Source organism: Pseudomonas sp. 5Vm1k, from assembly GCF_056161485.1.
The window spans coordinates 171,574-216,263 of sequence record NZ_JBSPCZ010000013.1; the positions used below are offsets into that span (position 1 = coordinate 171,574).

Consider the following 44,690-nt stretch of genomic DNA (forward strand, 5'->3'; position numbering starts at 1 on the left):
AACGAACCGGGCACTTCGGTGTAAACCATTTTCGTGTTGGCTTGCAGCTTCGTGGATAGATCGCTGCCGTCGGGGGCGAAGTAGCTGACTTCAATACCAAACGGTTGAAGAAACTCTCGGGCCAGGCGCCGCACGGGCGAATACACGGCGTCGGTGATCAGCACATGATCGCCGGGTCGCAGATAGGCCAGGAATGTTTGCGCGACGGCTGCCAGTCCGGTGCCGAACAAGCGCGTGCGATAGCCACCCTCAAGCTCCGTGACCAGGTCTTCCAGGGCGAACGCTGTCGGATTGCCGCGTGCGCCGTAGCTCAGGACGCGTTCGTGGTCGCGGCGGGAACGGGCGTCGCGCATTTGGGCGAGGTTGTCGAACAGCACCGTGCTTAAGCGCGTGACCGGGACGTTGACGGCACGACCGCCATTGCCCTTTTCAGTACGCGCGGAATGAATCAGTTGGGTACGGACCCGGTCACCGCTGGAAACCTTCAGCGGCTTGAGGCTGGCGATTTCCTCTTTGCTCATTTGCGCCAGCAAACCGATTTCCCAGGCCAGGTACTGCCGCGCTGCGTCCTTGTTGCCAGAGTGACGGTCGTGGGTGAAGAACAGGAAATCGATGCATTGCTCGTCGGGCGGTGTGTTGGGCGTTTCTTGCAGCTCAAGACCCGCCACATTCCCGGCGAACCGGGTTTGCTGGCGCTGATGTTCGGGGAACTCCAGCGCCGCGAACGCCGCCAACCGTGGATCGTCGGCCAGCAGCACCAATGGCCGTTGCTCTCCGGCGACCTCGGCCGCCAGCAACGAACGGATCGACCAACGCGCCCCGGCGATATGACCTTTGCGATACACCATGCTCGGGCGCAGATCGATCAACGCGACTGCGTCGTCCTTCAACGCGTCAGCCAGCGCCTGTGCTGTGATCAATGGCAATGCTTCAGGCGCTGCGACTTCAAGCGCCGGCAATGCCAGAGCGCTGGCGGCGCCGCCCTCAAGCACATACGCCTCATGCCCCAACTGTCGCAGCCAACTGGCGACAATCGGTGCGCGCACGCCATCGCTGTCGATCAGCACCAGTCGCGCCTTGCGCACACCAATGTACAAATCGGTGGATTGAATCAACTGCCCGCCCGGCGTGTGTTGCGCGCCCGGCAGAGTGCCGGCGGCGAATTCCTCGGCGGTGCGCACGTCGCACAGAAACAGGCTGCGTCCGCTCTCTTTCGCCCACTGTTCAACTTGCGCGGCGCCAACGGTTTTCACCCCAGCCTTTTCCGCCAGTTGCGCAGCGGCCAAGCGTTGCCTTGGCAAAGCATCGGCTGACACTTCATCGGCGTAACGCCGCATGCTGCCATGCTCCAGCTGAAAATCTTCCAGATACCAACCCTGCGTGCCGTTCTCCAAGGCATAAACCGGATTCTTCACGCCCAGGTTGATCAGCGTCTGCGCGCCAATAATGCTGCGGGTCCGACCGGCGCAATTGACCACAATCGGCGTGCTCTCGTCCGGCACCAGATCGTGGACGCGATAGCCCAACTCGCCATTCGGGCAGCACACCGAACCGGGAATGGTCATCTTGCGGTATTCATCGAACGGCCGACCGTCGAGCACCACCAACGGCTCGCCTCGCGCCTGCCATTCGGCCAACTGCGTGGCAGTAACGTGGGGCGTATGGCTCGCCTCCTCCACCAACTCGCCAAACGCCTTGGACGGTACATGCACCCCGGCAAACAACTGGAAACCGGCGGCCTGCCAGCCATCGGCACCACCCGCAAGGATATGCACGCGGCCATAGCCCAGCGCCTGCAAACGTCGGGCGGCACGCGCCGCAACATCGCCACCGTCCTGGTCGTAAATCACCAGCCGTACTTGAGGATTCGGCGCCAGACGCCGGGCCTCCAGCTCCAGGCGGCTATAGGGCAAATTCACGCCGAAAAACAGATGGGCTTCGCCATATTGGCCATGCTCACGCACGTCGAACAGGGCAATTTCCTGCCCGTCGAACAGCCACTGCTGCAGTTGCCCTGGGGTTACGGTCTGGCTCATGGAAGTCCCGCTTGAAAATAGAAGTTATTGAAGCGCGAGGGAGCGCTCGTTGGCGGCGATGTCGCGGCCCTTGGCATAGGCGCGCTGGATCGCCGGCCGCGCCTTGAGGCGTTCGCGCCAGGCGTGGATTTGCGGGAAGTCCGCCAAATCCTGGCCCTGTCGCTGCGGCTGAATCCACGGGAAGATCGCCATGTCGGCAATGGAGTACTCGCCCGCCACATACGGCAGTTCGGACAGGCGTGTTTCCAGCACCCGATACAGCCGCGTCGCCTCGGCATTCAGCAGGTCAAGGGCGAACGGGATCGGTTCCGGCGCCTTCTCCTTGAACAGCTGCAACTGGCTCAGGTACGGCGTGACATGCCCGACCTGCCAGAACAGCCATTCCTGAACCTTCTGCCGTTCGGCCGTCCCGATTGGCGGCAGAAAACGCCCGGCCTTGTCCGCCAGATAATTGAGGATCGCCCCGGACTCAAACAGGCTCAGCGGTGCGTCCAGTGCCTCAGGCGCATGATCGACAATCGCCGGAATCCGCCCGTTGGCGCTGATGCGCTGGAACGCCGGTTGCTTCTGCTCGCCGGTACGGATGTTGACCGGCACCACGCGGTATTCCAGCCCGAGCTCTTCAAGCAGGATGCCGATCTTCAGCCCGTTGCCGGTCGGCCAGTAATACAAATCGATCATGCGTAGGCCTTGATCGACGGCGCCATTTGCGAGGCGTTGTAGTTGAGAATCCGCCCGTCGGCTTCGACGCCGTAGCGACCGTTGAGGGACTCCAGCGGCAAGCCGTAAAGGTGGAAATGCAGGGTCGCCTGCTCGCCTTCGACGCGAATCCCGTGCAGGTCTTCGCCCAGGAACGAGATCGACGTACCGGGTTGCACGATCACTTCTTTTTCCAGGTGCAGGGTGGTGAACCCCGGCTCGCGACCTTCATCACTGCGCCCGTAGACGTAGTTGATTTCCTGGCCTTCGACGGCGCTTATGATCGCCCAGGTTTCGTGGTTGTGCGCGATGGTGCTTTTGCCCGGCAACAACGAGTTCAAGTACAGCGTCGGCGTGTCGCCATCGTCGTTGAGGCGGTAGCGGAAAGCGGTACTGCCCTGCCCCGGCACGGGCGCCGGGAACGCGTCGAAGTTGAACAAGTCGCGGCGCTCGGCCAGGGTTTCGAGCAAGGCGACAATCTCCACCAACGCGGCGCGGTCGACGCCCCGTTGATTGATCACACGGATTTTCTTGAGGAAATCCTCGATGACGACGGCACGGTTATCGGTACTCATGAATTGTCTCCTCGTTACACAGACAGGCTGTAGCGGCTCAGGTTGGTCAACAGGTACGGATCATTGGAATTCGCCGGGCGACGGCCCGGATCACCCAAGGCGTGGCGCAGGAATTCCTGGGTGCGCTCGCTGCTCGGGTGCTGGAAGATTTGCGCGGCGCTGCCGTGTTCGACGATCACGCCGTTTTCGGTGAAGTAGACGATGTCGCTGATTTCCTCGGCGAAGCGCATTTCATGGGTCACCAGCACGCAGGTCATGCCTTCTTCGGTCAGCTCGCGAATCACCGTCAGCACCTCGCCGACGGTTTCCGGGTCGAGGGCCGAGGTCACTTCATCAAACAGGATCAGTTCCGGGCGCATCGCCAGTGCGCGAGCAATCGCCACCCGTTGCTGCTGGCCGCCGGACAACTGGCCCGGATAGGCATCAGCCTTGTGTTCCATGCGCACTTTGGCCAGCAGCGCCCGAGCCTCTTTCTCGGCCTCGGCGCGGCTGCGGCCCAACACTTTGCGCGGGGCGATCACCAGGTTTTCCAGCACCGACAAATGCGGGAACAGGTTGTATTGCTGGAACACAAAACCCACGCGTTTGCGCAATTCGATGCGCTGGGCTTCCTTGGCCAACGTGTGCACTTCGGTGCTGCCGACGCGAATGCTGCCGCGCTGGGGCTGCAACAGGCCGGTGATGCAGCGCAGGATCGTCGACTTGCCGGAACCGGACGGGCCGATAATCGACACGGCCTGACCGCGATGCACGTCGAGGTCGATGCCCTTGAGCACGGGGTTGGCGCCGAACGACAGGTGCAGGTCACACAGGCTGACCAGGGGCTCGGCGACGGTTTCAATAGAAGGCATAACGTCGCTCCAGGCGTTGGGTCAGTCGGGAAATCGGGTAGCAATAGGCAAAGAACAGCACCAGCAAACTCAGGTAAATCACCACGGTGAAACCGGTCATGTTCACGGTGTTGCTGGCGATCTGTGCGGTGTCGATCACGTCATGCACGCCCACCAGCGAGGCCAGTGCGGTGCCCATGGTGATCACCGCGTAAAGGTTCATCCACGGCGGCAACATGCGTTTGAAGCACTGCGGCAGGATGATCGAACGGAAAATCTGCCCACGGGTGAAGGCCAGGGAACGCGCGGCTTCCCATTGGGTGCTGGGGATCGAAGCGATGGCGCCACGGAATATTTCCGCGACGTTGGCACTCGCCGGCAAGGCCAGGCCGATGGTGACCTTGACCCAGTCAGGGAACGAGACATAGGTGCTGCCGAGCTTGATCTCGAACGGGAACACGTAGGTGGTGAAATAGATCAACACCAGCCACGGCGCGTTGCGGAAAATCTGCACCCAGATCTGCGCCGGCAAGCGCAACAGGCGCAGCGGTGACACCGCCAACGCACCCACTAATAATCCGAGCACCGAGCCCAAACCAATCGCCACCAGGCTGATCAGAATGTTCTGGCCAAAGCCCACCGCCAATGCCGGCGACCATTGCAGCAACGCCTTGAACACCGGACTTTGCGGCGCGAAATACAGCAGGAACAGCACCGCGCCAGCCAACAACAGCAACTTGCCGACATGCCGGCGCGGCCAGGCCAGCGGTGCGCTGACGGACGATTCAATGGCCATAGCCGGGCATCCTCAGGCGCGCTTCGAGCAGGCGCCCCACGCAATTGACGATAAAACTCAGCAGGCCGAAAAAGCTCAGGATCAGAATCATCAGCTCCAGCACGTTGTCGCTTTGGGTCCAGATCATGATCGCCGCATAGGTGATGTCGCCCACGGCGATCGCCGAGGCCACGGCGGTCATCTTCACCAGGTCGATCAGGTTGTTGATCAGCGACGGCAAGGCAAAACGCAGGGCCAGCGGCAGTTGCACATTCCACAGCAACTGGCGGCTGCTGAAGGCCAGGGAACTGGCGGCTTCCAGGGTCACCGCCGGCACCGCTTCGATACCCGCGCGCAAGGCTTCAGCGTGAAACGCGCCCTTGTGCAGCGAGATCACAATCACCACCCAGGCAAACGGCGTCAGCGGATTCGCCGCGCCGACGGCTTGGGTCAACAGCATGTTCAAGACCAGGAACGCGCAATACAGCTGCACCAGCGTCGGCGTGTTGCGGGTGACTTCGATAAACACCCGCGCCGGTTTGGCCAGCCACGGTTTGCCCGAGGTCAACATCGCCGCCAACCCGACACCCGCCAGCAAACTGCCGACGATGGTGAACAGGCACAGCAGCGCGGTAGTCAGTGCGCCTTGTTCCAGGGTGCCGCGTTGATAGGCGTCCAGCAGGAAGTTGTAATTAAGGCCAAACCCGGCGGTCCAGTGGACGAACAGCTCCAACAGATGACTCATGCTGCGCCTCGCAATTGCCCGCAGGCATGGGCGATGCGGCGCCCGGCTTCAGCGACACTTTCAGTCGCGGTGGCGATGGACAGGCGAAACCACGGCGACAGGCCATAGGCGCTGCCCGCTACACCGGCGGCGCCCTCCTCCAGCAAATACGCGACGACATCGGCGTCATTGTCGAGGCGCCCGCCGTCCGGGCGATAACGTCCCAACAAGCCTTCGCAGCGGACGAATACGAAAAAGCCGCCCTTGGGTTCGAGCACTTCCAGACCGTTTACGGCTTTTAATGCCATCACCAACAAGTCCCGACGCTGCTGATAGGCCGCGACCTGCGCCGGCAGGAAATCCAGCCCGCCATCGAAAGCAGCCAGCGCAGCGGCTTGTCCGACCGAGGAAGCCCCCGAAGTCGATTGCGATTGCACGACCGCCATGGCACTGGTCAGCACTTGCGGCCCGGCACCGAAACCGATGCGCCAACCGGTCATGGCGTAGGTCTTGGATACACCGCCCACCAACAGGCAACGCGGCTGCAAATCGGGGGCGACGTTAAGCAAACTCAACGGTTGTTGGCCGTCAAAGCGAATATGTTCGTAAAGCTCATCCAGCAGAATCAACACCTGCGGATGACGGCGCAGCACCTCGGCCAATGCCTGCAACTCGGCGGCGCTGTACACCGCGCCACTCGGATTGCCCGGACCGTTGAGAATCAGCCATCGCGTGCGTTCGCCGATGTGTTGTTCCAACTGCTGCGGCGTCAGCTTGCAGCCCTGGGCCAACCCGCACTCGATAAACACCGGCTCGCCGCCATTGATGCGCACGCTGTCCGGGAACGACGGCCAGTACGGCGTCGGCACCAGCACTTCATCGCCTTCATCAAGGGTCGCGGCGAACGCGTTGAAGATGATCTGTTTCGCGCCGTTGGCAATCACGATGGATTCCGGCGGATATTCCAGCCGGTTTTCGCGCTGGAGTTTGCGTTGTACGGCAAGTCTTAACGCCTTCACTCCGGGCGTCGGCGTGTACTTGGTGGCGCCCGCCGCGATGGCCGCATAGGCCGCTTGCTTGATGTGTTCCGGCGTATCGAAATCCGGCTCGCCGGTGGTCAGGTCGAGGATGTCCCGACCGCTTTCACGCAACGCCGTGGCCTGGGATTTGGCCGCCGCGTTGGCCGACAGCGAGACGCGCTGCACGCGTTTGGACAGGCGAACACTCATGGCTTGAGCACCTCCACGACTTTGCCCGGATTGAGCAGGTTTTTCGGGTCCAGCGCGTGCTTGATGCGGCGCATCAGGTCCAGCTCCACCGGGCTTTTGTAGCGATCCAGCAAACCGACCTTGCGCTGACCGATGCCGTGTTCGGCACTGATCGAACCGCCATGGGCGTGGGCGCTGTCGTGCACCAGCTCGCTGAGCGCCGCGTAGTTGGCCATGTGCGCCTCGACCGTCGAATCCAGCGGATGCGCGACGTTGTAGTGCAGATTACCGTCGCCCAAATGACCGAAGGTGAAATGCCGCACGCCGGGAAAGTGCTGTTGCAGCAGCGCATCGGTGTGCGCGACAAACGCCACGACCTGGGAAATCGGCACCGAGATGTCGTGCTTCATGTTGCGACCGGCACGCTTCTGCGCCTCGCTCATGTTTTCCCGTAGCAACCACAAGCCTTCGCTCTGGGCCAGGCTTTCAGCGATCAACGCGTTGGCCAGCAGTTCCCGCTCGAAGGCTTCACCCAGCACCGTTTCAAAAGCTTCGCGGGCATGGCTTTCGCTGTGGTTATCGGACAATTCCAGCAGCGCAAACCACGGCTGCAGCGCGCCGAGAAACGGTTGTGGGCCTTGGGGGAATTGTTCGCGCAACAACGCCAGGCAATCGGCGCTGAGCAATTCGAACGCGGTCAGGCTAGCGCCGAAACCAGCGCGGGCATGGGACAGGAATTTCACGGCTTGAGCCAGCGAGTCGAAAGCCAACAACGCGGTGGCCTGGGCCTTGGGCAGTGGAAAGAGTTTCAGGGTCGCGGCGGTGATAATGCCGAGGGTGCCTTCGCTGCCGATAAACAGGTCGCGCAGGTCGTAGCCGGTGTTGTCCTTGCGCAAACCGCGCAGGCCATTCCAGATTTCACCTTGGGCGGTGACCACTTCCAGGCCGAGAGTCAGTTCGCGAGTGTTGCCATAACGCAGCACAGCTGTGCCGCCGGCGTTGGTGCCGAGATTACCGCCAATCGTGCAACTGCCTTCGGCACCGAGGCTCAGCGGAAACAGGCGCCCGGCATTACGCGCCACGTCCTGCACGGTTTGCAGAATGCAGCCGGCCTCGACGGTCAGGGTGTCGTTATCCGTATCCACGTTGCGTACGCGATTCAAGCGATCGAGCAACAGCAACACGGCGCGGCCACTGGCGTCCGGGGTGGCGCCGCCCATCAAACCGGTGTTGCCGCCCTGCACCACGATTGGCGTGTCATTCGCCACGCAAGCGCGGACCACCGCCGCGACTTCCTCGGTGTTGGCCGGGTGCACGGCGGCAATCACCTGCCCGACGTAGCGCCCCTGCTTGTCCGTCAGGTACGGCGCAGCTTCTTCGCTGCTTTGCACATGGCGGGCGCCGAGCAATTGCTGCAATGTCGCGAACAACCCTTGGCTCATGGTTGAACCGCCAATGGTGCGGCGTTGCGATACTGTTCATGCAGGTCGCGCAAGGCCTGGGACGGCGCCATGCCGGTGCGTTCACCCAGCGCGATCAGCCAGCCGCTGCGGTGCCAATCGCGGACGATGGCATCCAGTTTGGCCTGGGTATCGTGCTCGCCTTTGCGAATCCAGATCACCGAGTTCGACGGGATCAAATCCCCCGGCAACGGGATTTCATAACCGGCCCATTCCGCATCGCTCAACAGCGCATGCATGGTCGGGCTGACATGCACTGCCGCCACGCAACCATTACCGCGCAGCGACAATAGCGATTCGGACTGGCTGCGGAACGCCTTGATCTCGGCGCCGTAGGTTTCCTGCAACGGCTTGATGAAGTTGCTGCCCTGGGACACGCACACCGGTTTGCCCTTCAGGTCGGCCCACTGGGTGATGCCCGCGCCTTTGCGAATCAGTGCGGCGCCGCCGACTTCTTCATAAGGCGTGGGCACGTAGTCGAGAATCTCGGCGCGCTCGTCGGCGTACTGCATGTTGGCGATCAGGATGTCGACCTTGCCCTGTTGCAGGAACTGCACGCGGTTCGGCGCCAGCACTGAAACTGTGTTGGCCTCGACCCCGAGTGCCTTGCCGATGCCCTTGGCCAATTCGACGTTGTAACCCAGGTGCTCGCCGGTCTTCGGGTCAATGGTGCCGAACGGCGGGCCACTGAGAATCACCCCGACGCTGATGGCGTGGCGCTGCTGGATTTTGTCCAGGGTGGCGTCGGCCTGGGCGAGGCTGGCGGCCAGCGCGGCGCACCCGGCCAGGCACAGGGCGGTCAGGCTTTTAGCGGAAAAAAGTGGCTGCATGCACGGCTACCTTGAGCGTTGATCGGTTGAAAAGGCTGAGCCGGGCTCAGGCGCCATTGGCCTGGAATTGTTTCTGCAACTCGACCAGCGCCGGGGACGCCGGGGTGATGTGGTTGCGGGTCTGGGCCTCGATCAGCCAGCCGCTGCGGTGCAGCTCCTTGATGATCGGGTCGAGTTTGGACTGGGTGTCGCTCTCGCCACGACGGGTCCAGATCACCGACGGCGCCGGGTTGAGTTCCGGGGAGATCGCGCGGTAGCCCTGCCATTCGGCGGTGTCGGCGATCAGTGGGTTGATCAGCGTGGCGTCATGCACGGCGGCGACGCAGTTGTTGCCGCGCAGGGCCAGCAAGGACTCCGAAGAGCTCTTGAACGCTTTGATTTCGGCACCCAGCTCGGTCAGCGGCTTGACGTAGCTGCTGCCCTGGGAGGTGCAGACCGGTTGATTCTTCAGGTCTTCCCAGCGAGTGATCTTGCTGTCCTTGAGCACGGCAGCAGTGCCGCCAACGCGATAGAACGGCGTTGGCACAAAGCCGAGGATCTCGCCGCGTTCAGCGGTCCATTCCATGTTGGCGATCAGCAAATCGACCTTGCCCTGTTGCAGGAATTGCACGCGGTTGGCCGGCAGCACCGGTACCAATTGCACTTCGGCGCCGAGTTGCCGACCCAGCTCGTTGGCGAGGTCGACGTTCAAGCCACGAGGTTTCTGGCTGGCGGGATCGATCCCGCCAAACGGGCCGCCGGACAGCAGCACGCCAACCACCAACACGTGGCGTTCCTGGATCTTGTCCAGGGTCGCATCGGCTTGCGCGGCAGTGATGCCGAACAAGGAGATCAAGGCGCCCAGCATCACAGGCAATAATCGTTTTACGGGTGAGCGCTCGAGCAACATGGATTTCCCCCTCATGGATGATCGGCGTACCCCGATCTAATGAGTGGGCATCCTGGGTACAGCGCCCAGGTAACGGAAATACAAATATCTAATATCGTTATAACTCGCAGTATTTCATTTTTGAGCAAAACGCTTATATCCCAGTATTTATTGGTACTCGCGAGCTTTCAAAAAAATACCCACCAACAAACACATAAATATATGTAATGTTTATGTTTGCTCCCTTGATATAAAAAGCAGCCGCCATGTCGACTCTTGATCTCGAATTACTGCGCACCTTCATTGCCGTGGTCGATCACCACAGCTTTGCCGAAGCCGGCGCGCAACTGGCCCGCACGCAATCGTCCGTCACCCAACACATGCAACGCCTGGAACAGCAGGTGGGCGTGAGCCTGTTCGAGAAACGTGGGCGACAAAAACAGCTGACGGAAGCGGGCCAGCAATTGCTGCGGCATGCGCGGCAGATGCTGTCCTTGAATGACGACGCGCTGAATTCCCTGCGCGAGAGCAGCTTGAGCGGCGTGTTGCGCATCGGTTCGCCCCACGACATCGCCGACACCATCCTGCCGCCGATGCTCAGCCACATTGCCCGCTCGGCGCCGCGTTTGCGCCTGGAGATCGATGTCGGGCGCAGTCCGTTTCTGATGGATGACCTGCACCGGGGCAAGGTCGATATGGTGATTTCCACCCGCGCTGACCCGAGCCTCGAAGGCTTCGCCTTGCGCACCTCACCGGTGTGGTGGATTTGCTCAGCGCAATACATCCACAACCCCGGCGAACCGTTGCCGCTGATCCTGGTGGATGAACCGAGCATCTATCGGCGTTATGCGCTGGAAGCGTTGGAACGCGCGAATATTCCCTGGCGCCAGGCGTACCTGGCGTCAAACCTGATCGGCATTAAAGCCGCGACCCGCGCAGGGTTGGGCGTGACCCCGAGAAGCATGGAAATGCTCGGGCCGGATATGCGGGTGCTGGGGGAAAACGATGGGTTACCGCGGTTGCCGGACGTGACGTATCACTTGTGGATTCGGCCGAATACCGTGAACCCGTTGGTACGCCGGGCCTACGATTTAATCAAAAGCAACCAAGGCCACTAACTAACACCACAAAACAAATGTGGGAGCGGGCTTGCTCGCGAAGGCAGTGTGTCAGTCGATAAAAATGCTGACTGACACGACACCTTCGCGAGCAAGCCCGCTCCCACATTCGATCGGGTTGAACCGGGCATTTGTGAACGACCAGAAACCACTGTGGGAGCGAGCCTGCTCGCGAAAGCGGTGTATCAGCCTACAACAGCGTCGACTGATAGATTGCCTTCGCGAGCAAGCCCGCTCCCACAGGGTAATGCGTTACTTCAGAGCCAACCGATCAACAACACTTCGGCCCAGCCTTGCTCCCGTAACGTGCTTCCTGACGTTCCCGAAAGAACATCTCGTAGTCCATCACCGGTTTGTCCGGGTGTTTGGTTTGCATATGCTCGACGTAGTTGTCGTAGTCGGGCATGCCGACCATCAGGCGTGCGGCCTGACCGAGGTATTTACCGAGGCGACTCAGGTCATTGAACATCTTTGCAATCCTCAGTTACGCGTCCGGTACAGCCTGGAATGGCGATTCTTTATCCGTGCGTTCTTTGGTGCCCCAGGCGGAAATCCCGACCTTGAGCGCATAGAACAGGATGCTGAACACCACGAACAGGAACAGCGCGGTCAGCGTTGCGTTGGTGTACGCGTTGTAGATCACATGCTGCATCTGGTTGATGTCCTTGGCCGGCGCGAGGATCTGGCCGTTGGCCAATGCGTCGCTGTATTTCTTGGCCAGGGCCAGGAAGCCGATCGCCGGGTTCGCATCGAACAGCTTGATGAAGCCCGCCGTCGTGGTGCAAATAAGCAACCACGCGGCTGGCAACAAGGTGACCCAGATGTAGCGTTGGCGTTTCATTTTGATCAGCACAACCGTGGCGAGCATCAGCGCGATGCCGGCGAGCATCTGGTTGGAGATGCCGAACAGCGGCCACAAGGTGTTGATGCCACCGAGAGGATCGATCACGCCTTGATAGAGCAAGTAACCCCACATCGCCACGCAGCCGGCAGTCGCGATCAGGTTAGCGGTCCACGACTCGGTGCGTTTCAGCGCCGGGACGAAGGAGCCAAGCAAATCCTGGAGCATGAAGCGTCCGGCACGCGTACCGGCGTCCACTGCGGTCAGGATAAACAGCGCTTCAAACAGAATCGCGAAGTGGTACCAGAACGCCATGGTGTTTTCACCCGGCAGGACGCTGTGCAGGATCTGCGCGATACCAACGGCCAGGGTCGGTGCACCGCCGGCGCGAGCCAGCACGGTGGTTTCACCGATGTCATGGGCCACCGCTTGCAGCGCTTCTGGAGTAATTGCAAAACCCCAGCTGCTGACGGTTTGCGCAACCTGGATCACATCACCACCCACCACGGCAGCCGGGCTGTTCATGGCGAAGTACACGCCTGGCTCTATCACCGAAGCAGCGACCATCGCCATGATGGCGACGAAGGATTCCATCAGCATGCCGCCGTAGCCGATGTAACGGGCATGGCCTTCGCTGGCGAGCAGCTTCGGCGTGGTGCCGGAAGCGATCAGTGCGTGAAAACCCGACACCGCGCCACAGGCGATGGTGATGAACAGGAACGGGAACAGACCGCCCTTCCACACCGGCCCGGTGCCGTCGATGAATTGGGTCAGCGCCGGCATTTTCAGCTCGGGCATGGTGACCAGGATCCCGACGGCCAACGCCAGGATGGTGCCGATTTTCAGGAAGGTCGACAGGTAGTCACGCGGCGCCAGGATCAGCCACACCGGCAACACCGCCGCGACAAAACCGTAGCCGATCAGCATCCAGGTGATTTGCACACCAGTGAAGCTGAAGACCTTGGCCCAGACCGGATCAGCGGCAATCTGCCCGCCGACGAAGATCGAACCGAGCAGCAACGCCACGCCGATCACCGAGATTTCGCCAATGCGACCCGGGCGGATGTAGCGCATGTAAATGCCCATGAACATCGCGATCGGGATGGTCGCCATCACCGTGAACATGCCCCACGGGCTGTCGGCCAGGGCTTTGACCACGATCAGCGCCAGCACCGCGAGGATGATGATCATGATCAGGAAGCAGCCAAACAGCGCGATGGTGCCAGGGATGCGGCCCATTTCTTCACGGACCATGTCGCCCAGGGAACGGCCATTGCGGCGTGTGGACATGAACAGGACCATGAAGTCCTGCACCGCACCGGCAAACACCACGCCGGCAATCAGCCACAGCGTGCCAGGCAGATAACCCATCTGCGCCGCCAACACTGGCCCGACCAAAGGCCCCGCGCCAGCAATCGCCGCGAAGTGGTGACCGAAAAGGATGTGTTTGTTGGTCGGAACGTAGTCCAGGCCATCGTTATTGAGAACAGCGGGAGTGGCGCGATTGGGGTCGAGTTGCATCACCCGGGTGGCGATGAACAGGCTGTAGTAGCGGTAGGCAACAAGGTAGATGGCGGTGGCGGCGACGACAATCCAGAGGGCGTTGATCGCTTCGCCGCGGCGCAAGGCCACGACACTCAGTGCAATCGCTCCAATGACAGCCACGACAAACCAGGCGAGGTGTTTAACCAGACGGGTCATTGCGTGTCTCCTGCCGGCAGTCCGATAGGCCGCGGCGATAATTTTTATAATGGTGCCCGTTATGCGGGCGTGCCTAATATCCGCGCATGTCGCCATCAGTGAAATCCGCAGTACTACGTAAGCCCCCTCTACGTAGTACTACGCAGACCAGATTTATCCATTAGTCCGACGGCGCTTTACGCTGGCGAAGTGCAGGTCTTTTTGGCCTATCATGCCCCCACCACGACACCCGCCAACGGCCCTGCCGCACCGTCGCCCGGTCTGGACAGGAGTAGAACATGCAGCTCAAACACAAAATCGTTGCCCTGGGCATCCTGCCGCTGATCCTGGCGATTGCGGTCATCTGTGCCTTGGTCATTTTCCAGAACCGACAGCTCGGCGAGCAGCAGGCGCAGTTGATCGAGGACAGCATCCTCGCCAGCAAACGCGCGGAGCTGAAAAACTACGTAGAAATGGCCAAGAGCCTGATCGAGCCGCTGTATGCCGATGGCAAGGGCGACGAAGTGGCGCAGCAGCGCGTACTCGAAGAATTGCGCAAACTCAGTTTCGGCATCGACGGCTACTTCTTCGTTTACGACCGCCAGGGCCGCAGCCTGATGCACGCCCGACAATCGGAACTGGTGGGCAAATACCTGTGGAACATGACCGACCCGCACGGCTTGCCAGTGATTCAAGCCCTGCTGAAAAGCGCGGAATCCGGCGCCGGTTTCCAACGCTACGCCTGGAAAAAACCCTCGACCGGTGCGGTCACCGACAAACTCGCCTACGTGGTCATGCTCGACCGTTGGGGCTGGATGCTCGGCACCGGCATCTACCTCGAAGACGTCGAGCAGGCCACCCAACAAGCCCGGGATGAAGTTGCCAATGGCATCCACGGCACCATGCTGGCGATTGCCGCAGTCGCACTGATTGCGGTGCTGCTGGTGTTCGTCAGCGGCATGACATTGAACGTCAGCGAACATCGCCTAGCCGACAAAAAACTCCAGCGTCTCAACCAGCGCATCGTCAGCTTGCAGGAAGAGGAACGCTCGCGGGTCTCCCGGGAACTGCATGACGGCATCAGCCAGTTACTGGTGTCGATCAAGTTTCAGTTCGAACTGGCCAGCCATCTGATCGAGGCCGGGCGCGACAATGGCCTGAGTATTTTGCGCGAAGCCACGGAGCGTCTGGGCAGTGCCATCGGCGAGGTGCGGAGCATTTCCCATGACTTGCGTTCATCGCTGCTCGACACCCTCGGCCTGCCCGCCGCCATGGGGCAACTGGCTGCCGAGTTCCAGCAGCGCAGCGGCTTGCAGGTGAACTATGAAAGCGACCTGATCGATTGTGATCTGGTGGACGGCGCGGCTGTCGCCTTGTTCCGCATTGCTCAGGAAGGGCTGACCAACATTGAACGACACGCCCAGGCCAGCACGGTGTCGATCACCTTGCAGGGATCGAAAGAGGCGTTGCGACTGATCGTCGTGGATGACGGAGTCGGCTTTAATGTCAATCGAGTCGAACGCCTGAACGCCGGGATCGGCCTGCGCAATATCCGTGAACGGGTCGAGCACTTTGGTGGCCGACTCGACCTTCATTCAACGCCGGGTCGAAGCGAACTGAACGTCCTTATCCCGATGAGCATGACGGCTGCTTGAAGCCGTCATCCTCACAAAACAAAATAAGAGAACTGCATTGATGAGCCTGCCCTTCCCGATCCGTGTCGCCCTGGTCGACGATCATTCCCTGGTGCGTGACGGCATTCGCGCCTTGCTCACGGTGGTGGATTTTCTGGCCATCGTCGGTGAAGCCGACAGCGGCGCGAGCGCGATTGAAATGGTCCGCGAGACCCAGCCGGATTTACTGCTGGTGGATATTGGACTGAAGGACATGAACGGCCTGGAGCTGACCCGACAACTTCGTCGCGAGCACCCGGAGATCAAGATTCTCATCCTGAGCATGTACGACAACAACGAGTACGTAAGCGAGTCGGTACGCTCGGGGGCCAGCGGCTATGTGCTGAAGAACTCCCCTTCCCGGGAAATCATTGCCGCGATCGAAGCGATTGCCAGTGGCGGCACTTTTTATAGCGCGGAAATCGCCCGAAAACTGGCCGCCGAGCGCCCCATCGACAACGAACTGACCCCGCGTGAGAGCGAGGTGCTGTGCAAAATGGTGTTGGGCATGAACAACAAGGAAATGGCCCGCGAACTCGACATCAGCGTGCGCACCGTGGAAACCCATCGCCTGAGCATTCGCCGCAAACTCAACATCGACAAACCGGCGGCGCTGCTCAACTACGCGATAGAGCGTGGATTGATTTCCCGCTGAGCATTCTGGGTGAAGCGCAAAACCTGTGGCGAGGGAGCTTGCTCCCGCTTGAGTGCGCAGCGCTCACAAAATCTTGGGGCCGCTGCGCAGCCCAGCGGGAGCAAGCTCCCTCGCCACAGGGACAGTGTTTCAACTTGAAAGCTCTTCAGAGCTTGGCAATTGACACTTCGGTGGATTTCACGAAGGCAATCACTTCACTGCCGATTTTCAATTCCAGATCGCGCACGGAACGGGTGGTAATCACCGAGGTAACGATACCGGACGCGGTTTGCACATCGATTTCCGAGACCACTTCGCCTTCCAGGATTTCTTTGATAACACCTTTGAACTGGTTACGAACGTTGATCGCTTTGATAGTCATGTTGAGGCTTCCTGTCTTATGTGGGGCGAAACCGCACTGAGGTGCAGGCCTTCAAAATGCACTGCTTCAGGAGATAACAAAAGGAATAAATAACGATTTATTTATTCCTAGATCGCATATACAAACTCCCTAAGCTAAGACCTAAAAATTATTTAAAGAATAATTCTTAGAACTCTATGCTCACGACAGTTCGCCACCTTCTCCATTGCCAACTGTCGAGTTCGCCATGTCAAAACCCCTCAAGAATGCTCTCCTGTCCGGCCTGGTTGTCGCACTGGCCTTGTCCTTCGCACTGCCCGCTCAAGCCCGGGAAACGGTGCGCATCGGGTATCAGAAATCATCGACCCTGATCACCTTGCTGAAAACCCAGGGCACTCTGGAAAAGACCCTCGCGCAGAACAACATCGACGTGACCTGGCATGAGTTCTCCAGTGGCTTGCCGCTGCTGGAGGCGTTGAATGTCGGCAATGTCGATATCAGCGCCGACGTGGCCGATACCGTGCCGATTTTCGCCCAGGCCGCGCAGGCCAAATTGACTTACTTTGCCGAGGAAGCACCCTCGCCTTCGGCTCAGGCGATTATCGTGCGCAAGGACTCACCCTTGCAGCAACTGGCGGATTTGAAAGGCAAGAAAGTCGCCGTGACCAAAGCCGCAGGTTCCCACTATTTGCTGATCGCTGCGTTGAACAAGGCTGGCTTGAAGTTTTCCGACATTGAGCCGGCCTACCTGTCCCCTGCCGATGGCCGGGCGGCTTTCGAGAACAACAAGGTCGACGCCTGGGTCACCTGGGAACCGTTCCTCACCGGCGTGCAACGCCAACTGCCGACCCGCACCCTGGCGGACGGCGCCGGCCTGGCCAGTTACAAGCGCTACTACCTGACCAGCAACAGCTACGCCAAGGAACACCCCGAAGTGCTGAAACTGGTTTACGAACAACTGCACAAGGCCGGCGACTGGATCAAACACAACCCCCGCGATGCCGCGCAGGTGCTCGGGCCACTGTGGGGCAATCTGGATGTGGAAACCGTCGAGGCGGCGAATGCCCATCGCAGTTACCAGGTGCAACCGGTGAAGGCTGACCAGTTGGGCGAACAGCAGAAAATCGCCGATGCGTTTTTTGCCGAGGGGTTACTGCCCAAGGCAGTGAACGCCAAAGACGTCGACATCTGGAAGCCATGACACCCACCCTGTGGGAGCGAGCCTGCTCGCGAAGACGGTGTAACAGTCAACCTGGATGTTGACTGGGATGGCCCCTTCGCGAGCAGGCTCGCTCCCACAGGGGAGTGTGGTGGTACGCAAATACCTGATCCACCCCCGATCAACTGTGGGAGCGGGCTTGCTCGCGAAAGCGGTATTCCAGGCAAAGGAGATGTGTTGGATGTACCGGCCCCTTCGCGAGCAAGCCCGCTCCCACAGGGGGGATTGGGGTGATGGGCAGATAGCTGATTCGCCCTGGGCTTGAGGTTAACCCACAGCGCCCAGGTAGTAAGTGTGCAAGTCCTCCCGCGCGGCCAGTTCGGCCGCTGAACCTTCGTCCACCACCCGGCCATTCTCCAGCACAAACGCATACTGAGCGTAATCCAGCGCGATGTTGATGTTCTGTTCGGCCACCAGCAGGCTCAGGCCTTCCTCGCGGTTAAGCCGGGCGAGAATATCGAAGATCTCCTCGACCACCTGGGGCGCCAACCCCATGGACGGTTCGTCCAGCAACAACAGGCGCGGCTCGGACATCAGCGCACGCCCAATGGCCACCATTTGCTGCTCGCCGCCTGAGGTGTAGCCCGTGAGGCGTTTGCGCAACAGCCGCAACCTCGGGAAATAGCCATAGATGCGTTCCAGCCGCTGACCCAGAATCTTGCGTGACGGACGCCCGGCAAAGCCGCCGATCAATAGATTCTGCTCGACGCTCAGGTGCGTGAAGCAGTGCCGTCCCTCAAGCACCTGCGCCAAACCCGCCAGCACCAAACTGGCGGGATCGGCCTCGGTGATCTCTTGCCCTTGATAGATAATCCGCCCCGTGGTCACTTCACCGCGTTCGGCCCGCACCAGGCTGGAAATCGCCTTGAGGGTGGTGCTTTTGCCGGCACCGTTGGCCCCGAGCAACGCCACCATCTGCCCATTGCCGACCTGCAACGAGACGCCGCGCAAGGCGAGAATCGACTGTTCGTAGAAAACTTCGACCTGCTCCACGCTCAGCAGCGGGTCGGCTATCGGGCTCTGGCTCATCGGACCTTATTGCTCCTGGCTGCAATTGCGCGGGGTGATGCCTTTTTCCTTGGCGTACTGGGCGGCGGAAGCTTCGATGATCGGCCGCAACAAGGCGCGGTCGGCCTGGACCCAATCACTGATCAGGTTCCAGCGCTGGCCGTCCCATTGCTGGAAACGCACCGCACCGCCGCCTTCATGATCGGCGCACGACAGCTTCAATGGCTGCACCAGTCCCTTCGCGCCCAAGGCCTGCAAGCGCGCATCGTCGAGGTTCAGGTGTTCGAAGCCCCAGCGCACTTGCTCGCCGGTCAGCGGTTTGTTGCCGTACTTTTCCTGGGCCAGGCGCACGGCTTCGACGTTGAGAATGCCGTTCACCACGCCGAGGTTGTAATACACGGTGCCGAAGCGTTTCGGATCGGCCAGGTTGCCCTTGCCAGCGTCCACTACGCTTTGCTTGATGCCTTGCAGCACCGGGAAATCGGTGCCCGACGGGTGCGTGGTAATCGCAATGAAACCCTTGGCCGCCGCACCTGCCGGCACCACGTCTTCTTCCGAGTTACTCCAGATATTGCCGATGATGTGATCCGCCGGGTAACCGACTTTTTGCGCCGACTTCAGCGCCACCGGATTCATCACGCCCCAGCCGCGCAGGATCACCCAGTCCGGCTTCAGGCGACGGATGTTCAGCCATTGCGATTGCTGCTCGTTGCCGGGGTGCGGAACTTCCAGCAAGGTCAGTTCAAAACCGGCGTTTTTCGCCAGGGTTTCCAGCACGCCGTTGGTTTCCTTGCCGTACGGCGAGCCGTGGTAGAGCACGGCGATTTTCTTGCCTTTGAGTTTGTCCGCCCCGCCTTCGCGCTCGCCGATGTAATTGATGATCGCCGACACTTCGGAATACGGGTTGAGCTGCAACGGGAATACGTACGGGAACACACTGCCGTCGGTGGAATCTGTGCGCCCGTGGTTGATGGTGATCAGCGGCAGTTTGTCGGCGGTCGAGCGGTCGAGGGTTGCGTAGGCAATGCCCACCGACAGCGGGTTGGTGGCGGCGGCCGGCGCACCGTTCAGGCCACCCTTGAGGCGCTCATAGCACTCGACGCCCTTCTCCACCACGTACTCGGTTTCGCATTCGCTCCAGGTCAACTTGACCCCATTCACCCCACCCTTGGCGTTGATGTATTGCAGGTAGTCGATAAACCCGCCGAAGAAACCGGTGCCGCCAGCGGCGTAAGGCCCGACCCGATAGCTCTGCAACGGGAAATACTGTTCGTTGGCAGCCTGGACCCCGGCACTCAGCCCGGCGGTCAGTAAAGCCAGGCCCAGTGCCAGGCGGCGCAGCGTTGTGCGGTGAGTCATGAAGGCAGTTCCTCGTGGGAGATCGATGGTGTTTTTGTCAGGGATGAAAGCAATCAGTAACGCAGCGGCCAGACCCTGGCCCGTTGCCGAAAGCGCTGCCACAGTCGGGCCAGGCCTTCGGGTTCCTTGATCAGAAAGGCGATGATCAGTGCGCCGAACAGCATTTTCTGAATGTTTTCCAACTGGCCGGAATCGATCAGCCCCGCCGGTAATAACCCGCAGACATTGGCCAGCAGAATCGGAAACAGCACGATGAACGCGGCGCCAAGGAAGTTGCCGAGCACACTGCCCAAGCCGCCGATAATGATGATGAACAACACCTGAAACGAACGGCTGAGGTCGAAGCCGTGAGGTTCCACCGTGCCCAGGTAAGCGAAGGCCCACAGCGACCCGGCCACCCCGAGGTAGAAGCCGCTGATGGCAAATGCCAGCAGCTTGGCCTTGAACAGGCGGATGCCGATCACTGCGGCGGCGGTGTCCATGTCGCGCACCGCCATCCAGTTGCGGCCCAACTCGCTGCGCACCAGGTTTTTGCCAAGCCAGAACAGCGCGACCACCACCGCCAGGGTCAGCAGGTAACGGCCCCGGGGCGAACTGAAATCCAGCCCGGCGATCAACAACGGCGGCGAGGTGATGACCCCGGAAGCGTTGTCGTTGGTGAACCAACTGAAACGGGTCAACACCCATTCCACGACAAACTGCGCGGCCAGGGTCGCCACCAGAAGGTAAAAACCCTTGATCCGCAGGCTCGGCAAGCCGAACAGCACCGCCACCAACGCGGCGATCACCCCGCCCAGAGCGAAGCTCACCAGCAATGGCAAACCGGGCACGCGCAATTGCAGGTTGTAGGCGGCAAACGCCCCCACCGCCATGAACGCCGCCGAGCCCAGCGAAAGTTGTCCGGCATACCCGGTCAGCAGGTTCAAACCGAGCCCTGCCAGGGACAGCACCAGCAGTGGCACCAGAATCGCGCTGAACCAATAGTCATTGCCCAGCCAAGGCACGGCGACGAAGGCAAAACCCAACAGCAGCCACAGGCCGAGGCGATCCTGGCGCAAGCGAAACGTGCGCCGCTCGGCCGCATAGGTGCTGTTCAGTTGACCGGCTTCTTGATAAAGCATGGAGGCATTCCTTGAAAAAATGTCAGACCCGCTCGATCGCGCGCTCGCCGAATAGCCCGGCAGGCCGCACCAGCAGGAACAGCAACGCGAGGACGTAAGGCACCCAGTTTTCGATGCCGCTGCCGATGATCGGGCCGAGGTAGATCTCGGCGATTTTTTCCGCCGCGCCGATGATCAAGCCGCCGACAATCGCACCGCCAATCGAGGAGAAACCGCCGATGATCAACACCGGCAACGCCTTGAGCACCACCAGCGACAACGAGAACTGCACTCCCAGACGCGCGCCCCACAGCAGCCCCGCCACCAGTCCAACAAAACCCGCCACCGCCCACACCAACGCCCAGATCCGTGGCAGGCGAATGCCTACTGCCAGCGACGCCAGCGGATCATCGGCGACCGCGCGCAAGGACAAACCAACCCGGGTTTTGTTGAACAGCAGCGACAAGGCGATCACCAACGTCGCGGCGGTGCCGGCGGCGAACAGATCGAACTGCGAGAGCAGCATCCCGCGGATTTCCAGCGGCTCATCGGGAATGCCCAATTCCAGGCCATGCACCTGCGCGCCCCAAAGGAATTGCGCGAGGCCTTCGATCATGTAAGACAGCCCGAGGGTGGCCATGAACAGGATGATCGGCGGGCGATTCACCAGAGGCCGCAGCACCATTTTTTCGATCAGCAACGCCAGCACCACCATGCTCGCCAGCGTTGCGACAAACGCCCAGAAGAATGGCAAACCGCGTTCCAGCAGACTGACGAAAGTCAGCGCAGCAAACAGCACCATCGCGCCCTGGGCAAAGTTGAAAACTCCGGAGGCCTTGTGGATCAACACAAACCCGATCGCCACCAGGGCGTACATGACGCCGGCCAGCAAACCGCCAATCAGCACTTCAAAGAAAAACTCCATGTTCAGCGGGCCTCCGCGCGGGAGCGTCGAGTGCCCAGGTAGGCCGCGATCACTTCTGGATTGGCGCGCACTTGCTCAGGGGTGCCGTCGCCGATTTTGCGGCCGTAGTCGAGCACCACCACGTGATCGGAAAGGCCCATGACCACGCTGATGTCATGTTCGATCAGCACCACGGTGGTGCCGAATTCACGATTGATATCGCGGATGAATTGGCTCATCTCGCCCTTCTCTTCCGCGTTCATGCCGGCCATGGGTTCGTCCAGCAGCAACAACTTCGGCTCTGCGGCCAAGGCCCGGGCCAGTTCCACGCGCTTTTGCAAACCGTAAGAAAGCTTGCCCACCAGCACGTGGCGCCAGGAATGGATGCGCAGGAACTCGATGATTTTTTCGGCGTGGCGGCGTTGCTCGTCGTCTTCGCGTGGGGCGCGGCCAATGCGCAACATTTGCTCGATCCAGCAGCTGCGGCGCTTGAGGTTGCGCCCGGTCAGCACGTTGTCGAGCACGCTCATGCCTTTGAACAGCGCGATGTTCTGGAAGGTGCGGGCAATCCCGCCCTCGGCGGCTTGGTGCGGACGCATGCGGCGTCGGGTCTGGCCGGCATAGCTGACGCTGCCGCTCTGGGCCTGGTAGACGCCATTGATCACGTTCAGCAACGAACTTTTGCCGGCGCCATTCGGGCCGATCAGGGCGCAGATTTCCCCGGTCTTCACTTCGAAGCTGATGGAGGTGATGGCCTTGACGCCCTTGAACGACAGGGAGATGTCATCGAGCCGCAGTAGGATGGATTCAGTGGTCGCGCGCATGGTGGCTCGTCAGACGGAGTGAGGAATCAGGTGGGCCGGGACTTCGGCGGGCTCGCGCGGGGTGGACGGTTCTTGCCAGTGGCCGGGGCGAATCCCCAGAGCCGCGAAGAACTCGGCGCTGTCCTCGGTCAGCGCCGGCCCCACCAGCAACGGCACGCGCAAACGGCTCATGCCCAGCACATCGAGCAAGGGTCGGCGGATCAGCCAATGGCCGAGCCAGCGCCGCAACCCATGCGTATCCGGGACCATCGCCCAGCGATACAGGTGGTGGCTGAGTGTCCCCGACAGTGGCAGGCGTTCCCGAGCCCAGTTTTCAAGGCGTGCATAGGATTCGCGAGTGCCCAGCACCAGCGTCGGCCCGAGCTCGCGGCGGTCGGTGTCGCGGGTGGCCAGGGCTTCGGGAAAGTTCAGGCAGAACCCGGCGTTCAGCCAGGGCGCCAGCAGATAACGGGCCTGACCGCTGGCGGCGAACACCCTGGCGGCCAGCGCTTCTTCATTGGCGGTGAGGTTTTCCCGCACGACCAATTTGCGTGCGCCCTCCAGCAACTGGCCGTGGCTCAAGCGCTGGGGCTGGCAGTCATCAGCACGATGAAATACGAAGGCTGTTGACGCTGACTCAGTCACGGGCGCCGGAGGCTCGGCCGTGATGCCTACCGTCAATTCGGCATACGCGCTCAACCCGGTATCGGTGGCGGCATTCAGTCCACGTCCGTCGAGGTACAACAGAACCCGAGGCGCGTGATCGGCGGTGCGCACTTGCTGCACGGCGGCCAGGGCTTCGGCCAGGACAAACGCCGGTTTCAGCGTGGCCAATAGATGCCGGTGATCGAGGTCCGGGTCCAACAGCGTGACACTGCCACCCAGCCATTGCGCCGCCAGTGCCAGCAACACGGCTTCGGCCCTGGCCTGGCTAATGATGAGTAAGTCATCGCCGCGACCGAACCCGCGTTGCTGCAAAGCCGCAGCGAGACGGCTGACGTCCTGCGCCACATCGCTCCAGCGCCGGACCTGCCAGATACCCAGCTGTTTATAACGCAGGGCAATCGCCGAACCTCGGGTGGCGGCTTGCAACAACAAGGTCTGGGGCAATGTCTGGGTCATGGGGCGATCTCTTCGGGGGCTGACTGCAAACAGCCATTGCAGCCTCCGTGCCAGCCACTAAATCCTTAACTATCAAACAGTTAAGCCGTAGTGCTGGTTCGGCCCCGTGTATCGCCGGAGCACAGCCTGCCGAATCCCTGTTGCCCCACCAACACTTGAGTCTTGTCGCTGCCCCTATAAGAACCAAAACGAATTAATAAATACAAAATCAGTATTTATCGTTATAAAAATATTCGCGTACTGTCAGCACATCCCGTCATTCATCACACAGTGAAGTGCCCCATGAATCCGACTGCCAACGTCATCGACTTCGCCAGCTACCGCAAACGCAAACAGGCTCAGCAACGGGCACGGGCCATGTGGGAAATGTACGCACGCAACGCCGGCTTGCAGGCCTTTCAATGGGTGCAAGCGGCCAAGGCTTCCGAGACGCGTCACGCGTGAACGGGCAGCAACCCTCGCGCTTTCTGGCGAGCGCCGACGAACCTGTCGTGGATTTGAATAACCTGGAATCCCTGGAAGAAGACCCGATCTGTGATCGCGTCGCGCAGAACCTGCAACGCCTGCGCGGCAAGCGGCATCTGTCCCTCGATGCCCTCGCCCGCCAGTGCGGTGTGAGCCGGGCGATGCTGGCGCAGATCGAATCCGGGCGCAGCGTGCCGTCGATCAAAGTCCTGTGCAAAATCGCCAAGGGTTTGAAAGTGTCGGTGGCAGCCTTTCTTGAGCACCGCGCCTTTGAAGGCGTGGCTGTGTTGTCGGCGAACCAGAGCAAACGCCTGGTCAGTGCCAGTGGTGCGTTTGTCAGCCGGGCGCTGTTTCCGTTCGACGTGGCGCGGCAATCGGAGTTTTATGAACTGCGCTTGAGCCCGCTGGGTGAGGATGTTTCCGAAGGCCATGGCCCCGGCGTGCAGGAGAACCTGGTGGTGTCCCAAGGCGTGCTGGAGATCAGCGTCAACGATGAACGCTACCTGCTCTCCACCGGCGACTCGATCCTGTTCTACGCCGACCAGCCCCACCGCTATCGCAACCCTGCGGACAGCGAAGCCGTCGCCTATCTGGTAGTCACCTACCCCGAACGCCTGGACTAAACCACATCCCCCTGCCCTCTGTGGGAGCGAGCCTGCTCGCGAAGGCGATTTACCATTCAACATTGATAGTGACTGAACCACCGCGTTCGCGAGCAGGCTCGCACCCACCGGGGATCATCGGTGGGCGCAGAATTTATGTTCGGCGCCAGTCCCTGTAGGAGCGAGGCTTGCCCGCGAAGGCGGCGTGTCAGACAACAACAATGCTCAATGAACGACCGCTTTCGCGAGCAAGCTCAGCTCCTACAGTTTTGGCGTCTGCCAGCTCACCACTCGTCGCTACTGTCAGATCTGACAGTAGCCAGCCCCCTGCTCTTTCCCGTGTGATACCTCCATCCCGCAGGCCCCTTCCGGCCAGCCCCGTTTTGCGGTGAAGGAGCGTTCCCATGACCCAATTCCCTGCGATTGAATCCGAAGCGTCCAACGAACTCCCCGCGTCGTTGCGCCCGCCGTACTTCCCGTCCAGCACCACGCTGGTCGACCCGCGGCACTACGCCGGCGGTATTCCGATTCGGGCGCTCGAAGGGAACCTGCAATGCATCATCCCGCCCTGGGCCGTCATGGGCGTTGGCGATCAGGTTGATGTGTTTTGGCAAAGCCTCACCTCGCCGGCCGCCAGCAAAACCATCGAGTTTGATCACGAACTGGATCAGCAAGTGGTGCGCTGGATCCCTCGCGGCCACGTCCTGGACGGCGATGCGATGCCGGTGTTTTACCAGATCACGCGACGCAACCAGGCCCCGGAGCGTTCGGTGCCGCTGGAGACCTACCTGGTCAAAACCACCCGCCCCGGCGGCTATGACGACAGTCCTGAAGAGGGGCATTCCGGGTTCAACTACACCTTTCTCACCGACATCTCCGGTGGCGTCGATTCAGCCATGGCGGACGCCGGCATCGAGATGCGCATCCAGCCTTACCAGCACATGACCGCGTACGACCGCATCGTCTGCCGCTGGGGCAGTCAGGAAGTCATGCATTACCCGGTGACCCAGGCGCAAGTCGACGACCCGGTGAACCATCCGATCATCATCACCTTCACCCGCGCCGTGATCGAAGCCGCCGGGGATGGCGACCGCGTGGTGGTGACCTTTCAGGTGATCGACTGCGTCGATAACCGCCCGGATGAACGCGCGCCGTGGGCGAAATACACCTATGTGCTGGTGGATTTGGGCGGCAATCGACTGAGTGCGCCGCTGGTTCTGGTGGCGGGCCGACCGACCAATAGCATCGACCTCGATCAGTTGGGCGATGACGAGGTCAGCGTCCGTCTCTACACCCCGGGCAGCAATTTCGCCGTGAACGACAAGGTGCAGATGACCTGGACCGGCACCCCCGCCCAAGGCTCGCCGATCATCATCGGACCGCTGGAGCAAACCGTCGATTTCGTGGACTTTCAACTCGACTTCCCCATCTCCAACGCCGCCGTCAAAGCCATCGCCCAAGGCTACGCCACGGTCTCCTACGTGCGCATCCGCAGTGGTGAGGCCAATCGTCCATCGAAAAACGCCAGCGTCAGCGTGCGCGGCGACATCAACCGTTTGCCCGCGCCGAGCGTGGCGCAAGCCCCGGGCGGCACCCTGCCCGCGGATGCACTCTATGCGACGATTTCCGTGGCGTACTTTGAAGGTCGAAAAACCGGCGACCTGATCACGATCCATTGCCAGGGCCAACGTCCGGGCGGCAGCGATACCTATTACCCGATCCGCATCATCGTCGCCGACAGTGACGGCCGATCAGCCATCACCCGCGACCTGCCCGGCAGCGAAATTGCCCCGTTGGCCGGCGGCACCCTGAAGCTCTACTACGTGGTGGCTAACGATGACCAGGCAGTGCGCAGCGAGCGCGAATCTCTGCCGCTGGAACTCCGGGTCGGCGTGGCCCTGCCCGACTTCAACCAACCGGAGATCACCGAAGCCGACGGCGATGTATTGCTGCCGGAAAACACCCCGAACGGCGCCAACATCATCGCGCCGTTCAACGTGCCGGGGGATACTCTGGCGGGCGACATCGTGGGCCTGCGCTGGACCGGTTCGGTCACCGGTGCACACCCGCTGTACGAAATCCCCCTGACCACCCAGACCGCCGGCAAACCGGTGCCGTTTCTGGTCAGAGCGGAGCATATTCATCCCAACGTCACTGGCACGGTGGAAGTGGATTACTACCGCAAGCGCGGGACTGAGGCGACACGGTTTTCCCGCAAACGGGTGTTGAGTGTTGGCAATGCGTTGCCGGATTGGGACGCGCCAGCCATCAAGGAAGCGAGCGGCGGCACCCTCGATCCTATGAGGGCGACGCTCACCCTGATCGTGCAGGTTCCCGGCACCTTACAACCCGACGATTTGCTGAGCGTGACCTGGTCAGGTGCGGCAGGTGCCGGTTCCTACACTAGCGAAGCGAAACCGGTACGGGAAATCGGTCAGAACATCGAAATTTCGGTATCGCTCGTCGCCTACAACCTCGGTCGGGCCGTGACGGTGAGTTATGCCGTGAGCCAGGGCGGCGCACCGGCGAAACCCTCGAAGCCGTTGGTGCTGAATGTGCAGCGTATTCCTGATGAACATCCTGACTTTCCAACGCCCAGGATCAGTCGCGCCCAAGGGAATGAACTGGATGTCAACCAACTGGTTGGCACTGATACGTTGCTGATTGATCGGTGGTCGTTTCCGGCTGTGGGGCAATGCCTTTGGCTGACATTACAAGCCCTCCGAGCTGACGGAGTAGACGACCCCTTGGTGATCTGGACCGGGCATGCGCATAACCAAGAGCCGGGGATCACGTTGCCCTTGCAAGACTATCTGGATTGGTTAAAGGGGCGTCAGAATGGCGCGATGTTGAGCATCACTTTTAAAGTGAATTTGGACACAGTACCGAATGAGGCAACGGCGACGAAGTTTTCGGTAAAAACCTACACTGTGATGGCGATAGATAACGAAGACATCATTGATTGGGTAGACTTTGATACGGACCTTAATGGATGGACCGTCGGGAGATCACAAGGCGAACTAAGAAATGAAAGCGGGATAAGTTACCTTCGAATGACTGGCGGGGCGGACCCCTATATTGAAAAATCATTTGTCCTCGACGTTGGTCATTACGAAATCAGTTTCCAGTCAAAGAATTTCGGCCCAGCAGCGGTAACAGGGTTGATAGCTACGTTTGGAGTCAGCACTAGATTTACTCTCACGTCTGAATGGAACGCCTATTCGGCTGAGTTCATTGCCAACGGAAGGGGTGCAATTACTCTCAAATGGGAAAGATCACATATCCAACTCGGCGTTGGCATAGACAGTCTCAAAATAGTAAAGACCCCTGATAAGCCTACCGGTTGACTGCCCTGCCCTCACTCCCAATCCTAGTGCCTATCACGATTCATTCGTGATCGGGTTTGACGGTGAGAAGGTGGTGACTTCCACTTTCTCAAGCGTCAACAGCGCTGACAGTTGAGTCGATGTTGAATTTACCGGCCTCATCTCGGGCAAGCCCTGCTCCCACAGGGATCTGCGGTGTGCGCGAAATTTGTGTTCGGCGATGCTCCATTGTGGGAGCGGGCTTGCTCGCGAAAGCTGTGTGTCATTAAACATAGATGTCGGCTGACACACCGCTTTCGCGAGCAAGCCCGCTCCCACAGGGTTTCTCTTTTCACAGGGGATTTGTGGTGTTTGCGGGAATGAAAAAGCCCCCGCGACCTGATGGCCTGCGGGGGCTTTTTTGTACTGCCTGGTATCAGCAGGTGCAGCACATCAGCGGCATGCCGTTGCAGCTCATCATCATCGGCATGCTGCAGTCGTTCATCATTTTCATTATCAGGGTGCAGCAGTTTTTCATCATGTCCATGTTCATGCCGGCCATCGGCATGATTTTGCACATCATGCTGTCGTCCATCATGGTGCATTCCATGACGCACTTCATCGATGGCATCGGCATGCCCATCATCGGCATTGGCATCATCATGTTCATCATCGGCATGGTCATGGCCGCCTGGGACATGCACATCATGCTCATGTTGCCGCAATGCATCATCATCGGCATGCCGCAGTTCATCATCATCTGCATCATTTCAGCGCTGTTCTTGAACATCGCCATGTCCATGCCAGCCGCCGGCATCATTTTGCACATCATGCCGTCGTCCATCATGTCGCAGGTCATTGTCGCCATCATCATCGGCATGCCCATCATCGGCATCATTGGCATGTTGGCGTTCATTGGCATTTGCATCTGCATGGCGTTCATCATGGTGTTGTTCCCCGAAGGATTGAATAGTTGGACGAAGCTGATGGAGTGGATTCTAAAGATTGCCGACCGGGCGACAAGAGGCTGACAAAACAGCAAAAACGGACGCCGGAGCCGATTTAGTGTCGCGCACGGGACACTTGTGACTGCTGTAGCAGCGTATTGATGGTCATGACGGAAAATAAGAATACTGCGGCATGTTTTCATCGGTCATGGATATTCGACTGGAAGCTATATAAATAACTGAAAGAAATATTCGTTCTAACCAGCGCCAACTTTTTTCATTCGCTCGCTTATTCCGTTAGTTGCCACCAGCCTTACTTTTTAATCTTTTCTAGCTATTAAGCCGCCACCTTATAATAGCCACGCTCTCCAACTCGCTAAATAAGGACGTTCCATGCCTCAACGCCTTTTACTGGCAGCACTGTTCCTGGCGGTCGCCGGGTGTGCCAGCCCGCCTCCGGTTTCCGTACATACCAAAGATCCCGCCAGTTCGACCCTGCAAGGCGACGCCACGCGTCCGGCGCAGGCGCAATGGGTGCGCACCGAGTTGTATTTCTCGGTGGGACCACTGGAAGGCAAGGAAGGTGTGATCAGCCCCGCGCGCTGGCGCGAGTTTCTCGATCAAGAGGTCACGCCGCGTTTTCCGGACGGCTTCAGCGTGCTCGACGCCTACGGCCAATGGCGTGACCACGGCACCAAGGAGCCCGAGCGCCTGGGCACCAAAGTCATCGTGATTCTTCACGAGAACGACGCCCGGCATGACAAGGACATCGAAGCGATTCGCCTCGCCTGGAAACGGATTACCGGCGACCTGTCGGTGCTGCGGCTGTCGCAACCGGCGCAAGTCTCTTTCTAAATAGCCAATGAACCGCCACCCACGCAGGGTGGCGGCAGCACTTAGAAGCCGTAAGTGGCGCGAGCGTAGTAGTAAGCGCCGTTAGTACCAATCGGCGACAGCACGTCATACGGCAGGTTGCCGCCGTAGTTGATTTCCGACTTGGAGCGCTCCGGGTAGTTGTCGGTCAGGTTGTTGCCACCCAGGGCGATGTCGAACTTGGGGGTGAATTTGTATTGCACTTCGGCATCCAGCTGCCAGACCGCGCCGTAGGTTTGCTCAGGCTGCGAATCGCCGAAATCGAAGACCCGGGTGGTTTCGCCCTGACGGGTCAGGCGTCCGAGCAAACCCCAGTGCTGACTGGCCCAATTCGCGGAAATCATGAAGCGATCCTTGGGCGCGGCGTCGGTCAAGGTGTTGCGTTCCTCGACGCCGACCAACGCGTCGTTGCCGATCCCCAGCGCAGTGAGTTGCGACGGCGTGCCTTTGGTCTTGGTGACTTTGGTGTGGTTGTAGGTGTAGGCCGTGGTCAATCCCAGCAACCCTTCGTACAACGGCTGATGGTAGTTGAGCACCAGTTCGGCGCCATCGGTGCGGGTGTCGGCAGCGTTGGTGAAGAAGTTCACGTCGTGCACGCCGGCCACACCGAAGTTGTCGTTGATGTACTGCTCCAGCGCGTCGCTGCCGATGCGTTGCGACAGCGTCACGCGATCCTTGACGTCGATGCGGAACACATCGAGGGACGCATCGAAGCGCTCGCTCAGTTGCGCGGTCAGGCCGAGGCTGAAGTTTTTCGAGGTTTCCGGATCGAGCTTTTCAGCACCGAGGGCACGGGCAATCGGGTCGTTGACCGAGAGCACCCGAATGTCGGTGAGCGTGCCGCCGTCGCCGAAGTTGCTGGTGGTGTTCTGGAAGCCGATTTGTGCCAGGGACGGTGCACGGAAGTTGTTGGAGACCGCGCCGCGCAACGCCCATTGATCAGTCAAACGATAACGCCCGCTGAGCTTGCCAGTGAGTTTGCTGCCGGCGTCGTCGTAACGCTCCCAGCGCGTGGCGGCGTCGACGAACAAGCGGTCAGTGACGTCGCCGGACAACTCGGCGTAGGTACCGAACACGTTGCGATCCAGGTCCACCTCTTCACTCGGGCGTAAACCGTTCGCGCCGTCCGCGCCCGTGCCGACGTACGAAGCTTCGTCGCCGGCAAAGGTCAGGTAGTTTTCGTAGCGATATTCACCGCCCACGGCCAGCACGAACGGACGTCCGGCCAGGCGCAACTCGCGGGTGAAATCGAGGTTGGCGGTGGTCTGGCGCAACTCGTATTCGCCGGTGTCGAACCGCGTCGGCGAATCGGCGCCGAGGGTAACGTTGAGGGTGCGCCGGGTCGCGGAATCAAAGTGATTGCGGCCGTGGGTGACGCTGCTGTCGAAGTCCCAATCGTCACCGATCAGGCCCTTGAAACCGGCGGTGGCGGAGATGTCCTGGTTGTCGCCCAGGGATTGCGGCAGGTAACCGTTGGGATAGAACTGCGGCTGCTCGGACGGGTAGCGATAGAACTCGGCGCCGGTGGTGTGGCGTTCGTTGTAAGTGCCGAAGGAATAGGCCTTGCCGCCGGCCAGGGGCAATTCGGAGTTGAACCAGGCATTGACGTCCCGGGCGATACCGTCGCCCATCACGTAGTTGCGCTGGCCCGGCGTATCGGCGAAACCGTCGAAACCGGCGCGGTTGGTCGGGTCGCGATCCTTGTACTCAGTGCCGCCACGAATGAACCCGCCCTCCTCGCCAAGGCGTGTGCCGATCTTGGCGGTGGTCATGCTGTTCTGGCCGTCGGTGGTGGTCTTGCCGATCGCATCCTGATGGGTGTGGTAGGCGCCATAAGTGGTGGAGACTTCACCGCCCTCTGGCGCGTCGTCGAGGATGATGTTGATCACCCCGGCAATCGCATCGGACCCGTATTGCGCACCGGCGCCGTCGCGCAGTACCTCGATGCGCTTGATCGCACTGATCGGAATCGAGTTGAAGTCCACCGGCGCCGTGCCCCGGCCGATCTTCGACGAATCATTGACCAGCGCTGAAGTGTGGCGGCGCTTGCCATTGACCAGCACCAGCACTTGATCGGGACTCATGCCACGCAACTGCGCGGCCCGCACATGGTCGGCGCCGCCGGAGTTGGATTGGCGCGGAAAACTGAACGACGGCAACAACGTCTGCAACGCCTGGCCGAGTTCGCCGTTACTGGCCCCGGCGGACTTGAGATCCTCGGCGGTCAGCACGTCCACCGGCACTGGCGAATCCAGCACCGTACGCGCGGTGCCACGGGTGCCGGTGACCAGCACGGTCCCCAGCCGTGTGTCGTCGTCGGCACGTGCCGAAACTTCTTCGGCCTGCACGGGAAGTTGTGTCATTGCTGTGACTACAGCAGCGGCGAGTAATGAACGAGAACGGTGATACATGGAACAGCTCCTTTTATCGCAGCTAATACCCGGCCCTTTGCCAACAAAATGAAGTCGGCAAAAAGTGCACGGCAATGTCTGCTGTAGTTTTAGTAATCAGGAAGGCAGCGAAGGCTGTTAAAGCATGTTTTCAAGTGCAATAGCACCCGAACAATAGAACCCCAAAGTTAGTACAGGGCGATGCTAGACGAGGGGCTGAAGATTGGAAAAGAACCAATACTACTTAGGTTATATCGGCAAAAAACCAACTAAGCCAAACCACCTATATCAAATAAAACACAGCACCCTGTGGGAGCGAGCTTGCTCGCGATAGTGGCTTAACATTCAACATAAATATTGACTGATAGACCGCTATCGCGAGCAAGCTCGCTCCCACAGGGTATGTAAACAGTAGTCAGGGCAATGTTAGTCCGCAGCAGGAATCCACGAAGTCCGCGCCACATTCGCCGTATCACCAAACGCCGGCAGTTTCTGCGCCAGATCCCGAACGTTCTTTACATCCAGATCCAGCAGTTGTTGCCGGGTAATCAACGTCGGCGGCACCAGCACTTTGTGCCCCGGATTCTCCCCGGCAATCAGCATCGCCAGACTGCGCACGCTGATCGCCCCAGCTACTTGCGGATTCACCGCCGCCGTCGCCGCCCACGCACTGTCTGGCTCTTTCATGATCTGGATATCGGCGGTGGAAATATCCGCACTGTAGATTTTCACCTTCTTGCCAAGACCCGCCTCGTCCACCGCAATTTTCGCGCCTTTGGCGAACTCGTCGAACGGCGCGAAGATCACGCTGATCCCCGGATTGGCGCGCAACACGGCGCTGGCCTGATCCGCAACGGAGTTGGCAATCGGTGGATTGAGTGTGCCGAAGCGCGCCTTCTCGATGATCCCCGGATTCGCGGCTTTGACCTGGCTCCAGATCTCGTCGCGGCGCTCCATCGGAGTGAAGCCGCTGATGTAGACGTAACCGGCATCGAAGCGCGTGCCGTTGTCCTTGACCGCTTGATCCAGTGCCAGACGCGCCAAAGCGTGGTGATCCTGCTCGACCTGGGTGACTTGCGGGGTGTTCAGGTCGACGTCGAACGCGACTACCTTGATGCCCTTGGCGATGGCCCGGTCAATCGGGCCCTTGAGGGTTTCCGCCAGGCCGAGCTGGACGATGATGCCGTCAACCCCGAGGTCAATCGCCTGATCAATCATCTCGCGCTGGCTGGCCGCCTGCTGCCGGGCGTCGAACACGCGCAAGGTCGCGCCCAGGGCTTCGGTCTGTTTCTCGACGCCGCGCAAATAGGCTTCGGTGAAATCCCCGGAGAACAAATAACCCACCAGGGCAATTTGCACATTGCCCTTGTCGAACGGTGCTGGCGCCCCCGGCAGTGCTTTGGCCTGGGCATTTAGCGCCAGTGCCGAGAACACGGCAGTGGCCAGGCAATGACGAACAAAAACCTTGAGTGATCCGCACATACATCTTCCTTGGTCGAACGTTAAAAGCGGCTCAACGCGCCCGATGCGCGAGGCCGAAGGTGAACATCAGGGCCAGCACCAACACCAGTCCCTTGACGAAATCCTGCGCGTAATACGGCGCGTTGAGCATGGTCAGCCCGTTCAGCAACGTGGCTACCAGCAACGCGCCGACCAGGGTGCCGAAGGCATTCGGCTTCTTCGCCCCAAGCACTGCAAAACCGATCAACGCCGCGCCCAACGCATCGAGCACCAGGCCATTGCCGGAACTGACATCGCCTCGACCCAAACGCGCCGCCAGCAACAACCCGCCGAGTGACGCAAGCAAGGCTGAAAGCACATAGGCCAGCAACTTAAAGCGCTGCACCGGCGCGCCCGCCAGACGTGCCGCCTGCTCGTTGCCGCCAATGGCGTAGAACAAACGGCCGATGCGCGTGCGCTCCAGAAACAGCCACACCACCAGCGCCACCACGGCGGTGATCAACACCGGGATCGGCACCGTGTCCCACAGCCGCCCGCGACCGAGCGCCAGAAACAGCGCACTGAACGTGCCTTCGGCCTCGTCGCCATTGGGCAGGGTCATGCCCACTGCAATCGAGCGTCCGCCCGTAGGAATCAACTGCACACCGATCACCAGAAACATGCTGCCGAGGGTCGCGAGAATGTCCGGCACCCGCATCTTCACAATCAGCCAGCCGTTGAGCAGCCCCACCAATGCGCCACCCGCGAGACTGATCAGCACCGCCGGCACCGCGCCCCAACCGAGCACCACCATCACGTAACTGGCGATCATCAAGCTCATGGCCGCCACCGCGCCAATCGACAAATCGAGGCCGCCAACCGCCATGGTCAGGGTCACGCCCAACGCAAGCAACGCGACAATCGACACCGACTGCAAGATGCTGAACAGGTTGCCGACCCGCAGGAATGCCGGCTCGGCGACACTGAAAAACACCAGGATCAGTGCCAGCACCCAGAGCAATCCATAGCGAATCAGCGCTTGCAGCAGCCGCTCCGCTGGTGCGGGGGCGGTCGATAACAACGAACTCGAATCAGGCACTCGCTCTACTCCTTGGCGTGGCATGAACAGGTGAAACCGTGGGCTCGACACCGGCCAGCGCGGCCACCAGCGTGGCGCGGCTCAGGCTGACGCGAGGGTATTCGGCGACCACGGCGTGATGGCGCACCAACAGAATCCGGTCGGCGATTTCCAGGGCTTCGTCGACGTCGGCGCAGATCACCAGGGTTGCGCGGCCCGCGGCACTGTCACGCAGCAATTGGCCGATCTCGCGGCGGGCGCGCACGTCGACACCCTGGAACGGTTCATCGAGAATCAACACCCGCCCTTCCCCCAGCAGCCAGCGGCCCAGCACGACTTTCTGCTGGTTGCCGCCGGACAACGCACTCATGGGCACGTCGATCCCGGCAGTCTTGATCCCGAGTGCCGCGACCTGCGCTTCCACCGCCGCTGCCTCCGCCCGGTTGCGGATAAAACCGCCACGGGTGAAGCGTTCGAGGAATGGCAACGTCAGGGTGCGGCGCAGGGAAAAGTCGGCGATCAACGACTGGCTGGCGCGATCCTCGGCGGCGAAAAACACGCCGCTGCGAATCGCCTCCCGTGGTGAGCCCGGTTGCCAGTCAACGCCATCCAGTTGCAACGTGCCGGCCGCCGCTTCTCGCAGGCCAAACAACACTTCGGCGATCTCGCTTTTGCCAGCGCCGAGCAACCCGGTGAGCACTACGACTTCGCCTTCATGAAGGGTCAGGTCGAAGGTCTGTTTGTGCGGTGCGATTTTCGCCCCGCGCAACGTCAGGACTTCCCGACCCGCCGTGCGCGGTTCATAAACATGGGTGTCCAGCGCGTGGCCGAGCATGGCCTCGACCGCTTCGGGCAGTTGGCGGGCGCTGAATTCGCCGGCCAGTTGACCGTCACGCAGGACAATGGCGCGGTCGGCGACCCGCTGCAGGTCGGACAGACGATGGGAGATGTACAAAATCGCCACGCCGCGACTGCGCAACGTGTCGATCAAACCGAACAATCGCTGGGCCTCGACATCCGACAAAGCAGCCGTCGGTTCATCAAGAATCAGCAAACGCGGTTGCAGGGCGAAGGCCCGGGCCAGCACCACCAGTTGCCGCTCGGCCTGGCCGAGACGTTCAATCGGTTGCTCCAATGGCAGCTCCAGACCGAGGCCGGCAGCGATGCTCGCGGCCCGCTCAAACAGGCGCTTGCGGTTGAGCCAGAAGTCCGCGCCGGGCTGGCAGAGTTCATCGAGCAAGAGGTTTTCCGCCACGCTCAATCCGGGGGCGATGCCGTCGTTGACCTGCTGATGCACCGCGACAATCCCGACCCGGCGCGCCGACAGTGGCGAGGCGAAATGCCGGGGCTGGCCATCGACCCACAGCTCACCGGAATCGGCGGCCTGACTGCCGCCGAGAATCTTTACCAGGGTCGATTTGCCTGCGCCGTTGGCGCCCAGCAGCGCTACCACTTCGGCGGGATAAATCTCCAGGCTGACACGCTCCAGCGCGCGGTTGGCGCCAAAGGTTTTGCTCAGTTCATGCACACGAATCAGCGGCTCGGGCGCCACGGCCAGCGACCTCATCGACGGTGCGCCAACGAGCGCACCAACCGATCGCCGAGGCTTTGCACGCTCTGCACCAGAATCACCAGCACCACCACCGTGGCGACCATCACTTGATTGTTGAAGCGCTGGTAACCGTAGCGAATCGCCAGGTCGCCGAGTCCACCGCCGCCGATAACCCCGGCCATGGAGGAAAAGCCGATTAGCATCACCAACGTCAGCGTGATGCCCGCCAGCAACGCCGGCAGCGCTTCGGGCAACAGCACTTTGAAAATCACATGCCAGATATCACCGCCCATGGCGAGGATCGCTTCGATGCGACCCTTGTCCACTTCGTCCAAAGCGTTCTCGACGATACGCGCGAAGAACGGAAAGGCGCCGATGGTGATCGGCACCACGGCGGCGGTGCTGCCCAGGGTCGTGCCGACCACCAGCCGGGTCAGCGGGATCAGCGCAATCAGCATCACCACAAAGGGCAACGAGCGACCCAGGTTGACCAGGCTGCCCAGGCTTTTGTTGAGTCGTGGCATCGGGTACAAACCACCACTGCGGCTGATGAACAGCAACACGCCCAGCGGCAAGCCGATCAGCAAGGTGAACAACCCCGCCAACAGGACCATGTACAGGGTTTCACCGGTGGCTGTGAGCACCAGTTGCAAGATCTCGTTCCAGTCGATCACACGGTTCATGAGCGCTCCACCCTGACGCCACGTTGCTCGAGAAACGCCACCACCTGGTTCAATTTCGGCTCATCGGCGGGGTGTCGGAAAGCCACGCGCAGGCGACCGACTCGTCGCCCGCCAATGGATTCGACGCCGCTGGCCAGCAAGTCCAGCTCCACGCCGTGTTGCTTGAGTTCGTTGAGCACCGGGGTGGCCAACAGGTTGTCGAAAAAACTCAGGTCGAGGGCATCGCTGCCCAACGGTGTGCTGTAGCCCGGCAGCAGTGAGCGGCCAAGGCTGGAATCCGGATTGGCCAGTAATTCGGTAATCGGCCCGGCCTCAACTAATCGGCCATGGGCCAGTGAAGCGGCGTGATCGCAGATCGACTTGACCACGTCCAGCTCATGGGTGATCAGCACAATGGTCAGGCCCAATTGGCGATTGATGTCGCGCAGCAGTTGCAGAATCGAAGCGGTGGTTTCCGGGTCGAGGGCGCTGGTGGCTTCGTCCGACAGCAGATACGCCGGTCGCGCCGCCAAGGCTCGGGCAATGCCCACCCGTTGTTTCTGCCCGCCAGACAGTTGCGAGGGAAACGCCTGGGCCTTGTCGCTCAGGCCTACCAGAACCAGCAATTCCTTGACCCGAGCATGGCGCTGCGCTTTATCGACGCGGGCGATTTCCAGCGGCACGGCGATGTTGTCGAAGACGTTGCGCGAGTGCAGCAGGTTGAAGCCCTGGAAGATCATGCCGATGCGCTGGCGCTGGCGGCGCAGTTCGATGTCGGACAGCGCCGTCAGGTCCTCGCCATCCAGCAGAATGCGCCCGGAGCTGGGCCGTTCGAGCAGATTGAGGCAACGCAGCAGCGTCGATTTGCCCGCCCCGCTGCGCCCCAGAATCCCGTAGATCGCGCCATCGGGAATGCTCAGGGACACCTGATCCAGCGCCGGTGCCTGCCCTGGCCCATAGGTTTTGCTCAACTGCTCGACGACGATCATGGCTTGTTAGCCGCCACGCTCACCGGCACCACCGGGATTACCGAACCGGCAAAGTTATCGGTGATGAACTTGGCCACTTCCGGCGACGTCAGATCCTTGGCCAGTTGCTTGATCCGTGGGTCGTCCTGCAATTTTGGCGTGGTCACCAGGATATTCGCGTAAGGGTTGTGCTCAGCCTTCTCCAGCCCCAGCGCATCCTTGGCCGGCACCAGACCGGCCTCCAGCGCGTAGTTACCGTTGATCACCGCAAGGTCGACATCATCCAAAGCGCGAGGGATCTGTGGCGACTCGATTTCGAGGATTTTCAGTTGTTTCGGGTTTTCGGCAATGTCCTTCGGCGTTGCCTGATCGGTCGCCGGGTCGTTGAAGCCAGCCTTGAGCTTGATCAGGCCGTTGTCCTGCAACAGGTACAACGCGCGGCTGAGGTTGGTGACGTTATTCGGTACGGCCACGGTGCCTTGTTGCGGGACCTGGGCGAAGGTCTTGTGTCGATGGGAATAGATCCCCAGCGGTTCGATATGCACGGTCGCCGCCACCGCGAGTTTTTCACCGAGGGCCTGTTCCTGGGACTTCAGGTACGGCAAGTGCTGGAAGTAATTGGCATCGACATCGCCGTGCACCAGCAACTCATTGGAGTTCACACCGTTAGGGATCTCGATCACTTTGAGGTTCAGTTTTGGGTCGAGCTTTTGCACGAACGCCAGAATCTGTGCGTGGGGCACCGGGTCGGCGGCGACGCGCAACGGCTCCACGGCCAAGGCATTGAAAGAAGTCACCAGAGCGCCCAGCACGGCCAGGGTCAATCCTGTTTTTTTCAACATGTTTGTAGTCCTTTTTGATTAGGCAGACAGTGCTTTGGGGATCAGTGCATCGGCGTAAAAACGCTGGGCAACATCGGGATGGGAGCGCAGGCGACCCTTGAGGTAGTTCCAGCCCACATCACGAAACAATGGATTGTCCGGATCACTCGCCGGGCCTCGCGCTTCGCGCAACAGCGCGGTAGGCAACGGATACAGCGGCACCACCGCGTCGAGTTGCGCGCCGAGGAAAAACGCAATCGACAAGCGCTCGCTGCCCTTGGGCGGCGACACCACCCGATGCACCGTGGCGCGCAAATAACCGTTGGTGGCCAGCTCCAGCAGTTCGCCAATATTCACCACCAACGTGTTGTCCCGAGGCAGCGCATCGATCCAGCGGCCCTCTTCGATTTCGACTTGCAAACCGGCTTGCTGGTCTTGCAGCAGGAAGCTCAGGAAACCCGAATCCTTGTGTGCGCCGACGCCTTGATGGCTACCGCCAGGCCCCTGCCCCGGATAGCGCATCAGCTTGATGTGTTCGTTGGGTTTGTCGCCGTACAAGCGGTCGAACGCGTCGTGTGGCAGCGCCAGCGCCTGGGCGAAAGCTTGTAGCAGGCGCAGGGACATGCGCGTCATGGCGTGCTGCCAATCCAGCAGCAACGGCTTGAGCGCCGGCAGTGCGGCCGGCCATTGATTAGGGCCTTGCAGGCGCGCCCAGAACGGGCTGTTTTCATCTTGCGGCAACACCTCGCGCTCGGCGCCCAGATCGAACTGCTCGCGCAAGTCAGGCTTGCCGCGAGTGATCTCCGAAGCGGCGCGGTTGTAGCCGCGAAAGTGTGGCGAGTTGATCATGCCGACCGCGGTCTTTTCGCTGTCAGGCAAGGCAAAGAATTGGCGAGCGTGGCCCTGTACCTGACTCAGCAAATCGCTGTCGATGCCATGCCCGGTCAGGTAGAAAAAACCCACGTCCCGGGCGGCGTGGCGCAGGTCGTCAAGAAAGCCCTGGCGTTGTTCCGGGGTGCCGTCGAGCAATGACAGGTCGAGGGTCGGTAAGGTGGTGATGTCCAGTGGATGCGGCATGGTTCACTCCCATGTGAAACGATGTTTTGTGTGGCGATGCATCCAAGCTAAACGATCTTAAAAACTCGTAATAAATATCTTTTTTGCATTAGCTTAGGTTCGCTTCACCCAGGCTTTTCCCGGATTCCAGGCACAAAAACGCCCCTGTCAGAGACAGGAGCGTTGTTGACGATCAACCCGGACTTATTGGGTGGAAGTGCTTCGACTCAGTGCCAATGACTCACTGGAAAACACCTGGGCATCGGTGAACTTTTCCACGTCCACGCGATGGGGAAAGATCTTCTTCTCGACAAATAAATCGTCAACCTGCTGCAAGGCCTGGACATCTCGCGGCTCGACCGGCAGCAACGACTCATCGCCCCAACTGCGCAGCCGCTGCGAGACTTCCAGCGGTACATCGTTGGCCTTGGCGAACACCCGCGCGTACTCGTCGGGGTTTTGTCGGGCCCATTCGAAGGCCTTGGCGAAACGCTGCAATACATCGCTGAGGGCCTGGCGCTTGAGCGGGTCGCTCAGCACCTCATCCGACGCCGTGATGAACGTCAGCCCGGTGTTGATCCCTTCGCCGCTGATCAGCACCCGGGCGCCCTGCTGTTCGGCAAATGCCTGGTAGATACCGAACGTGGCCCAGGCTTCGATCTTGCCGGCGTTGAACGCGGACAAAGCATCGGTGGGCAGGACGAAACCGACATTAACGTCCTTCTCATCGACCCCGGCGTTGGCCAGTGCGCGAATCAACAGATACTGGGAAATGCTGCCCCGTGCCGACGACACCACCACGTTGCGACCCTTCAGATCGGCGACGCTATGGATAGGCGAATCCTGCGGCACCAGAATGCCGATGCCTCGGGATTGACTGCGGCGTACCGCGACGATGCGCAGCGGCGTGCCACCGGTAGCGACGGCGAGCACCGGTGTATCACCGGCCGGCCCCAGGTCCACAGCACCGGCGCGCAACGCTTCGAACAGCGGCGCGGCGCCCTGGAAATTGGCCCACTCGACCTTGTACGGAATGCCCTCCAGCGCATTGGCTGCCTCGACCACCGTGCGCAGCCCCTTGGCTTGATCGCCGAGGATCAGTTTGACGCTGGACAGGTCCGCCTGGGCTTTTGGCGCAACGGCGTCACCGCAGCCACCGAGCAACAGCGCGGCACCGGACAACAACAGCATCGCCGATTTCCATATAGGCCGATCAAGCATGGGCAAAACGCCGAAGCACAGGCTGACGCTCAGCCACGGCAGCGCTTTCCACTTCCACACCCAACAAGCTCAACAACCGTGCACGGATGGCCTGGAAGCCGTCCTGCCCAGTATCCCGAGCACGCGGTAAATCGATGGTCAATTGCTCGGCAATCTTGCCGTTGGCCAACACAATGACGCGGTCGGCGAGCAGGATCGCTTCGTCCACGTCGTGGGTCACCAGCAGTACCGCCGGGGTGTGTTTGCGCCACAACTCGATGATCAGCCGATGCATCTTGATCCGGGTCAGGGCATCGAGGGCGGCGAACGGTTCGTCGAGGAGTAACAGCTTGGGTTCGCGCACCAGGCCACGAGCCAGGGCTACTCGCTGCGCTTCGCCGCCGGAGAGGGTTGCCGGGTAGGCTTCCAGTCGATGGGCCAGCCCGACTTCGGTCAAGGCTTGCACTGCACGCTCCTTGGCATTCGGGACGCGCAGGCCGAGGATCACGTTCTTCCAGGCACGTTTCCAGGGCATCAAGCGCGGCTCCTGGAACACGGCGGCCCGGGCCTTGGGCACGCGCAATTGGCCGCTGTCGATGCTGTCGAGCCCGGCCAGGCTGCGCAATAAAGTTGTTTTCCCGGAACCGCTGGCCCCGAGCAACGCGACGAACTCGCCCGGGGCGATGTCCAGGTCCAGGCCATCGATGACCCGTTGCTGACCGAACTGGCGCACGACGTTACGCAGTTGCACGGGCGCCGTTGATGGTGTGTCCAGAATATCGATGTTCGACATGTCAGTTCCTCACAAAAGATGGGCGCCAGGCCAGGGCGAAACGCTCCAGCGTGCGGATCAGTCCGTCGATCAACAAACCGAGGACGCTGTAAATCAACAGGCAGATAACGATCACGTCAGTGCGCATAAAGTCCCGGGCGTCACTGGCCAGGAAACCAATGCCGGCGGTGGTGTTGATCTGCTCGACAAACACGAGGGCCAGCCAGGAAATCCCCAACGAATACCGTAAGCCGACAAAGAACGAAGGCAAGGAGCCCGGCAGGATCACGTGCCAGATCAACTCGCGACGATTCAGGCCCAGGGTGTTGGCGGCCTCGATCAATTTGGGGTCGATGTTGCGAATGCCGGAGAACAGATTGAGGTACACCGGAAAGGTCGTACCGGTGACGATCAGCGCGATCTTGGTGAACTCGCCGATGCCAAACCAAAGAATGAACAGCGGCACCAGGGCCAGGGAAGGAATGGTACGCAGCATCTGCATCGGCGAATCGAGGATCACCTCGCCGCGCTTCGACAAGCCGGTGATCAGCGCCGCGATCACGCCGATGCTGACCCCGATGCTCAAGCCCAACAACGCGCGCTGAAGGGAGACCAGCAAATGCTTGCCCAGCTCGCCGGAGACGATCATCGCCCATAGCGTGCCGCCAATCTGTGACGGTGCAGCAATGACCCGCTGCGGGATCAAGCCGAACTGTGACGCCAGCTCCCACAACAACAGCAGCGCAATCGGGCTGAGCAAACGCAGCAAGACTTCCGGGGTTCGCCAATTGCTTAGCCAGTTGGGGATCAGCCGCGACGCAGGTGGGCTATCAATCGCCTTGTTGACGGAAAATGAGCTACTGGCGCTCGGTGTATCGAAGGTCTTTTCAGTCATCAGGCTTCCTTCCTCATCAAGAACATGGCTTCGGATTCATGCTATTCGCATAAAAAACGCCAGTGAAATTCTTTTTGGGAATAACCTAATATGATTAAAAATCAGATAGAACATTATCCAGATAAATTATTTGCATAATTAAAACGCTCAGCCCCCGCCCTTCGCTGCGTGCATCTCCGACCCCGATTAAAATGCGGACTTCTTATATCTGTAATTTCTTATGATTCATTAAATTAATAATTAACTTAGAACAAAACGGCATTTCACAGCACTGCCCCGCTGCGCCTACTTTCGACACCATGGACCGACCCCCTGCCCGGTGGAGGCTTGAATCACGCCAATCCAAAGACAAGGAACTCAGCATGAGTATCGAATTTATCGGCTACATCGGCGGCCACCATTCCTCGGAAATTCACCCTCGCAGCGGCCCGGTGTTGCAGCCTGATTATGTGGAGACCGTCGCCCGCGCCCATGATGAGGCCGGTTTCGACCGTGCCTTGGTGGCGTTCCACTCCAACAGCCCGGACAGCACGCTGATTGCCTCCCACGCCGCCATCGTGACGAAAAACCTCAAGTTCCTCATCGCGCATCGCCCGGGCTTCGCCGCGCCAACCCTGGCCGCACGACAGTTCAATACCCTCGATGTGTTCAATGGCGGCCGCACCGCCGTGCATATCATTACCGGTGGCGATGACCGCGAATTGCGAGCCGATGGCAGCTATATAGGCAAGGACGAACGCTACGCCCGCACCGATGAATACCTCGACGTACTGCGCCAGGAATGGACCAGCGAAAAGCCCTTCGACTATCAGGGCAAGTACTACCAGGTCGAAGGCGCGCACTCAGCCGTGAAGTCGCCGCAGCAGCCGCACATTCCATTGTATTTCGGTGGCTCGTCGGCGGCTGCCATTGAGGTAGCGGGAAAGCACGCGGACGTGTACGCGCTGTGGGGTGAAACCTACGAGCAGGTGCGCGAAGTGGTGAACCAGGTGCGCGCCGAAGCAGCGAAGCATGGGCGCAGTATTCGCTTCAGCCTGTCGCTGCGCCCGATTTTGGCGGACACCGAAGCGCAGGCCTGGGAGCGTGCCGAAAGCATTCTGGAACAGGCTACGGCTTTGGCGGAAAAGAATGGCTTTGTACGCCGCGAACCGCCGAACGAAGGCTCCCGGCGGTTGTTGGCGGCTGCGGCTCAGGGCTCGCGATTGGACAAGCGGCTGTGGACCGGGATTGCCGGGTTGCTCGGCGCGCAAGGGAATTCGACATCGCTGGTTGGTACGCCGGAACAAGTGGCGGAAGCGCTGCTCGACTATTACGACCTGGGCATCACCACGTTCCTGATTCGCGGTTTCGATCCGCTTAATGACGCTATCGATTATGGCAAGCGTCTGATCCCGCTGGTTCGCCAATTGGTGGCCGAGCGGGAGCGGCAGGCGGCGGAAAAAGTGGCGTGAGCGGTTTGATTCGGTGGTGGATTTGAAGGCCCCTTCGCGAGCAAGCCCGCTCCCACAGGGGATCTTCTGTGTGTGTGCAGAGTTTGTGTCCGGCGGTGATTCATTGTGGGAGCGAGCCTGCTCGCGAAGGCGTCGTGCCAGGCGAAATCAATGTTGCCTTACCTACCGCTTTCGCGAGCAAGCTCGCTCCCACAGGGGATCTTCTGTGTGTGCAGAATTTGTGTCCAGCGGTGATTTATTGTGGGAGCGAGCCTGCTCGCGAAGGCGTCGTGCCAGGCGAAATCAATGTTGCCTTACCTACCGCTTTCGCGAGCAAGCCCGCTCCCACAGGGGATCTTCTGTGTGTGCTGAATTTGTGTCCGGCGGTGATTCATTGCGGGAGCGGG

Annotated in this window: 40 protein-coding genes (1 of these 40 running past the window's edge); 9 read left to right on the top strand and 31 right to left on the bottom strand. The window is 60.4% G+C overall.

Features of this window, described 5'->3' with window-relative positions:
* The 10 genes in view from metC to ACWIKB_RS23965 are tightly spaced (at most 46 nt apart) and all read right to left on the bottom strand, a layout consistent with a single transcriptional unit that may run on beyond the window.
* Positions 1–2,036, bottom strand: partial view of a cystathionine beta-lyase gene (metC, locus tag ACWIKB_RS23920; RefSeq protein ID WP_475269787.1) — the 5' portion only. Its footprint begins 697 nt before the window's first position; the window shows 2,036 of its 2,733 coding nt (coding positions 1–2,036); the start codon lies at positions 2,034–2,036; its stop codon lies off the left edge, out of view.
* Positions 2,037–2,060: 24 nt separating this feature from the next.
* Positions 2,061–2,717: a glutathione S-transferase N-terminal domain-containing protein gene (locus ACWIKB_RS23925; protein ID WP_475269788.1), complete on the bottom strand. Its 657-nt coding sequence runs from the start codon at positions 2,715–2,717 to the stop codon at positions 2,061–2,063.
* On the bottom strand, positions 2,714–3,310 hold the full coding sequence (locus ACWIKB_RS23930) for a cysteine dioxygenase family protein (protein WP_054614483.1): 597 nt from the start codon (positions 3,308–3,310) through the stop codon (positions 2,714–2,716). The genes ACWIKB_RS23925 and ACWIKB_RS23930 overlap by 4 nt, the downstream gene beginning before the upstream one ends.
* A gap of 14 nt (positions 3,311–3,324) precedes the next feature.
* Positions 3,325–4,161, bottom strand: coding sequence for an amino acid ABC transporter ATP-binding protein (locus tag ACWIKB_RS23935; RefSeq protein WP_475269789.1), 837 nt, complete (start codon positions 4,159–4,161; stop codon positions 3,325–3,327).
* Complete coding sequence (locus ACWIKB_RS23940) at positions 4,148–4,936, bottom strand: amino acid ABC transporter permease (protein WP_054050782.1); 789 nt, start codon at positions 4,934–4,936, stop codon at positions 4,148–4,150. The genes ACWIKB_RS23935 and ACWIKB_RS23940 overlap by 14 nt, the downstream gene beginning before the upstream one ends.
* A complete protein-coding gene (locus ACWIKB_RS23945; RefSeq protein WP_054614482.1) occupies positions 4,926–5,660 on the bottom strand; it encodes an amino acid ABC transporter permease in 735 nt (244 codons plus the stop codon). The genes ACWIKB_RS23940 and ACWIKB_RS23945 overlap by 11 nt, the downstream gene beginning before the upstream one ends.
* Complete coding sequence (locus tag ACWIKB_RS23950; RefSeq protein ID WP_475269790.1) at positions 5,657–6,868, bottom strand: aminotransferase class I/II-fold pyridoxal phosphate-dependent enzyme; 1,212 nt, start codon at positions 6,866–6,868, stop codon at positions 5,657–5,659. Before ACWIKB_RS23950 ends, ACWIKB_RS23945 begins: the two co-directional genes overlap by 4 nt.
* A complete protein-coding gene (locus tag ACWIKB_RS23955; RefSeq protein ID WP_475269791.1) occupies positions 6,865–8,289 on the bottom strand; it encodes an FAD-binding oxidoreductase in 1,425 nt (474 codons plus the stop codon). Before ACWIKB_RS23955 ends, ACWIKB_RS23950 begins: the two co-directional genes overlap by 4 nt.
* The gene (locus ACWIKB_RS23960; RefSeq protein WP_475269793.1) at positions 8,286–9,137 is read right to left on the bottom strand and encodes a transporter substrate-binding domain-containing protein; all 852 of its coding nucleotides are present in this window, start codon (positions 9,135–9,137) and stop codon (positions 8,286–8,288) included. The genes ACWIKB_RS23955 and ACWIKB_RS23960 overlap by 4 nt, the downstream gene beginning before the upstream one ends.
* Positions 9,138–9,183: 46 nt before the next feature.
* Positions 9,184–10,026 (bottom strand): transporter substrate-binding domain-containing protein, encoded by an 843-nt coding sequence (locus ACWIKB_RS23965; protein WP_475269794.1) that lies wholly within the window; start codon positions 10,024–10,026, stop codon positions 9,184–9,186.
* Between the two features lie 245 nt (positions 10,027–10,271).
* On the opposite strand from ACWIKB_RS23965, the gene ACWIKB_RS23970 reads away from it, so the two are divergent.
* On the top strand, positions 10,272–11,123 hold the full coding sequence (locus ACWIKB_RS23970) for a LysR substrate-binding domain-containing protein (RefSeq protein ID WP_475269795.1): 852 nt from the start codon (positions 10,272–10,274) through the stop codon (positions 11,121–11,123).
* Positions 11,124–11,394: 271 nt separating this feature from the next.
* Here ACWIKB_RS23970 and ACWIKB_RS23975 read toward each other — a convergent pair whose 3' ends face one another.
* Together ACWIKB_RS23975 and ACWIKB_RS23980 are read right to left on the bottom strand one after the other, a co-directional pair.
* Complete coding sequence (locus ACWIKB_RS23975) at positions 11,395–11,592, bottom strand: YbdD/YjiX family protein (RefSeq protein WP_054050768.1); 198 nt, start codon at positions 11,590–11,592, stop codon at positions 11,395–11,397.
* Positions 11,593–11,607: 15 nt separating this feature from the next.
* Positions 11,608–13,665, bottom strand: coding sequence for a carbon starvation CstA family protein (locus tag ACWIKB_RS23980; RefSeq protein WP_475269796.1), 2,058 nt, complete (start codon positions 13,663–13,665; stop codon positions 11,608–11,610).
* Positions 13,666–13,943: 278 nt separating this feature from the next.
* Between ACWIKB_RS23980 and ACWIKB_RS23985 the strand changes: the two genes are divergently transcribed.
* Together ACWIKB_RS23985 and ACWIKB_RS23990 are read left to right on the top strand one after the other, a co-directional pair.
* Positions 13,944–15,299, top strand: a complete 1,356-nt coding sequence (locus ACWIKB_RS23985) for a cache domain-containing protein (RefSeq protein ID WP_475269797.1) — start codon at positions 13,944–13,946, stop codon at positions 15,297–15,299.
* A 40-nt stretch (positions 15,300–15,339) separates the two neighbouring features.
* The gene (locus ACWIKB_RS23990) at positions 15,340–15,972 is read left to right on the top strand and encodes a response regulator (RefSeq protein WP_475269799.1); all 633 of its coding nucleotides are present in this window, start codon (positions 15,340–15,342) and stop codon (positions 15,970–15,972) included.
* Positions 15,973–16,117: 145 nt separating this feature from the next.
* Here the strand turns inward: ACWIKB_RS23990 and ACWIKB_RS23995 are convergent, their stop codons facing one another.
* Positions 16,118–16,333, bottom strand: coding sequence for a TOBE domain-containing protein (locus tag ACWIKB_RS23995; protein ID WP_034150404.1), 216 nt, complete (start codon positions 16,331–16,333; stop codon positions 16,118–16,120).
* 226 nt (positions 16,334–16,559) lie between these two features.
* Between ACWIKB_RS23995 and ACWIKB_RS24000 the strand changes: the two genes are divergently transcribed.
* Positions 16,560–17,513, top strand: a complete 954-nt coding sequence (locus tag ACWIKB_RS24000) for an aliphatic sulfonate ABC transporter substrate-binding protein (protein WP_475269800.1) — start codon at positions 16,560–16,562, stop codon at positions 17,511–17,513.
* A gap of 285 nt (positions 17,514–17,798) precedes the next feature.
* Here the strand turns inward: ACWIKB_RS24000 and ACWIKB_RS24005 are convergent, their stop codons facing one another.
* Genes ACWIKB_RS24005 through ACWIKB_RS24030 form a run of 6 tightly spaced genes read right to left on the bottom strand, consistent with a single transcriptional unit; the run spans position 17,799 to position 23,827 of the window.
* A complete protein-coding gene (locus tag ACWIKB_RS24005; RefSeq protein WP_475269801.1) occupies positions 17,799–18,560 on the bottom strand; it encodes an ABC transporter ATP-binding protein in 762 nt (253 codons plus the stop codon).
* A 6-nt stretch (positions 18,561–18,566) separates the two neighbouring features.
* Positions 18,567–19,898: an ABC transporter substrate-binding protein gene (locus ACWIKB_RS24010; RefSeq protein WP_163914550.1), complete on the bottom strand. Its 1,332-nt coding sequence runs from the start codon at positions 19,896–19,898 to the stop codon at positions 18,567–18,569.
* Positions 19,899–19,951: 53 nt separating this feature from the next.
* Positions 19,952–21,019: a branched-chain amino acid ABC transporter permease gene (locus tag ACWIKB_RS24015; RefSeq protein WP_475269803.1), complete on the bottom strand. Its 1,068-nt coding sequence runs from the start codon at positions 21,017–21,019 to the stop codon at positions 19,952–19,954.
* 22 nt (positions 21,020–21,041) lie between these two features.
* Positions 21,042–21,923 carry a branched-chain amino acid ABC transporter permease gene (locus ACWIKB_RS24020; protein WP_475269805.1) on the bottom strand — a complete coding sequence of 294 codons (882 nt, stop codon included), beginning with the start codon at positions 21,921–21,923 and terminating at the stop codon, positions 21,042–21,044.
* Positions 21,924–21,925: 2 nt separating this feature from the next.
* A complete protein-coding gene (locus ACWIKB_RS24025) occupies positions 21,926–22,726 on the bottom strand; it encodes an ABC transporter ATP-binding protein (protein WP_475269806.1) in 801 nt (266 codons plus the stop codon).
* 9 nt (positions 22,727–22,735) lie between these two features.
* Entirely contained in the window at positions 22,736–23,827 is a 1,092-nt protein-coding gene (locus tag ACWIKB_RS24030; RefSeq protein ID WP_475269807.1) for an AMP-binding protein, read from the bottom strand.
* Positions 23,828–24,109: 282 nt separating this feature from the next.
* Between ACWIKB_RS24030 and ACWIKB_RS24035 the strand changes: the two genes are divergently transcribed.
* The 3 genes from ACWIKB_RS24035 to ACWIKB_RS24045 all read left to right on the top strand — a co-directional run bounded on the left by ACWIKB_RS24035 (position 24,110) and on the right by ACWIKB_RS24045 (position 28,241).
* The gene (locus ACWIKB_RS24035) at positions 24,110–24,271 is read left to right on the top strand and encodes a hypothetical protein (protein WP_403018647.1); all 162 of its coding nucleotides are present in this window, start codon (positions 24,110–24,112) and stop codon (positions 24,269–24,271) included.
* The gene (locus tag ACWIKB_RS24040; protein ID WP_123508732.1) at positions 24,268–24,915 is read left to right on the top strand and encodes a helix-turn-helix domain-containing protein; all 648 of its coding nucleotides are present in this window, start codon (positions 24,268–24,270) and stop codon (positions 24,913–24,915) included. Before ACWIKB_RS24035 ends, ACWIKB_RS24040 begins: the two co-directional genes overlap by 4 nt.
* A gap of 383 nt (positions 24,916–25,298) precedes the next feature.
* Positions 25,299–28,241, top strand: a complete 2,943-nt coding sequence (locus tag ACWIKB_RS24045) for a hypothetical protein (protein ID WP_475269808.1) — start codon at positions 25,299–25,301, stop codon at positions 28,239–28,241.
* A 394-nt stretch (positions 28,242–28,635) separates the two neighbouring features.
* Here ACWIKB_RS24045 and ACWIKB_RS24050 read toward each other — a convergent pair whose 3' ends face one another.
* Positions 28,636–29,145 (bottom strand): hypothetical protein, encoded by a 510-nt coding sequence (locus tag ACWIKB_RS24050; RefSeq protein ID WP_475269809.1) that lies wholly within the window; start codon positions 29,143–29,145, stop codon positions 28,636–28,638.
* A 394-nt stretch (positions 29,146–29,539) separates the two neighbouring features.
* Between ACWIKB_RS24050 and ACWIKB_RS24055 the strand changes: the two genes are divergently transcribed.
* The gene (locus ACWIKB_RS24055) at positions 29,540–30,001 is read left to right on the top strand and encodes a DUF3574 domain-containing protein (RefSeq protein ID WP_475269810.1); all 462 of its coding nucleotides are present in this window, start codon (positions 29,540–29,542) and stop codon (positions 29,999–30,001) included.
* A 41-nt stretch (positions 30,002–30,042) separates the two neighbouring features.
* Here ACWIKB_RS24055 and ACWIKB_RS24060 read toward each other — a convergent pair whose 3' ends face one another.
* The 11 genes from ACWIKB_RS24060 to ACWIKB_RS24110 all read right to left on the bottom strand — a co-directional run bounded on the left by ACWIKB_RS24060 (position 30,043) and on the right by ACWIKB_RS24110 (position 42,853).
* Entirely contained in the window at positions 30,043–32,430 is a 2,388-nt protein-coding gene (locus ACWIKB_RS24060; protein ID WP_475269811.1) for a TonB-dependent receptor plug domain-containing protein, read from the bottom strand.
* 405 nt (positions 32,431–32,835) lie between these two features.
* Entirely contained in the window at positions 32,836–33,891 is a 1,056-nt protein-coding gene (locus ACWIKB_RS24065) for a substrate-binding domain-containing protein (protein WP_475269813.1), read from the bottom strand.
* Between the two features lie 31 nt (positions 33,892–33,922).
* Positions 33,923–34,948 carry an ABC transporter permease gene (locus ACWIKB_RS24070; RefSeq protein ID WP_475269815.1) on the bottom strand — a complete coding sequence of 342 codons (1,026 nt, stop codon included), beginning with the start codon at positions 34,946–34,948 and terminating at the stop codon, positions 33,923–33,925.
* The gene (locus ACWIKB_RS24075) at positions 34,941–36,494 is read right to left on the bottom strand and encodes a sugar ABC transporter ATP-binding protein (protein WP_475269817.1); all 1,554 of its coding nucleotides are present in this window, start codon (positions 36,492–36,494) and stop codon (positions 34,941–34,943) included. Before ACWIKB_RS24075 ends, ACWIKB_RS24070 begins: the two co-directional genes overlap by 8 nt.
* Positions 36,491–37,162, bottom strand: a complete 672-nt coding sequence (locus tag ACWIKB_RS24080; protein ID WP_475269819.1) for a methionine ABC transporter permease — start codon at positions 37,160–37,162, stop codon at positions 36,491–36,493. The genes ACWIKB_RS24075 and ACWIKB_RS24080 overlap by 4 nt, the downstream gene beginning before the upstream one ends.
* A complete protein-coding gene (locus ACWIKB_RS24085) occupies positions 37,159–38,130 on the bottom strand; it encodes a methionine ABC transporter ATP-binding protein (RefSeq protein WP_475269821.1) in 972 nt (323 codons plus the stop codon). Before ACWIKB_RS24085 ends, ACWIKB_RS24080 begins: the two co-directional genes overlap by 4 nt.
* Entirely contained in the window at positions 38,127–38,951 is an 825-nt protein-coding gene (locus ACWIKB_RS24090) for a MetQ/NlpA family ABC transporter substrate-binding protein (protein WP_475269823.1), read from the bottom strand. The genes ACWIKB_RS24085 and ACWIKB_RS24090 overlap by 4 nt, the downstream gene beginning before the upstream one ends.
* Before the next feature lie 18 nt (positions 38,952–38,969).
* A complete protein-coding gene (locus ACWIKB_RS24095) occupies positions 38,970–40,007 on the bottom strand; it encodes an isopenicillin N synthase family dioxygenase (protein WP_475269825.1) in 1,038 nt (345 codons plus the stop codon).
* Positions 40,008–40,190: 183 nt separating this feature from the next.
* Complete coding sequence (locus ACWIKB_RS24100; protein ID WP_475269827.1) at positions 40,191–41,177, bottom strand: ABC transporter substrate-binding protein; 987 nt, start codon at positions 41,175–41,177, stop codon at positions 40,191–40,193.
* 22 nt (positions 41,178–41,199) lie between these two features.
* On the bottom strand, positions 41,200–41,979 hold the full coding sequence (locus tag ACWIKB_RS24105) for an ABC transporter ATP-binding protein (RefSeq protein WP_475269829.1): 780 nt from the start codon (positions 41,977–41,979) through the stop codon (positions 41,200–41,202).
* Between the two features lies 1 nt (position 41,980).
* Complete coding sequence (locus tag ACWIKB_RS24110; protein ID WP_475269831.1) at positions 41,981–42,853, bottom strand: ABC transporter permease; 873 nt, start codon at positions 42,851–42,853, stop codon at positions 41,981–41,983.
* A 362-nt stretch (positions 42,854–43,215) separates the two neighbouring features.
* On the opposite strand from ACWIKB_RS24110, the gene ACWIKB_RS24115 reads away from it, so the two are divergent.
* Positions 43,216–44,304 (top strand): LLM class flavin-dependent oxidoreductase, encoded by a 1,089-nt coding sequence (locus ACWIKB_RS24115; RefSeq protein WP_475269833.1) that lies wholly within the window; start codon positions 43,216–43,218, stop codon positions 44,302–44,304.
* Positions 44,305–44,690: the final 386 nt, after the last annotated feature.

Coding starts and splice junctions, on each gene's coding strand:
- ACWIKB_RS23925 (WP_475269788.1), bottom strand. CDS start 2,717: ATGATCGATTTGTATTACTGGCCGACCGGCAACGGGCTGAAGATCGGC.
- ACWIKB_RS23930 (WP_054614483.1), bottom strand. CDS start 3,310: ATGAGTACCGATAACCGTGCCGTCGTCATCGAGGATTTCCTCAAGAAA.
- ACWIKB_RS23935 (WP_475269789.1), bottom strand. CDS start 4,161: ATGCCTTCTATTGAAACCGTCGCCGAGCCCCTGGTCAGCCTGTGTGAC.
- ACWIKB_RS23940 (WP_054050782.1), bottom strand. CDS start 4,936: ATGGCCATTGAATCGTCCGTCAGCGCACCGCTGGCCTGGCCGCGCCGG.
- ACWIKB_RS23945 (WP_054614482.1), bottom strand. CDS start 5,660: ATGAGTCATCTGTTGGAGCTGTTCGTCCACTGGACCGCCGGGTTTGGC.
- ACWIKB_RS23950 (WP_475269790.1), bottom strand. CDS start 6,868: ATGAGTGTTCGCCTGTCCAAACGCGTGCAGCGCGTCTCGCTGTCGGCC.
- ACWIKB_RS23955 (WP_475269791.1), bottom strand. CDS start 8,289: ATGAGCCAAGGGTTGTTCGCGACATTGCAGCAATTGCTCGGCGCCCGC.
- ACWIKB_RS23960 (WP_475269793.1), bottom strand. CDS start 9,137: ATGCAGCCACTTTTTTCCGCTAAAAGCCTGACCGCCCTGTGCCTGGCC.
- ACWIKB_RS23965 (WP_475269794.1), bottom strand. CDS start 10,026: ATGTTGCTCGAGCGCTCACCCGTAAAACGATTATTGCCTGTGATGCTG.
- ACWIKB_RS23970 (WP_475269795.1), top strand. CDS start 10,272: ATGTCGACTCTTGATCTCGAATTACTGCGCACCTTCATTGCCGTGGTC.
- ACWIKB_RS23975 (WP_054050768.1), bottom strand. CDS start 11,592: ATGTTCAATGACCTGAGTCGCCTCGGTAAATACCTCGGTCAGGCCGCA.
- ACWIKB_RS23980 (WP_475269796.1), bottom strand. CDS start 13,665: ATGACCCGTCTGGTTAAACACCTCGCCTGGTTTGTCGTGGCTGTCATT.
- ACWIKB_RS23985 (WP_475269797.1), top strand. CDS start 13,944: ATGCAGCTCAAACACAAAATCGTTGCCCTGGGCATCCTGCCGCTGATC.
- ACWIKB_RS23990 (WP_475269799.1), top strand. CDS start 15,340: ATGAGCCTGCCCTTCCCGATCCGTGTCGCCCTGGTCGACGATCATTCC.
- ACWIKB_RS23995 (WP_034150404.1), bottom strand. CDS start 16,333: ATGACTATCAAAGCGATCAACGTTCGTAACCAGTTCAAAGGTGTTATC.
- ACWIKB_RS24000 (WP_475269800.1), top strand. CDS start 16,560: ATGTCAAAACCCCTCAAGAATGCTCTCCTGTCCGGCCTGGTTGTCGCA.
- ACWIKB_RS24005 (WP_475269801.1), bottom strand. CDS start 18,560: ATGAGCCAGAGCCCGATAGCCGACCCGCTGCTGAGCGTGGAGCAGGTC.
- ACWIKB_RS24010 (WP_163914550.1), bottom strand. CDS start 19,898: ATGACTCACCGCACAACGCTGCGCCGCCTGGCACTGGGCCTGGCTTTA.
- ACWIKB_RS24015 (WP_475269803.1), bottom strand. CDS start 21,019: ATGCTTTATCAAGAAGCCGGTCAACTGAACAGCACCTATGCGGCCGAG.
- ACWIKB_RS24020 (WP_475269805.1), bottom strand. CDS start 21,923: ATGGAGTTTTTCTTTGAAGTGCTGATTGGCGGTTTGCTGGCCGGCGTC.
- ACWIKB_RS24025 (WP_475269806.1), bottom strand. CDS start 22,726: ATGCGCGCGACCACTGAATCCATCCTACTGCGGCTCGATGACATCTCC.
- ACWIKB_RS24030 (WP_475269807.1), bottom strand. CDS start 23,827: ATGACCCAGACATTGCCCCAGACCTTGTTGTTGCAAGCCGCCACCCGA.
- ACWIKB_RS24035 (WP_403018647.1), top strand. CDS start 24,110: ATGAATCCGACTGCCAACGTCATCGACTTCGCCAGCTACCGCAAACGC.
- ACWIKB_RS24045 (WP_475269808.1), top strand. CDS start 25,299: ATGACCCAATTCCCTGCGATTGAATCCGAAGCGTCCAACGAACTCCCC.
- ACWIKB_RS24050 (WP_475269809.1), bottom strand. CDS start 29,145: ATGATGAACGCCATGCAGATGCAAATGCCAATGAACGCCAACATGCCA.
- ACWIKB_RS24055 (WP_475269810.1), top strand. CDS start 29,540: ATGCCTCAACGCCTTTTACTGGCAGCACTGTTCCTGGCGGTCGCCGGG.
- ACWIKB_RS24060 (WP_475269811.1), bottom strand. CDS start 32,430: ATGTATCACCGTTCTCGTTCATTACTCGCCGCTGCTGTAGTCACAGCA.
- ACWIKB_RS24065 (WP_475269813.1), bottom strand. CDS start 33,891: ATGTGCGGATCACTCAAGGTTTTTGTTCGTCATTGCCTGGCCACTGCC.
- ACWIKB_RS24075 (WP_475269817.1), bottom strand. CDS start 36,494: ATGAGGTCGCTGGCCGTGGCGCCCGAGCCGCTGATTCGTGTGCATGAA.
- ACWIKB_RS24080 (WP_475269819.1), bottom strand. CDS start 37,162: ATGAACCGTGTGATCGACTGGAACGAGATCTTGCAACTGGTGCTCACA.
- ACWIKB_RS24085 (WP_475269821.1), bottom strand. CDS start 38,130: ATGATCGTCGTCGAGCAGTTGAGCAAAACCTATGGGCCAGGGCAGGCA.
- ACWIKB_RS24090 (WP_475269823.1), bottom strand. CDS start 38,951: ATGTTGAAAAAAACAGGATTGACCCTGGCCGTGCTGGGCGCTCTGGTG.
- ACWIKB_RS24095 (WP_475269825.1), bottom strand. CDS start 40,007: ATGCCGCATCCACTGGACATCACCACCTTACCGACCCTCGACCTGTCA.
- ACWIKB_RS24100 (WP_475269827.1), bottom strand. CDS start 41,177: ATGCTGTTGTTGTCCGGTGCCGCGCTGTTGCTCGGTGGCTGCGGTGAC.
- ACWIKB_RS24105 (WP_475269829.1), bottom strand. CDS start 41,979: ATGTCGAACATCGATATTCTGGACACACCATCAACGGCGCCCGTGCAA.
- ACWIKB_RS24110 (WP_475269831.1), bottom strand. CDS start 42,853: ATGACTGAAAAGACCTTCGATACACCGAGCGCCAGTAGCTCATTTTCC.
- ACWIKB_RS24115 (WP_475269833.1), top strand. CDS start 43,216: ATGAGTATCGAATTTATCGGCTACATCGGCGGCCACCATTCCTCGGAA.